Raw genomic sequence first — 44,547 nt, 5'->3', positions numbered from 1 at the left:
TAAACTTAAAATCGCCATCAACATAAATCCGGCGTGTGAAATTCCGGAGAAAGCCAACATACGTTTTACGTTGTCCTGACGCAACGCCATGATATTTCCGATAGTCATTGACAATATTGAAACCACGACAATAACCATTTCAAAAGTTGGCGTTAACGATGAGGTCATGCTGCTTAGTATTTTGTATAAAGTGGCCATGGCTACAACTTTCGCTAACGTACTCATAGTAGCGGTTGTCATGGTTGGAGAACCTTCATAAACATCGGGAGCCCAAAAATGGAAAGGCGCAGCGGCAATTTTGAATAACATACCAACAATCATTAAAGTGATTCCTATTGGGAACCAAATAGGAATTCCGGCACCTGAAGATAAATCTTTGATTTCTACGATGTCAAAATAACCTGTAGCTCCGTAAATCAAACAGATTCCGAATAAAATGATACCGGAAGCAAAGGAACCCATTAAGAAGTATTTCATTCCGGCTTCGTTACTTTTTAAATCTAATCTTCGACTTGCGGCTAACACATATAAAGCGATAGATAATACTTCAATTCCTAAGAAAAACATCGATAAATTTCCAAAAGAAACCATTGCCACTGCTCCGGCCAAAAGGAATACTTTGATGGCAATAAAGTCGGATATCTTGGTTTGATGTTCTTTATAGAAATCCCCACTTAAGGCTACTAAGAATATCGTAAGTACAATAAATAAAGAGGAGAAAGCGTTCGAAAAAGAATCGACAGCAATCATACTCGCATAGTTGGAATCAATGCTTGGGTCAATCGCCCAAAGATTTAAGGATATACCTAAAATGGCAAGTAAACCTATGACAGTAACCGGAACCAGTAGTTTTCTTAAATTGAAGATTTCTGCCAACAGACAAAAAACGCCTAATGATACTATTGTTATTAATACTTGCATTTGATTATTTATTAATTACTTCTAAAATTTCGTTTAAACTCGGCGTTACCAAATCAACAATCGGTTTTGGATACAAGCCGAAGAATAGTAAAAACGCGATGATGGCCACAAAGGTAATTACTTCGTTAGCGGTTACGTCGGCAAATACTTTGGTATTGGTTTCTCCTAACATTACGTCTTGGAACATTTTCAACATATAGTAAGCGCCCAAAATAATAGTTGTTCCACCTAAAACGGCGAACCAAAGATTGACTTGACTCAAACTGTACAATACGGTAAATTCTCCCACGAAGTTGAATGTTCCCGGCAAAGCTACAGAGGCTAAAACCAAAATCATAAACATCGAAGTGAACTTAGGCGTTTGACTTCTGATTCCACCTAAATCGGCTATGGTTCTCGTTTCATATCTTCTGAAGATCACTTCCGCAGCAAAGAACAATCCAACGATAACAAAACCGTGTGCAATCATTTGCGAAACGGCTCCGCTTAATCCGTCAAGGGTTAAAGTATAACAACCGGCAGCGATTAAACCAACGTGTGCTAAGGAAGAATAAGCCAATAATTTCTTTAAATCTTTTTGGCGTAAAGCCACTATCGAACCATAAATTACTCCGGCAATACTCAACCCGATTAAGATTGGCATGTGTGCTTTGGCAGCATTTGGCGCGATAGGCAATTGCCAACGGATAACACTGTACAGTCCCATTTTCAGCATGATACCCGATAAAAGCATGGTTCCAACGGTTGGGGCTTTTTGGTACACTTTTGCTTGCCAAGTGTGGAAAGGAATGATTGGAATTTTGATGGCATAGGCTAAGAAGAACGCGAGGAAAATCCAACCTTCTTCTGTAGCGGTTAAGTCTAATTTGTATAAATCTTCTAAAAGGAAACTTCCGGCTTTTGAATATAAATAAGCGAAAGCGATTAGCATGAACAATGAACCTCCTAAAGTATAGATGAAGAATTTCACCACGGCTTTTTTGCGTTCTTCGGCATCACCGTTACCCCAAATTAAAGCGATAAAATAAATCGGAATCAAAGCCAATTCCCAGAAGATGTAGTATAATAATCCGTCAGCGGCTAAGAAAGTTCCGGTCATTGCGAATGACATGAACAATACTAAAGCGTAGAAGTTTTTAGCGTTGGTAAAACTATTTCCGAATGACGAGAAAATAATCAAAGGCGTTAAAGCAGTCGTCAATAAAACCATCGCCATTGATAAACCGTCGGCTTTGAAGGCTAAGGCTACCTTTGGGTTGGCAATCCAGCTTCCGGTGAAACCGATGTTTGTGCCTTGGTTCAATAAGTTTAACAAATACAATGACAAACCTAAAGCACCTAAACTGAATACCAGCGCGACTTTAGAAGCTAATTTATCTCCTGCGAAAAACGTGGCGATGGCACCAACCAGAAGTAATAATAATAGAGTAGTTACATCCATTGTGTAAAATTATTGAACGGTTTTAGTTGTAATAAATAAATAAGTTATGATGGCGCAAACCCCAATTACAAAGGCAAAAAGGTATAAACCGATGTTTCCGTTGTGTAATTTTTTTCCTTGCGTCCCTAAGCCGTTGGCCAAACTTCCAAAACTGTAAACCACTTTGCCTAAAGCCGGTTCTAAAGTTGTGCGGAAGAAATTTGCCAAACCGTTGATAGGTTTTACGATTAAGAAAGTATAGAATTCGTCTACATAATATTTGTTGTAAATCGTTTTGTTGAAACCAACGATTTCTGAGTCTTGTTTGGGTACAAAGCCGCCTTTAATGTATTTGGCATTCGCCCAAATAATCCCAACGATAGCACCGGCTAAAGCAATTCCCATCAGCATAAATTCTTGTTGGCCTAAATGGTGAGCTTCGTGTTTTGTTGTTAAAATCGGTTCCAAGAAATGGTTCAACCACATACTTCCCGGTAAGTTAATCGCACCACCGATTACGGCTAAAACCGCTAAGATTACCAATGGAATCGTGATTAAACTCGGACTTTCGTGTAAGTGGTGTTTTTGTTCTTCCGTGCCTCTGAATTCTTTGAAGAAGGTCAGGTACATCAATCGGAACATATAGAAAGCGGTCATAATCGAAGCAATCGAAGCGACCACCCATAATACTTTATTGTGTTCAAAAGCTACCATTAAGATTTCGTCTTTTGACCAGAAACCAGCGAACGGGAAAATACCTGCAATGGCTAAGGTTGAAATCATCATCGTCCAGAAAGTGATTGGCATCGCTTTGCGCAAACCACCCATTTTTCTCATGTCTTGTTCGCCGTGTAATCCGTGAATTACTGAACCTGAACCTAAGAACAAACAAGCTTTAAAGAAAGCATGCGTGATTACGTGGAAAACTGCAACCGTGTAAGCTCCTAAACCTAAAGCCAGGAACATTAATCCCAATTGGGAAACGGTTGAGTAAGCCAAAACCTTTTTAATATCGTTTTGTAATAAACCGATTGAGGCAGCTACTAAAGCAGTGGCAGCACCAACAATGGCTATAATATTTTGTACATCCGGTGTTAAGTCGAATAAGAAGTTCATTCGGGTTACCATAAAAATACCGGCAGTTACCATCGTCGCAGCGTGAATTAACGCAGAAACCGGTGTTGGACCAGCCATCGCATCGGGTAACCAAGTGTATAAAGGTAACTGTGCTGATTTACCACAAGCTCCGATGAATAAACATAAAGCGGCTAATCCAAGTAAACCTGTATTAGCAGTTCCAACGGTTAATCCGTTTTGTATTTCGGTATAATCTAAAGTTGAAAAAACACTTCCTATAATAAACATGCCAATCAAGAAACCTAAATCTCCGATTCTGTTCATGATGAATGCTTTTTTAGCCGCATCGTTGTAAGGTTGGTTTTTATACCAGAATCCGATTAACAAATAAGAGCACAATCCAACGCCTTCCCAACCGATGAACATTACTAATAAGTTGCTTCCAACTACCAAGGTTATCATGAAGAACACGAACAAATTCAAATAAGCAAAAAACTTGTGCATATTCTCGTCGTCGTGCATGTAGCTGATAGAGTAGAGGTGAATCAGTGAACCAATTCCGGTTACGAATAACAACCACAATAAAGACAATTGGTCTAATAAAATACCGAAGTCTAATTTGAAATTACTCACTTGAATCCAATCAAATAAAGAAATTTCGAATGGTTTTCCGTTTTGGTTCAATTGGGCAAAAAAGCAGATACTTAATAAGAACGAAACCACTACAGTCAACGTTCCGATAGCACCTGATACATTTCTGCTTACTTTTTTTCCGAAGAAAACATTGAAAAGAAATCCAACAAATGGAGATAAGAGTAATACTAAAGCTAAATTTGTTTCCATCTCAGATTATCCTTTTAAATTCTTTAAATTATCAATATCGATTGAGCCTAAGTTTCTGTATACTGAAACCAATATCGCCAATCCAACCGCGACTTCCGCTGCGGCCACTGCCATCGAGAAAAACACGAATACTTGTCCTTCGGCATCTTGGTGATACGTTGAAAAAGCTACAAACAATAAGTTCACCGCATTCAGCATGATTTCAATCGACATGAAAACGATGATGGCATTTCTGCGGTACAACACTCCGAAAACACCGATACAAAATAATAGTACCGAAAGGAAAATGTAGTTTTCTATCCCTATTTCATTTAAAATATTGTTCATTATTTCTTCTCCGTTTTTTCTTTTTTAGACAATAAAACCACACCAATCATCGCTACCAATAATAAGATAGAAGCGAATTCGAATGGTACCATATATTCGTTCAGTAATATTTTTCCAAGGGTTTTGATTGATTGGAAATCTTCGCCTGTCGTATCATATTCTCCCATAATGGTTTTCGAATTGATGAAAATAGTCACCAAAACAATACTTGTTAGTATAAAAACAACGATAGCGCCAAGTCTGGTAATACGAGGTTTGTGGACTTCATTTTCCTTATTCAAATTCATCAACATGATGGTGAAAAGGAAGAGTACCATAATCGCACCCGAATACACTATAATATGTACAATCGCCAAGAACTGTGCGTTGAAAAGCAAGTAGTGACCGGCAATTGAGAAAAAACACATCACTAAATAAATCGCGCTGTGAATTGGGTTTTTACTGTAAATCGTCAAAAACGCCGTAGCCAATGTGATGGCTGCTAAAAAGTAGAAGGTAATTAATATAGGCGACATTAGTTAGCGTTTTTAAGTTGAGCGTTCTTCATGGCCATTTCCAAAGGCATAACCAATTTATCTTTTCCGAAAATAAAATCTTCACGTTCGTAACTGGCCGGAACCAATTCCTTAGAAAGGGTTAGGTAAATAGCGTCTTTCGGACAAGCTTCTTCACACAAACCGCAGAAAATACAACGCAACATGTTGATTTCATAGATTTCGGCATATTTTTCTTCACGGTACAAATGTTCTTCCCCTTTTTGGCGTTCGGCTGCTTTCATAGTGATGGCTTCTGCCGGACAAGACAAGGCACACAATCCGCAAGCCGTACAGTTTTCACGACCTAATTCATCGCGTTTCAACATGTGTTGGCCACGGTAAACCGGACTAAATTCACGGACTTGTTCAGGATAATGAATGGTTGCTTTTTTTCTGAAAAAGTGTTTGATGGTAATGAGTAAGCCTTTTACAATGGCTACTAAATAAAGTCGCTCCAAGAACGTCATTTCCTTGTTGGAAACCTGTTTCTTTTTGCCTGAAAGCGATATACTTTGAATTGCTGTTGACATAATTTCTTTTTCTTATTTAAAAGCTAAAATGCAAATTCCGGTTATTATAATGTTGACGATTGAAAGCGGAATTAAAATCTTCCAGCCTAAGTTCATCAATTGATCGTATCTGAAACGCGGGATTGTCCAACGCACCCACATATAGAAGAATATGAAGAAGCAAATTTTTACAAATAAAACGCCGATTCCAATAATATTTGCTGTGTTTACGCCAACGTTGTCCACCATCCATTGCATGCCCGGATAATTGTAACCTCCAAAATAAAGGATAGCCAAAATCGCTGATGAAATGAACATATTAGCGTATTCGGCAAACAAATAGAATCCCATTTTCATGGAAGAATATTCGGTGTGGTAACCACCGATCAATTCCGATTCACATTCCGCTAAGTCGAAAGGCGTTCGGTTAGTCTCCGCAAAAGCACAGATTAAGAAGATTAAGAATCCTACCGGTTGGTAAAATACGTTCCAATTCATTCCGGCTTGTTGTACAGAGATTTCTTTTAGGCTCAAGGTTCCGGTCATCATCAATAAAGCGATTACGGATAATCCCATAGCGACTTCATAGGAAACCATTTGCGAAGCGGCACGAACCGCACCCATTAGGGAAAATTTATTGTTAGAAGCCCAACCACCAATCATAATACCGTAAACTCCGATAGAAACAATGGCAAAAACATACAGTAAAGCGTTGTCAATATCCGTCGCTTGAAGCACTACATCTCTTCCGAAAATATGCAATTTGTCACCCCAAGGAATTACGGCACTCGTCATTAACGCTGTGCTCATCGCAATCGCCGGTCCGACAAAGAATAAAAATTTATTTTTAGTATTGGGTTCAAATTCTTCTTTGGCAAATAATTTCATACCATCAGCAAGTGGTTGTAATAATCCACCCCAACCAGCGCGGTTTGGACCCACACGATCTTGAAGAAAAGCAGCTACTTTACGTTCGGCCCAAGTGGAATACATCGCCATAATCATGGTAATGGCAAATACGGTTACGATAACCACACTTTTTTCTATAATAAAGGCACTATCCATTTTGCTTTCCGTTTATTGGGTTACCGTCTATTTTTTCGTTGTAATCAATTTCGGCCATACTGATTTTTTTACGGTCGATATCTCTACCTTGAAGTATGCCTTTTTCGGTGTCGATAACTACTTTGTCTAGTTTTCCGTAATGTTTATTTTGGTTGATTACCGAATCTTTTTCGAATTTTCTTGGTCCTTCGATTACCCAATCTGAAACTTCTTTTTTGTCGAAACGACAAGTGTTACAGATGAATTCTTCTACTTCGTGGTACTCGTCTTTGCGAGCCGTTACTCTTTGGATTTCGTTACCAAACATCCAAACGGTCGTTTTGCCACAACATTTGTCACAATCTCTGTGCGCATTGAAAGGTTTGTTGAACCACACTCTCGATTTGAATCGGAAAGTTTTGTCTGTTAATGCGCCAACCGGACAAACATCAATCATATTTCCGGAGAATTCATTGTCGATAGCTGCTGAAATACAAGTTGAAATTTGCGAATGATCCCCACGGTTTAAAACACCGTGAACTCTTTTGTCGGTTAACTGGTCAGCAACTTCTACGCAACGTTGGCAAACGATGCAACGGTTCATGTGCAATTGAATTTTGTCTCCGATATCTTCCGGTTCGAAAGTTCTTTTCTCTTCAATAAAACGTTGTTGTAATTTTCCGTGTTCGAAGCTTAAGTTTTGCAAATCACATTCTCCAGCTTGGTCACAAACCGGACAATCTAATGGGTGATTGATTAAAAGGAATTCGGTTACGGCTTTACGGGCTTCAAACACTCGGTCTGAACCTTTGCTGGCGACTTCCATTCCGTCCTGACAACCGGTTACGCATGACGCTACCAATTTTGGCATCGGTCTTGGATCGGCTTCGCTACCTTTGGTAACATCCACCAAACAACAACGACATTTTCCGCCGGTTCCTTCTAGTTTCGAATAATAACACATGGCTGGCGGAACAGATTCTCCACCAATCATACGAGCAGCTTGCAGGATCGTTGTTCCCGGTGCTACTTCAATTTCTTGACCGTCTATGGTTACTTTCATTGTATGAAATTCTAGTCTTTATATTTCTTGTTTGGCCACTAAATGCTTAACCTTTTCAAAAGGCTCATTTACAAAGTGATCTCTATTTTTGATTTTTTCAGGGAAACGAATATGGTATTCAAATTCATCTCTAAAATGACGAATCGCCGCAGCAACAGGCCATGAAGCCGCGTCACCTAATGGACAAATCGTATTTCCTTCAATTTTGGATTGGATGCTCCATAACAATTCGATGTCTTCTTCACGTCCTTGTCCGTTTTCGATTCTCCACAATACTTTTTCTAACCAACCGGTTCCTTCACGGCATGGCGTACATTGACCGCAAGATTCGTGGTGGTAAAATCTAGAGAAATTCCATGTATTGCGAACGATACAAGCGCGGTCATCATAAACGATAAATCCGCCTGAACCTAACATGGAACCCGTTGCGAATCCACCATCGGATAAACTTTCGTAAGTCATCAAACGGTCTTCGCCAGCAGCGGTTTTGTAGATTAAATTCGCTGGTAAAATTGGCACCGAACTTCCACCAGGAACCAATGCTTTCAAAGGTCTGTCGGTTTGCATTCCGCCACAATATTCATCTGAATTCATGAATTCGTATACAGAAACACCTAATTCAATTTCGAAAACGCCTTGGTTTTTGATATTTCCGGAAGCCGAAATTAATTTGGTTCCGGTCGAACGACCAATTCCGATTCCGGCATAATCAGCACCGGAATTGTTAACAATCCATGGTACAGCCGCAATCGTTTCTACATTATTTACTACGGTTGGATTTTGCCAGAGTCCTTTCACAGCCGGAAATGGTGGTTTCAATCTAGGATTGCCACGTTTTCCTTCTAAACTCTCGATTAAGGCAGTTTCTTCTCCACAGATGTAAGCTCCACCACCAATTTGGACAAACAATTCCAAATCGTAGCCTGAGCCTAATATGTTTTTGCCTAACCAACCGGCCGCTTTCGCTTCGGCGATGGCTCTTTCTAAAATTTTGTAAACCCACATGTATTCTCCACGGATGTAGATGTAGGATAGGTTGGCACCCAAAGCATAACTCGAGGTAATCATTCCTTCAATCAAAAGATGCGGAATGTATTCCATTAAGTATCGGTCTTTGAAAGTTCCCGGTTCCGACTCATCGGCGTTGCACACTAAATGTCTTGGGTTGCCCGATTTTTTGTCGATAAAACTCCATTTCATTCCGGCCGGGAAACCCGCGCCACCACGACCACGTAATCCTGAAGTTTTTACTTCTTCGACTACTTCATCCGGAGTCATTTTTTTCAGGGCTTTTTCCACCGAAGCATAACCGCCTTCTTTGCGATACACTTCATAGGTTTTGATACCCGGAACGTTGATTTTGTCTAATAATATTTTTCTTCCCATGATATTATTTATCGTGTAAAGTGATTTTTCCGTCTTTGCAATCAGCGATTAGCTGGTCTACTTTTTCTTTGGTCAAATGTTCTTGGTAGAAATCACCCAACTGCATCATTGGTGCATAACCACAAGCGCCTAAACATTCTACGCCTCGTACTTCGAAAAGTCCGTCAGCGGTTGGTTCGCCAATTCCTACGCCCAATTTGGAACAAGTATAATCCATCAAATCTTCTACGCCGTTTTGACAACAGGCAGCAGTTTGACAAAATTCGAACATGTATTTTCCAATGGGTCTTTGGTTGAACATGGTATAAAAAGTCACTACTTCGTATACTTCGATAGGCAATATTTCTAAAATCTCGGCTACTTTGTTTTGCAATTCGATACTCAACCAATTGTCGTGAGCATCCTGAACTTCGTGCAAAACGGGTAATAACGCTGATTTCTTTTTATCGGCAGGATAATGACTGATTAACTCATTGATGCGAGCCATCAACGGTTCAGTAATGTTTATCTCTTGTTTGATATGTGATCTTTCCATAATTCTTAAGCGTCTAATTCGCCGGCAATTACATTTAAACTTGATAAAATAACGATAGCGTCTGACAACATTCCGCCTTTGATCATATCAGTATAAGCTTGGTAATAGATATAACAAGGTCTTCTGAATTTTAAACGGTATGGTGTTCGACTTCCATCGGTAATTAAATAGAATCCTAATTCACCGTTTCCGCCTTCTACAGCGTGATAGATTTCGTCAACCGGCACCGGTACTTCACCCATCACAATTTTAAAGTGATAGATTAAGCTTTCCATGTTGGTGTAAACGTCTTCTTTCGGAGGCAAATAATAATCAGGAACGTCAGCGTGAATTGGTCCTTCCGGTAATTTTGCTAAAGCTTGTTTGATGATGCTTAAACTTTCCCAAACTTCGGCATTACGTACGCAAAAACGGTCATAAGTATCGCCTGATTTTCCAACAGGAATATCGAATTCAAAATCTTCGTATGATGAATATGGAGCGGCTTTACGAACGTCGTAATCGATTCCGGCTGCGCGTAAATTTGGTCCTGTTAATCCGTATTGCATTGCTTTTTCAGCGGTGATCGGACCTACATTAACGGTTCTGTCAATGAAGATTCTGTTTCTTTCAAATAGGTTTTCGAATTCTTTCCAGGCTACTGGAAATTCTTCAAGGAAAGTGTTTAGTTTTTTGAACGCTTCGTCAGACCATTCTCTTTCGAAACCTCCAATTCTTCCCATATTGGTGGTTAAACGAGCGCCGCAAATTTCTTCGTAAATCTCGTATACTTTTTCTCTGAATTGGAATACATAAAGGAATCCGGTATAAGCTCCGGTATCAACCCCCAAAATCGAATTACAAATCAAGTGGTCAGTAATTCTGGCCAACTCCATCACGATAACTCTTAAATATTGCGCACGTTTTGGTACTTCAATATTCAATAATTTCTCTACAGTCATCCACCAAGCCATGTTGTTGATTGGTGATGAACAATAGTTCATACGATCGGTCAAAACATTGATTTGGTAAAACGGACGGTTTTCGGCAATTTTTTCAAATGCTCTGTGGATGTAACCAACAGTTGGCTCAGCATCTAGGATTCTTTCTCCGTCCATCAATAAGATGTTTTGGAAAATTCCGTGAGTGGCCGGGTGTGTTGGTCCCAAGTTTAATATAGAGAGTTCGCTTCCGTCTTCGTTGCGGGTTTTTTCTATAACTTTAGCATATCGATGCTCTGGTGATAATAATAAATCTGACATTTATAATGTTGAATTATTTAATTATTAACTGGTGTTCTTCCGAAGAAACGGTCGTCTTTGTCGGTTCTTCCACTGTCTTCCATCGGGAATTCTTTACGCATTGGATGAGAAACCATTTCATCCATATTCAAAATGCGTTTCAATTGCGGATGTCCTTTAAAATTGATTCCGAAGAAATCCCATGCTTCTCTTTCCATCCAATTGGCGCAAAGAAACAAATCGGTTATCGTATCAACTTCTGCCGGATCGGGCAAATAAGTTTTTACTCTAATTCTAACGTTTTCAATCCAGTTGTGCAATTGGTAAGTTACAGCGAATTGGTGTTCGGCGTCATTATCCGGGAAATGAATTCCGGCTAAATCTGTTAGGAAATGGAAGTTTAAATCTTCTTGTTCTTTCAAAAAGCGAATCACTTCATAAATGGTACTTGGTGTTGCCTCTAGGGTAAAAATATCTCGTTTCATTTCGAAATTGAGCACATTGTTGCCAAAGGCTTGAGATAATTTTTCTTGTATGTGAGCAGTTTCTAAAGCCATATTATAGGTTATAAGAAGCTAATAATTCTTTGTATTCCGGTGAATTTCTTCGGCGAACCGATTCGTTTCTCACCAATTCTTGTAGTTGCATAACGCCATCAACGATTTGTTCCGGTCTTGGAGGACAACCTGGCACATAAACATCAACCGGTATTACTTTGTCGATGCCTTGTAAAACAGAATACGTATCAAATACACCACCTGAAGAAGCACAAGCGCCAACGGCAATTACCCAACGAGGTTCTGACATTTGTTCGTAAACCTGACGTAAAATCGGCGCCATTTTTTTGGAAATCGTTCCCATTACCATTAGCATATCCGCTTGACGAGGAGAGAAACTGACTCTTTCCGAACCAAAACGCGCTAAATCGTAGTGAGAGGCCATCGTTGCCATAAATTCAATGCCGCAACAAGAAGTCGCGAACGGTAATGGCCAAAGTGAATTAGCTCTCGCCAATCCGACAACGTCATTTAATTTGGTAGCGAAGAAACCTTCACCAACTACTCCTTCCGGCGGAGCGACCATATTTGTTTTATTTTCCATTTCAGATATTAGATATTAAATATCAAATATTATTTTTAACAGACATTATTCTAAAGATTCAAACATATCTAAATATTTGAAATCTAAAATTTAATATTAATTATTCCCACTCAAGTGCTTTCTTCTTAATAATGTAGAAGAAACCTACCAATAAAAGTGACATGAAAAGAACCATCTTAATCATTCCTTCCATTCCTAATTCTTGAAAATTAATCGCCCAAGGATAAAGGAAGATTACCTCTACGTCAAAAAGGACGAAAAGAATGGCTACTAAGAAATATTTTACTGAAAAAGGTATTCTGGCGTTTCCGACCGATTCGATACCGCATTCGAAGTTTTTGTCTTTGTTTTTGGAGTGTCTTTTTGGACCTAAAAAGCTAGAGCCAATAATGGTTAAGACCACAAATCCCACCGCTAAACCCGCTTGCATCAGGATTGGTAAATAATCTAATTGATTAGACTGCATAATGCTCAAAATTAGAAGTAAATTAAAATAGCCACAAATATACATCGCAATATTTAATTCGCAAAAATGAAAGGCTAAACGTTTGTTATTTATTTCCCTAAATGCGTTTATTTAAACCGATTATAAATAAGAACGTTAGGGTATAAAAAAACGTCCCGAAATTTTCGGGACGTTGAGTCATTCTAGGTAATCAAAAAATAATATATATTAGTCTTCGATAGCCACTACTTGAGCTGCTACTTTACCTTTTCTACCTTCTTCTTCTTCGTATGATACTTTATCACCTTCAGCTAGACCTTCTGTCCTAACTCCGGTAGCATGTACGAAAATGTCTTTTCCTGTTTCGTCATCAGTAATAAAACCGTAACCTTTTGATTCATTGAAGAATTTAACTTTACCTGTGCGCATTTTGTAATATAAAAATAATTAATAATGCTCAAAGATATACTTATTTGGGACATAGCCAACAAAATTCAAATAAAAAGTGAATTTTTTTCAAAAAATTTCAAATTATAATTGAATGATTTTCAGTGCAATACTGAATGATCCCAAAAAAGTGTACAAAAAAAGCAATCATTTATAAACTTTTAAATAATGGCGCGCTTTGAAAATGCGAATATGATATTTATTGCGGTAAGTCTAATTTTATGTACAATTCTTTTAATTGGGCTTCATCAATTGTTGATGGGGCATCATTCATGACATCGCGACCCGAATTGTTTTTTGGGAATGCAATAAAGTCACGAATGGTTTCTTGTCCCCCGAGTATTGCCACCAATCTGTCTAAACCAAAAGCCAAACCACCATGTGGCGGCGCTCCAAATTGGAATGCATTCATCAAGAATCCGAATTGGTCTTGCGCTTGTTCTGGAGTGAATCCTAACAAACTGAACATTCTGCTTTGTAACTCTTTATCGTGAATTCTGATAGAACCACCACCAATTTCATTTCCGTTCAATACCATATCATAAGCATTGGCGCGTACTTTTCCGGGTTCGGTTTCTATTAATTTCATGTCTTCCGGTTTTGGAGAGGTGAATGGATGGTGCATGGCGTGATAACGACCGCTTTCTTCGTCCCATTCTAATAAAGGAAAATCAACTACCCATAGTGGAGCGAATTCTTCCGGTTTTCTCAAACCTAAACGAGTAGCTACTTCCATACGAAGTGCTGATAATTGGGTTCTGGTTTTATTAGCGTTACCTGATAATATTAAAATCAAGTCGCCAGCTTTTGCATTGGTAGCTTCAGCCCATTTTTTCAAATCTTCTTGGTCGTAGAATTTATCTACCGAAGATTTAAACGTTCCGTCTTCTTCACATTTCACATAAACCATTCCTGAAGCACCAACTTGAGGACGTTTTACCCAGTCAATTAAAGCATCAATTTCTTTACGAGTATAAGAAGCGCAACCAGGCGCAGCAATTCCTACTACCAATTCGGCCGAATTGAATACCGGGAAATCTTTGTGTTGGGCCACGGCGTTTAATTCTCCGAATTTCATTTCGAAACGAATGTCCGGTTTGTCGTTACCATAGGTTTTCATGGCGTAATCGTAGGTGATTCTCGGGAATTCAGCCACGTCTATGCCTTTGATTTCTTTTAGTAAATGACGCGTCAAGCCCTCGAAAACATTTAGAATATCTTCTTGTTCAACAAATGCCATTTCGCAATCAATTTGGGTGAATTCCGGTTGTCTGTCGGCACGCAAATCTTCGTCACGGAAACACTTCACGATTTGGAAATATTTGTCCATACCGCCAACCATCAATAATTGCTTGAAAGTTTGAGGCGATTGTGGTAAGGCGTAAAATTGTCCTTCGTTCATTCTACTTGGAACGACAAAATCTCTTGCGCCTTCAGGCGTAGATTTGATTAAATAAGGTGTTTCCACTTCACAGAAATCCAAATCGGATAAATATTTACGCACTTCCATCGCCACTTTATGACGGAAAAGCAAGGAGTTTTTTACCGGATTTCTACGAATATCTAAATAACGGTATTTCATTCGGATATCTTCGCCACCATCAGTTTCGTCTTCAATAGTGAATGGAGGAACGATAGAAGCATTTAATAAAGTCAGTTCAGTAACCAAAATCTCGATATCACCTGTAGTCATATTCGGGTTTTTGGATTCACGTTCAATTACGGTTCCCTTTACCTGAATTACAAATTCTCTTCCGAGTGATTTGGCTTTTTCAAAAACAGCTTTGTCGGTTCTTTGTTCGTCAAAAATTAACTGCGTAATGCCGTAACGGTCGCGCAAATCAACCCAAATCATAAAACCTTTGTCGCGTGATTTTTGCACCCAACCGGCAAGCGTAACTTCTTTATTAATATGAGTGGCGTTAAGTTCGCCGTTATTATGACTTCTATACATTGGAATAAAATTTTGGGCAAAAGTAAAAAACTTATACCAATTAAATGGCCGAAGTGTTAAATCAAATTTAAGTTAATCTTTAATTTTCGAATTGGGAAAACGATTATATTTGATATCTTAAAATTAAACACACACACACTTATGAAGAAAATAGTTAGCTTTATTTTAACCGTATTGATTTCCTCTTTCAGCATTGCTCAGGAAACTATGACTTTTCAGGCGGAGATTGCCAACAAGAACGGCAATAAACTTTCTATCAATAGCGGTAGAGAAACCATTCAAAAAATCGAGGCAGATGCCAAAGGTAATTTCAAAGCTACTTTTGCTGTCAAAGAAGGATTGTACCAGTTATTTGATGGCGTAGAATATGCCAATTTGTATTTGAAAAACGGTTACGATTTAAAAATGACTATGGATGCCACAAAGTTTGATGAGACTATTGCATTTTCAGGTAAAGGCTCTACAGAGAACAATTTTTTGGCTAATCGTACATTAGAAGAAAGTAAAATTGATTTTCAAGGAATGCTCGAGTTAGATGCTGAAGGTTTCAAGAAAGCATCGGAAGAATTGAAAGCTAAACAAATAGCCAGTTTAGAAGCTTCAAAAATAGATGCTAATTTGTTGGATATGTTGAAGAAAGGAACAGAAGCTAACATTGGGCAACTCCAACAATATTACACCATGTCATTGGCCAAGAAAAAGATGAACAATGTAGCAGCGCCTAATTTTGATTACGAAAATCACAAAGGCGGAAAAACCACTTTGGAAAGTTTGAAAGGCAAATATGTTTACGTTGATTTATGGGCAACTTGGTGTGGACCATGTCGTGCGGAGATTCCTTCGTTAAAGAAAATGGAAGCGGCTTTTCACGGGAAAAACATAGAGTTTGTCAGCGTTTCTGTTGATGCAGAAAAAGACCATGAAAAATGGAAAACCTTTGTAACCGAAAAAGAATTAGGAGGTGTTCAGTTGTATGCCGGCAAAACAGTGCTTTCTGATTTTGTAAAAGCTTTTGAAGTGAATTCGATTCCGAGATTTATATTAATTGACCCAAAAGGTATTGTGGTTGATGCAGATGCTAAAAGACCTTCAGATCCAAGATTACAAGAACAATTGAATAAATTACTGAACTAAACCCAGTAAAATCAATACATAAGCCACCCAATTTGGGTGGTTTTTTTGCTTTAAATACAATCCCAATGTTAAATTTTTATCCAATGTTACCAAATTGTTAAGTAAAAGTTTTTTTATTGTAAAATAATGTATATATTTGTTATGTTATTATGAACCATTAAAACCTACGACTATGAAAAAGATATTCATTTTAGGAGCATTACTTATCTCAGGATTTACATTTGCTCAAACCACTAAGCCGTTTTTAGAGCAAGAAGGAGATTTAGTAAAAGCAACCTATTACTATGAAAATGGTAAAGTGCAACAACAAGGTTATTTCAAAGACGGAAAGATTACCGGACAATGGGTAGCTTTCGATGAAACAGGAAATAAAAAGTCTGTGGGAGAATATTCTAACGGAGAAAAAACCGGAAAATGGTTGTTTTGGAATGACAAATCATTAAGTGAAGTAGATTATTCTAATAGTCGTGTGGCTACAGTTAAAACATGGATGCAACAAGCGATTGTAAATAAATAACAGTCAACAGTTATAAAAAAAAAAGGAACTCAATTTGAGTTCCTTTTTTTATGGATATTATTGTAGTATTAAGCTTCAAGAGCATTTCTTCTTTCTCTTTGATCACTTAACCAGTATTTAGTTCGTTTCACCAAGAAGAACATTACCGGAACCATTACTAAAGTTAAGATAGTAGCGTAAGTCAATCCGAAAATAATTGTCCATGCCAAAGGTGACCAGAAAATTACGTTATCTCCACCCATATATAAGTGTGGATTCAAATCGGTAATCAATCCGAAGAAGTCAAAGTTCAAGCCGATTGCCAAAGGAATTAACCCCAAAATGGCTGTCAACGCGGTTAACAATACCGGACGTAAACGGTTTTTCCCACTTTCAATAATGATTTCTTTAATTTCTATTAGCGATAATTCATCATGACTTTCAACGCCTTTGTCGGCTACTTTTTTGTCTAATAATAGGACAAAGAAGTCCATTAATACAATTCCGTTTTTCACCACAATTCCCGCCAAGGAAATGATTCCCATCATGGTCATTAAGATTACGAAATCCATATTGGCAATAACATAACCATAGAATACACCACTGAAACTCAACAATACGGTGAACAAAATCACTATGGTTTTAGAAACCGAATTAAATTGTAACACAATAATAATTGTAATTCCTGCCATTGCTAAGAATAAGGCATACATCAAGAAACTTTGGTTTTTACCTTGTTCTTCTTGTACTCCGGAGAAGGAATAGGTAATTCCTTTTGGCAATTGATAAGATTTCAATTCGGTACCAATTTGTTTTGTGATTTCGTCACCATTATAACCTGTCAATACATTTGAATAAATGGTCATTATTCGTTTGTAATTTTTACGTTTGATTTGGTTATAGGTATTGGTTTTCTCTGTACTAGAAACAGCCGATATTGGCACTTGCATCATTTGACCATTGGCCTGATTTCTGAAAGTCAACGATTGATTGAAAAGAATATTTTCGTTCTTGCGTTGGTCTTCTTGCATACGAACCACGATATTATAGTCATCATCACCTTCTTTGAAAGTAGATATTTCTTGACCATAAACAGAGCGACGCAAATTGAAACCTAATTGTCCTGTTGAAACACCAAGACTTCCAGCATTAACTCGATCTACTTTTACTTCAAGTTCAGGGCTTTCTTTGTTTACATCCACATTCAATCGTTCAATTCCGGGGATTTTTTTTGTGTTGATAAAGGCAATCATTTTGTCTGCTTCTTTTAGCATTACATCATAATCTGCTCCAACATCGCCGGATAATTGCACGCTAATTGGATAACCTGCCGGCGGACCATTAGCATCTTTTTCAACGGTTACTTTTGCACCGGCAATTCCTTTAACTCTGGCTCTAATTTCATCCAAAACATCTGAAGTATTGACACCTCTTCTGAATTTGAATTCCGAGAAATTTACCGTTACTTTTCCTTTAAAAGGAGTTTCATTGGCAGAACCAGCATCCACATTCGGATTTCCGGCACCAACACCAACTTGAGAAACGATACTTTCAGCTAAATAATTCTCGTTCGTTTTTGGATCGATATATTTTTTCATGATATCAATCACCTGTTTCTCTACGAATAACGTGGCTTTATTGGTTTTTTCAATATCAGTTCCTTGTGGATATTCGATATAAGTAATTACTTGTCTTGGAATATTCTCAGGGAAGAACAGCACTTTTCTTGGGAAAAGTCCTAATAAGAAGATTGATAAAAATAACATCCCAATAATTCCTCCTAATGCAAACCAAGCATTTCTTCCGGTTAAAATTTTAGCCAAAAAGCGTTTGTATTTTTCTTCTAATCTAGGAAAGAAACTGTGTTGGAAATCTTGTGTCCATTGGTACATTTTCCATTTGTATAACCACATTAATCCTAATGATATCAATGCAAAATGACCAATTCCTCTGGCGAATTTCGTGTCATTTACATTTCCGATAATCACAAATAAAATTCCAATAATTCCTAAAATCAAAGTGTATTTTTTGGCTGTTTTATTTGTTACATTTTTATCTTCAATATCCATTGAACCACCAGTCATAGCAGCGTTGACAACCATTGCCACAAATAAAGATGCCGTTAAAGTTACTGATAATGTTATTGGGAAATAAATCATGAATTTACCCATAGTTCCGGGCCAAAGTGCGAAAGGCAAGAAAGCCATCAATGTTGTTGCTGTTGAGGAAATTACCGGCCAAGCAATTTCGCCGATACCAATTTTAGAAGCTTGCACACGTGGCATTCCTTTCTTCATATTGGCAAAAACGTTGTCAACTACCACGATACCGTCGTCAACTAACAATCCTAATCCCATTACCAATCCGAAAAGAACCATAGTATTTAAGGTCAATCCAAAAGCAGCCAAAATGGTAAAGGCAATCATCATTGAAAGTGGTATCGCTGCACCAACAAACAGAGAGTTTCTCAATCCCATGGTAAACATCAGAACAATCATTACCAAAACAATCCCGAAGATGATATGGTTGGATAATTCGTCTACTTGGTGTTCTACACGAGAAGATTGGTCATTGGTCAACTCCACTTTTAAATTTTTCGGCAAATAATTTTCATGTGCCAATTTCAGTTTTTCTTTTATTTGATCAATGGCAGAAATCATGTTTTGACCCGAACGTTTTTTTACATTCAGCATCACGACTTCCTTACCTTTTTCACGAGCATAAGTCGTTTTTTCTTTTTCTTTAAAGGAAACAACAGCAATGTCTTTTAAATAAACCGTTCCACCATTATGTTTAACCACAACATTTTCTAATTCTTTCGGGTCTTTGATTTCCCCTACAATTCGAATGTTGTTTCTTGAACCTTGAGAAATTAAATTTCCCCCAGAAAGCGTCATGTTTTCATACTTAACCGCATTTTGAATGTCATCAAAAGAAACTTGAGCCGCAGTCATTTTGAAGATGTCAACCGCAATTTCTACTTCTTTATCATCCACACCAAGAATGTCTACTTTCTTAACTTCCGGAATTTCTTCAATATCATCTTGCAATTTTTTACCATAATCTTTCAACTGTTGAGTGGTATAATTTCCTTTCAAGTTGATATTTAAAATTGGCACTTCTTCCGAGATGTTTAGTTCAAAAACACTTGGTTCAACTTTACTTCCGTTATCCAAATTTGGCCAATCGGTATCCGCTTTTACGATATCGACTTTGTCTTTGATTTTGGTTTTAGCTTCTTCAATCCCTACTTTGTCCGAAAACTCGGCGATAATCATTCCGTAATCTTGGAAAGAACTAGCGGTTACTTTCTCAACACCACTGATGTTTTTGATTTCTTTTTCGAGAGGTTTGATAATTAATTTCTCAACATCTTCCGCTGAATTTCCCGGGAAAACAGATGAGATATATACTTTATTTTCAATGATTTCCGGGAAATCTTCGCGTGGCATCGTTACATAGGCAATTAAACCGGTAACAACCACAAGCAAGGTGAAAATATAAACCGTTACGCGGTTGTCAATTGCCCAACTTGATATACTGAATTCTTTATTTTGATGACTCATGTAATATTAGATTTAGATTTTAGATATTAAATTTTGGATATTTGATATCTAGTATTTGATATTAGAAATTTAATTTCATTCCGTCTGAAATGTTGTTTACGCCTTCCGTTACAATGATATCTTCAGAGGATAATCCGCTCAATATTTCAGTTACATTATCAGATGATTTTCCAACAGTTACAATTACTTTTTTAGCCGTTCCGGTTTTGCCGTTACTTCCGGTTACTGTGAAAATAAATTTGTTGCCTTCTCCGTCTTCTTGTACTACATTGGTTGGTACTACAACCGCTTTTTTATTGGTATAATCAATGATTTTTAGCTTGGCTACTTGATTTGGGCGTAATAAATTATCCGGATTTGGAAGTCCAACTTCAATACCAAAACTTCTGTTGTTTGGATTGATGAAATTCCCAACTTGGCGAACTTTCCCTTTGTAAGTTTTGTTCAAAGAAGACAAGAAAACATCAACTTGATCACCCACTTTTAGTTTTCCAATATAGGTTTCAGGAACTGTTGTGGAAACATACATATTGCTTAGGTTTACAATTCGCATCAAACCTTGTGGACTTGGTGCTACTACTTCTCCTTTTTCTACAAAAACTTCGTCGATAGTTCCGGTGAATGGAGCGCGGATAACTGTTTTAGCCAATTGTGCTTTGATTTGTGCTACACTTTTTTGAGCCGAAATCATTTGCGTTTGTGCTTGTAAGTACTGAATCTCCGAACCGATTTTTTTGTCCCAAAGATTTTTTTGTCTTTCAAAAGTAGTTTTGGCCAAATTGTATTGGTTTTCGGCACTGGCCAATTGTTGGCTCATTCCGCCATCATCAACGCGACCTAAGATTTGTCCTTTAGATACTTTTTGTCCGGCTTTAACAGTTAAAGAGGTTAAAGTCCCGCTGAATTCCGGTTGTACCAATATGTTTTCTTTGGTATCAACACTTCCTTGAATGTCAAGATAATGATTGAAAATAGTGTCTTTTACCGTCATTACCGAAACCAAAGCTTCTTCTTTTTTCACATCTAAGGTGGCTAAAGCTTCTTCGATTTTAGTAATTTCTCCTTGCAATGCCGCTTTCTTTTCCTGCAATGCTTTTACATTTTTGGTTTCAATCATTTTATCGATTGACTGAGCGTTTTCTTTGTTCCCACAGGCAGCGATTACAACGGCTAAAAGGGAAAGTATAATTGTCTTCTTCATGGTGTATAGATTAGTTTTTGTTGATAATTTTTTCAAGAGTTGCTTTTTTATTGATGATGTTTACCATCGATTGTAGGTAGTTTTGTTGTGCAGTATACAATTGTCTTTGTGCTTCACTGAAGTCAAAACTGGAAGACAAGCCTTCGGTAAATTTGATTTGTTGCTTTCTTTCGATGCGTTCGGCCAAATTCAAATTGCTTTTAGAAGTAGCATATTCTTCAATGCTAAATTCGTAGTCGCTTTTGGCTCTTTCGTATTCTAATTTTAATTGTTGTTCTGTTTGAGTCAGTTGGGTTTTGGCTTGTTCTAAAGCAATTTTGGCTTGTTGTGTTTTAGCACTTCTTCCGAAACTGCTGAAGATTGGCACATTTAAACTCACACCCAAATTGGAGAAGTTGTTCCATTTTTGGTCACTGCCGGTAAAATTAAACTCATTGGCAAATGAATTGTAACCAAAATTTACAGCTGCAGCCAAGGTTGGCAAACCTTTGCTTCTTTGCAATTTTAATTCTAAAGATCTTTGCTCTTGGAAATTGGTTGCCATTTGATAATTGATGTTGTTCGTTACAGCAAATTCCCCTTTACTAAAAGCCAAATCTAAATTGGAAGTCGAAAGATTATCCAATTTGTCGGTTAGTTGTAAGTCGGTATCAATGTCTATTCCTAACGTTAGTTTTAACATTTTATACGCAACGTCCTGCAGTCTTTTGGTGTTGTTTAAGTTACTGTTGATAGACGCCAAAGTAATCTGAAGTTGCTCTACATTTTCTTCTTCAATTAAACCGTTTTTATAAGTTTCTTCAGTATCGGTAAGGGTTTTTGATAATGTAGCCTTATTTTTTTCAAGAATAGCAACGCTTTCTTCGGCCAGTAACACATTACCATAAGCATTGATTACCATTTCACGGATTTCGGTGTTGTTTTTTTGCTTAGCATTTTCATAGTATTTCAAATACGTTTTTGAGGCTTGAAGCGCTACTATGTATGAACCGTCAAAAATCAATTGACTTAAGGTTGCTGCAGCATTCATGCTGTGTTTGGTTCCAAAAGCAAAGGTCAATACATCTGTCGGATTTCCGCCAAATGGACCACCGCCTGCAGCACCTTGTTGGGTCAATTCAAAATTATTGACATAATTCACGCCGGCGTTAATTTGTGGTAAACCTGCAGCTGTTGTTTCCCATTTTTTCTGCTTGGCAACGTCAATATCTCTGTTGGCATTGATGGCTGAATAATTGTTTTGTAAAGCATGGTCAATCGCTTGTTGCAGACTGAAAGAATAGCTTTGCTTTTGGTCTTGTGCTTGTAATGCGCTCACAAACAAGAGCAGTGTTATTATTAATTTGTTTTTCATAGATTGATGATTATATATTTAATTTTAAGTGTTTTTCAAGTTCTGTAATTCCTTCGGCTGTTGCAATGGCTCTGGTGTGGTATTCAAGTGCTTTGGCTTCGAGTTCGTAGGCGTCTTTTTCCAACATGGTGTTTTCGTTAATGGAAAAAATGAGGGTGTAGTAAAATTTTACGGCTGCTTCAATATCGGTTTCCTTTCGGTATAAGCCTTCTGCAATTCCTTTTTCGATGTTTTGACGAAACATGTGGCTACAATCTTCAATTTCGTTGGCCATCATTTTTTCGTAAATTTCAGGATAATGCTTTTTGAGTTGATAGGCCGGAGATTGATCAAAGGATTGAAACATTTGCTTAAACATTTCTCTCATTTGGAAATTTTCAGCGATGGCATTGTGATTTTGAGCCATAACTTCATCCATCATAGTATGAATTTTTTGATGAACTACTTCCGTACCTTCTTCTATTAGCTTTTCTTTATTGCTGAAATATTTATAAATCGTTTTTTTTGAAATACACATTTCACACGCAATATCATCCATCGTAACGCTCTTGAAACCCAGTTTCAAAAACATGTCTGTTGCTTTTTTGATGATTTTATCTTTCATTTCTGTTAAAATTTCTGGGGCAAAAGTAAGATGGAAACTTTAAACACTAAAATAGTTTCCATAGTATTAACGTAAATTTAACATTGGAGAAAAAAGCACCTTTTTGTAAAGCGGTGAGAATAACCTAAATTAGCCGAAAATATTTTTCATGCGCGCCATTTCAGAATACCAAGACATCATAGTTGCCCATTTTAATACCTTGACTCTCGAAAAAGAGCCCAATAATTTATACGAACCGATTCGATATATACTGTCGTTGGGTGGCAAAAGATTGCGTCCGATATTGACTTTAATGGCCGCCGAAGTTTTTGATGCCGATTGCCAAAAAGCCATACAAGCCGCAACTGCAGTGGAAGTTTTTCATAATTTTTCGTTGATTCACGATGACATTATGGATGATGCGCCGTTGCGAAGAGGAAATGAAACCGTACATGAAAAATGGAATCTCAACACAGGAATACTATCCGGCGATGCGATGTTGATTTTGGCGTACCAATTTTTTGAAACGTATGAACCGAATGTCTTTAGAGATTTGGCCAAATTATTCAGCAAAACGGCTTTGGAAGTTTGTGAAGGCCAACAGTATGATGTCGATTTTGAAACCCGTGATGATGTTACGATTCCGGAATATTTGAAAATGATTGAATACAAAACCGCTGTTTTGGTTGGAGCCGCCATGAAAATGGGCGCCATTGTAGCCGAAACTTCAACTGAAAACGCCAATGCGATATACGATTTCGGATTGAATTTAGGGATTGCGTTTCAGTTGCAAGACGATTATTTAGACGCTTTCGGTAATCCGGAAACCTTTGGGAAGCAAGTTGGTGGCGATATTATTGAGAATAAAAAAACCTATTTATACCTAAAAGCTTTAGAATATTCAAAAGCGGAAGAGAAAGAGCAATTGCTGCATTTATTTTCCATTCAACCAAGCGACAATACCGATAAAATCAATTCGGTGAAACAAATTTTCAACCAAACCGGTGCGAGTGATGCCACACAAAGTGCCATTCAAGACTATACTTTTAAAGCCTTTGAAACTTTGGAAAAAATGAATATCAGCGAGGATAAAAAAGTAGTTTTGAGAGCTTTCGGAGATAAATTGATGAGTAGAAACGTGTAAAAAAAGTGTTCAGTAATCAGTTTCTAGTGTTCAGTTTGAAATCTGCCATGAGAAATCATTAATCTTAAATCTGAAATCAATTTGTTTGTAGCGCCTATATCAACCGACCAATTACTTTCGGAAGCCGAGAAAGAAAACTTGTACTCAAAACTTATTGAGCAACTTAACAAGGATTTCAACTTTGCCAACGAGCCGATTGATTTTCCGCAAAGCACTTCGCCTTACGAATTGAAAGTACAAATCCACGAAAAAATCTATCGCTTAATTCAATACAAATACGCCGAATTACTCAATCTGCTATACATCATAGACGTGCCCGAAGAAAACATCAAACAATTGGATGGTAGCGACACGGTTGAACTGTCCGAACAAATCGCCTTTTTGGTTTTGAAAAGAGAATGGATGAAAGTTTGGTTTAGAAATAAATACTAAATCTTCCCAAAAAACAAGTTTAAAATCCCGCTGATAATCCCGCTGCCCAAATCGGAAACCCCATTCGGATTGAAAGAATCTATTTTTGTTCCGTCAAAATTATAAATCGGAAACGACTTGGTATTGCTCAAATAATATTGGTTACTAACATTGACATAATGGTCATTCATTTGCGTCATCGGATTGTAAACAGTCAACAAATACTTATCGGTATAATTTTTTTTATCCGAAAGAGTCAAGTTAAAAGAAATATCTTTTAGGCTAAAAGTGGGTTTATTCGAAGAAAATTGGCCGTTGGTTTTACCCAATACAAATGAGACAGGATTCTGTGAAAATCCAATAAAGCTCAAAAGCAAAAACAATAAACAAAATAGCTTTTTCATATCTTAAAAATAAACTCTTACAAATGGCATAAACGCATCGCCATACAAATCTTTGTCTTTGTCAAAAAGCAAATTGAATCGCGCACCAATCGTTACATTATCGGCACGATAACCACCACCAACATATAAACCGGTATTCCAAAAACTTCTTTTTACATTATCATACAAATCGTCATAAGTGGTGTTGACATGCACTTCTTCCAATTCTAACGACAACTGAATTTCCTCAATCGGGTTGTATAAACCAACCAAACTTCCCCCAATCACATTGGAAGAATAGAAATTCTTTTGCTTCAAACGACTGTATTGCAATCCGGTACCCAAAGCAAAGTGCTCATTAAAATTATAGATGGCACTCGGCGCAATGGTAATATCGGTAAAATCATTGCCTATGGCTACACCCAATCCGCCACCAAATTGTACATGATCCCAAAAGCTTTCCTTTTCTGCTTTGGTTTGGGTTTGCTCTTGTGAAAAACCGGTAAATGGAAAGATTAAAAACAGTATTAATAAGGCCGACTTAGCTAATGTTTTGAAAGTATTCTTTTTCATAGAAATGTATATAGTTAATTAGCGTTATAAATGTACTAAAAACATTGAAAGATTATTACAAATGTCATACTTTTGCAACTGATTTTCTAATATAAAGATTATTTACTGATAAAATCATGGATAGGTTTTCCTTTTTAAACGCAGCACACACCGAATTTTTTGCCGACACCTACGAACAATACCTTCAAAATCCAGATAGCGTAGAGCCAAGTTGGAGAGCCTTTTTTCAGGGTTTCGACTTTGGAATGGCGACTTACAATGAAGAGAATGCCGTGACGGAATTGGCCAATTATGCTGCTAATGTTCCACAAAACGGACAGGTTTCGGACAAATTACAAAAAGAGTTCAATGTGTTGAAATTGATTGACGGTTACAGAACCCGAGGTCATTTATTTACCCAAACCAATCCGGTTCGTGACAGAAGAGTTTACGAGCCGAATTTAGATTTGCAAAACTTCGGTTTGTCTACGGCTGATTTAGAGACGGTTTTTGATGCGGCCAAAATTTTAGGAAAACAGCCTTCCACTTTAAACCAAATTCTGGCTCATTTGAAAAGCATGTATTGCCAACACATCGGTATTGAATACATGCACATGGAAAATCCAATTTATGTGAATTGGGTGCAGGAAAGACTTAATAAAAATGACAACCAGCCAAGCTTTGACGCGGAACAAAAGAAACACATTTTAGGTAAACTAAACGAAGCCGTTTCTTTCGAAAATTTTTTGCATACTAAATATGTTGGCCAAAAACGTTTCTCACTTGAAGGTGGCGAAAGCGTTATTCCGGCTTTAGATGCCTTGATTGAAACAGCTGCTGAAAAAGGCGTAGAACATTTCGTAATGGGAATGGCGCACAGAGGAAGATTGAATACGTTAGCCAATATTTTTGGCAAAGCCACACAGGATATTTTCTCCGAATTTGACGGAAAAGATTACGATAAAGAATATTTTGATGGTGATGTTAAGTATCACTTAGGATTAACCTCAGAAAGAAAAACCCAATCGGGTAAAAAAATCAATATCAATTTGGCCCCAAATCCATCTCACTTGGAAACTGTTGGTGCCGTGATTGAAGGCATTACCCGTGCCAAACAAGACAAATATTTCCCGGAAGATTTCTCCAAAGTATTACCCATTGCCGTTCACGGTGATGCGGCTGTGGCCGGACAAGGAATCGTTTACGAAATCGTGCAAATGGCGCAATTAGACGGTTACAAAACCGGTGGAACGATTCATATTGTAATCAATAACCAAGTTGGTTTTACGACCAATTATTTAGATGCACGTTCGTCAACGTATTGTACCGATGTGGCCAAAGTGACTTTGTCGCCAATTCTACACGTGAATTCAGACGATGCGGAAGCAGTAGTTCACGCTATGTTATTTGCCTTGGATTTCAGAATGGCATTCGGAAGAGATGTTTTCATCGATTTATTGGGTTATAGAAAATACGGGCACAACGAAGGCGATGAACCTCGTTTCACCCAACCACTTTTATACAAATTGATTGCGCGTCACAAAAACCCTAGAGATATTTATGCTGAGCAATTAATCACAGCCGGAATTGTAGACGTAGCTTACATCACCAAAATAGAAAACGATTACAAAGCCAAGTTAGATGAAAATCTACAAGCTTCCCGCAAAAAAGATTTGACGATTATCAAACCATTTTTACAAGATGCCTGGGAAGGTTTTGTCCAAGTTTCGGATGACGAAATGTTGAAAAAAGTAGATACGACTTTCGATAAAAAGAAATTAGACGGCATCTTAGAAACCATTTCAACTTTACCTACCGACAAAAAATTCATCAGCAAGATTTCCAAAATTGTTACCGATAGAAAAACGATGTACAATAATGACGTTATCGATTGGGGAACAGCGGAAACGTTAGCTTACGGTTCATTATTGACCGAAGGTTACGACGTTCGTATCTCAGGTCAAGACGTTGAAAGAGGAACTTTTTCGCACCGTCATGCAGTAGTAAAAGTAGAAGACAGCGAAGAAGAAGTAGTGCTTTTGAATACTTTAAAAGACCAAAAAGGGAAGTTCAATGTATTCAATTCCTTCCTTTCAGAATATGGCGTTTTAGGGTTTGATTACGGTTACGCCTTAGCCAATCCAAACGCGTTAACGATTTGGGAAGCACAATTCGGAGATTTCTCCAATGGTGCCCAAATCATGATTGACCAATACATTTCGTGTGGTGAAGACAAATGGAACAACCAAAACGGAATCGTATTGTTGTTGCCTCACGGTTACGAAGGACAAGGAGCAGAGCACTCTTCGGCGCGTATGGAGCGTTACTTACAGTTGTGTGCGAAACACAATATGTACGTAGCGGATTGTACTACGCCTGCGAATTTCTTCCACTTGTTGCGTCGCCAAATGAAAACTAAATTCCGCAAACCGTTGGTGGTATTCTCGCCAAAAAGTTTGTTGCGTCACCCATTGTGCGTTTCCACTCGTGAAGACTTGTACAAAGGCAGTTTCCAAGAGGTGATTGACGACACCATCGACAAGAAAAAAGTAAAAACCGTGGTTTTCTGTACCGGAAAATTCTATTATGATATTTTAGCCGAAAGAGAAAGTTTAGGCAGAAATGACGTAGCTTTGGTACGCATCGAGCAGTTGTTCCCGTTACCGGTTGAACAATTGAAAGCTGTGATTGCCAATTATCCGAATGCCGACGATTTTGTTTGGGCACAGGAAGAACCGAAAAACATGGGCGCTTACAGTTATATGCTAATGAATTTCGACTTGGTGCCATGGCGATTGGCTTCGTTAAAAGCTTATGCCGCTCCGGCTGCAGGAAGTCATACGCGTGACAGAAGAAGACATGCTGATGCCATTAGAATGGTATTCGACAAGAATTTATTCAGATAATTATTTGGAGTTTAATCCCGCTGCAACCTGCCTGCTGGCAGGCAGGTCGGGGCTAAAAAAAGATAAACAAGAACAACACTATAAAATTACAAACATGATTTTAGAAATGAAAGTGCCTTCACCGGGCGAATCGATAAAAGAAGTAGAAATTGCTACATGGTTAGTAAAAGACGGCGATTATGTAGAAAAAGACCAAGCCATTGCTGAGGTTGATTCTGATAAAGCAACGTTAGAGTTACCGGCAGAAGCCAGCGGAATTATCACGCTAAAAGCAGAAGAAGGTGACGCAGTAGCCGTAGGCGCTGTAGTTTGTTTAATCGATACTGATGCGGCAAAACCAAGTGGTTCAGCTTCGGCAGTAGAAGTTAAAGCAGAAGCACCAAAAGCAGAAGAGAAAAAAGTAGAAGCTCCAAAAGCAGCTCCAGTGGCAGCAACTTATGCGGCTCAAACACCATCTCCGGCAGCGAAGAAAATATTAGATGAAAAAAGCATCCAACCTTCTGACATTGTTGGAACAGGAAAAGACGGCAGAATCACTAAAGATGATGCTTTAAATGCTGTGCCTTCAATGGGAACACCAACGGGTGGAACCCGTGGTTCAGAAAGAACAAAATTATCCATGTTGCGTCGTAAAGTAGCGGAAAGATTAGTTTCTGCGAAAAACGAAACCGCGATGTTGACTACCTTCAACGAAGTAGACATGACCAATATCTATGCGTTGCGTGAACAATACAAAGAGGAATTCAAAGCCAAACACGGTTTAGGATTAGGCTTTATGTCTTTCTTTACTAAAGCCGTAACGCGAGCTTTACAATTATACCCGGATGTTAACTCCATGATTGACGGACAAGAGAAAATTTCTTATGATTTCTGCGACATTTCAGTAGCGGTTTCTGGACCAAAAGGTTTGATGGTACCGGTAATGAGAAATGCTGAAACTTTGTCTTTCAGAGGCGTTGAAGCGGAAATCAAAAGATTAGCGATTCGCGCACGTGACGGACAAATCACGGTTGACGAAATGACCGGAGGAACATTCACTATTTCAAATGGTGGTGTTTTCGGAAGTATGTTGAGTACGCCAATTATCAATCCGCCACAATCTGGAATCTTAGGAATGCACAATGTAGTGGAAAGAGCCATTGTAAGAAACGGTCAAATCGTTATCGCTCCGGTAATGTTTGTAGCCTTGTCTTATGACCACAGAATCATCGATGGTCGTGAGTCGGTTGGATTCTTAGTAGCGGTAAAAGAAGCTTTAGAAAATCCGGTGGAAATTTTGATGAATAACAACCCTAAGAAAGCTTTAGAGCTTTAGGGTTTCTACCTGCCTCGGATGAGGCGCCTATATATTAAATCCCGTTTGTTATTCAAGCGGGATTTTTCGTTTATTTGCATACTGCGTGAGTGATTGGAGCGAGTACCGCGTACTGCGGAAAGCACGGCCCAAAGGGACACGCCCAAAAAATAAGCTATGAAGAAAAACCAAAAAGAAGCGGCGATAGGATTTATTTTTATCACGATGCTGATTGATATCACGGGTTGGGGCATTATCATTCCGGTAATCCCTAAATTAATTTCCGAACTCATTCAAGCCGATATCAGTGAAGCGGCAAAATATGGCGGATGGCTGACTTTTGCTTACGCGATAACGCAGTTTGTTTGTGCGCCTTTGATTGGGAATCTGAGTGATAAATTTGGCCGAAGACCGATTATTTTAATTTCGCTTTTTGCCTTTTCCTTAGACTATTTGTTGTTGGCTTTTGCCCCAACGATTGTATGGCTTTTCATAGGAAGAATTATCGCAGGTTTAACTGGCGCGAGTATTACCACAGCTTCGGCATATATTGCTGATGTCAGTACGCCTGAAAATAGAGCCAAGAATTTCGGCATGATAGGTGCTGCTTTTGGATTAGGCTTTATCATTGGTCCGGTGATTGGTGGATTGTTAGGGCAATTTGGTTCGAGAGTACCATTTTATGCGGCTGCTGCTTTGTGCATGCTGAACTTTTTATACGGTTATTTTATTTTACCCGAATCGTTATCCAAAAAGAACCGTCGCGAATTTGAATGGAAGCGTGCCAATCCCATAAATGCCTTACTAAACCTAAAAAAATATCCTTCTATAATCGGACTGGTTATTGCGATTTTCCTTTTGTATGTTGGTTCCCATGCGGTGCACAGCAACTGGAGTTTCTTTACGATGTACCGTTTCAATTGGGATGAAAAAATGGTAGGTATTTCCCTTGGCGCAGTCGGATTGTTGGTTGGAATTGTTCAAGGCGGATTAATTCGATGGACGAGTCCAAGATTAGGAAACACCAAAAGTATTTACCTCGGATTGTCTTTGTATACAGTCGGTATGCTATTATTTGCTTTCGCCACTGAGAGTTGGATGATGTTTGCCTTTTTGGTTCCGTATTGTCTCGGTGGAATTGCCGGACCGGCATTGCAATCTGAAGTTTCGGGAAAAGTTCCGGCTAACGAACAAGGAGAAATTCAGGGAACATTGGCGAGTTTGATGAGTGCCTCCGCTATTATTGGTCCGCCGATGATGACCAATACGTTTTACTTTTTTACCCATGACGAAGCGCCGTTTCAATTGCCAGGAGCGCCATTTATTTTAGGTAGTTTCCTAATGCTGATAAGTACCTTGATTGCTTATTATTCTTTGCATAAAAACAAAAAATCCCAAACACCGTAATAGGTCTTTGGGATTTTATTTTTGGAAATTAAAAAATTTATTCTTTAATAATTTTTATTGTTTTTTCTTGACCTGCACTGATCGCTTTAACAAAGTAAAGGCCTTGGGTCAACTCTGATAAATTGATTTCAGTTTGGATATCGTTCACTTTAACCGATTTCACTTTTTGTCCTAAAACTGAATAGATTTCAATTTTGTTTATGATTGACTCACTTGAAATGGTCAAATTGTTTTTTACCGGATTAGGGTAATACTCAAAGTCCATCGCTGTAAAATCAGGATTGCTCAACTGTAAGACAAACTCGGTAGTCCAAGTGTTGGTAACAATTGCCGGATTGAAATCGAAATAAATATTGGCGGTATTTGGTATTATGTCGCCAATAGCATAACCCGGTTTTGGCTTGACTTGGAACACGATATAACCATGACCAATCACTGAATTCCCGGGAATAGACGGTTCTAAATTAACGCCATCAAAACGCCAAGTCAAATTGCTTCCCACTCGGTCTAACACATAAGGATGACTGGCGGTAACCATTCGAACAGTAGTTTCATCAAGGTCGGCATCTAAAACATCGTTGACTCTGATGTTAATTGCTTCAGCTGTTCCTGTGTTTTCAAATCGAATGGTGTAGGTCAGATAATCATTGGCACTGAAAGTGGAATGTTGTATCTGTGGGCCATGACTTTCGGCCTTATCATTCGGGTCATAAGAACCTACTATAGTTTGTGTTAAACTGCTGCTGTTATTATTGACATTAATATCATTGGAAGGAATAGAAATGGAAGCAGTATTGGTAACCAAATCACCCAGATTAACCGTTGGGATAGTTGGCACTAGCATGTTAACTATCATTGTTCGTGATTCTCCAGGTAATAAATTGGTGAAATTGTATGTAAATCCATTAGCTGTTGGGGTTGAGCCTGACGGTGCAACAGAAAGAATACTCACGTTACTGGCTTTAGTAAAAGTAACTGTTCCGCTTGCAATGGTTTGATTGCCGTAGTTGAAATAAGTGATGTAATTTTCATAAGTGAATCCCGGTCTTGGTGGAATCCAACCGTAAACGTTTATACCCAAATCGCTGTAAGGAATTTGAGTTACGGCAAAATTATAAGTCACTATTCCCGAACCGTTAGCCACAGTTACATTAGAATAAGAAGCGGGAGCTACCGAATATTGTAAAGTGTAAGCCGGAGAAATGGTATAACCAAAATCATAACTGTTGGTCGGATTGGTTTCATATAAATAATGTATGCCGTTGGAGGAAATAATATTGTGAACAGTACCATTATCATTCAATTGGTATTGGAAAGAACCATAAAGAAAATTAGGTTCTCCGTTCTCCTGAGTACCATTGCCATTGTAATCTATGAAGGCGTTCAATTGGATACCATTTGCGATGTTTAAGTTTTGGGTATCCGTAGTGGTTACACTAATCGGATTTCCGGATAGCGTTCCGTTGGTTTGAACAGCAACGACTACCGAACCATTATTGATGTCTTCTTGGGTAATGACATGAACTCCGGTATAAGTAGTATTGTTATTCGCACTCGGATTCAGAAGCGGAATCGGCGGACCGCCATTAATATTGACTTCTGTACTGGAAACAGAAATATTAGAGACAGCCGTACTGCCGATATTGGTAATTGAATAAGTATAATTGACGACATCGCCAACATTAGTAATGCCATCGGCGTTAAAATCCTGATAAGTGCTGTTAATAGTGGTCAATAGGGAATTAACTACTGTGATGATTGCAAAAGTACTAACACAATTATTTGGGCCACTGCCGATACAATAGTAATAGTCTATATAGTAATCCCCAGGTGGCGGATTACTAATCACTAAAATATTGGCAGTAGCGGGATCAATGGAAAAATAAGTAGATGCCGTAGAAGATATTTGTTGAATATTTACATCACTAATACTAATTGGAATGCCCCCTAAAGTATCGTTAGACAATACATTTTCTAAAACAATTTGAGGCGTTGATAAACCGGTTGAAATTGTAACAACGTCACCGTTGACAACAATCGGCACTGGATTTACTGTCACATATGCAAAGGCAGCATCGCAGTTTCCCGGATTGCTAATTTGACAAATATTATAGTAGATTTCATAATTACCCGCAGGCGCTCCTGGGTTAACTACAACAGAACCATTGGGTTGTAATGAAATTTGTGCTGACGATGAAATTTGTGTTAAAGTCACTTCTGACAACGTAACCGGAATTCCGTTTAAAGTATCATTTCCCAACACATTTTGTATGGCAATTTGTACTGTGTTAGAATTGGTTACGGTTCCGGCATCATTATTAGCCACAATTTGACCATAGGAAGTTTGACTAAAAAACAATCCGAAGATAAAAAGCAGCAGTAAGTAAGTGTATTTTTTCTCCATGAGTAAAAGTTTAAGTATCAAATGTATGGAATTTAATTGTAGGAAATGTTAAATCTGAAATATCTTATTTCAAATACAAACAATGATTGTAGTAATCAATAATCGCTTTGCCTTCCAACAAAACATCAGCACCAATTATCCCATCAACCGGTTTGGCTTTGTATTGCGTTAAGGCTTCATTTACATGGCTCATGTCGAAAATAATTAAATGGAGTTCTTCCGTTTTCCAGCGACCAATTTTTAAAGCATTGTTCTTGGCAATCTTGGTCATCATCCCGGTTCCGCCGGCACCTGAAGCTTTGGTTTTTGATTTTCCGGCTTTAAGGTTGAATTTTTCAATACTCTCAAAACCAACACAACTGTTAGAAGCGCCGGTATCTAAAATAAAATTCCCAGAAACCCCATTAATAGTAGCTTTAATCAGCAAATGCTGGGTTTTAGAAACTTTGAAATTGATTTTCTTGTACTTTTCTTTTCTCAGTACTTCCTGCAGGTTTTTCATAGTGTTGTATTGATTCTCAAATGTAATCTAAAATCCATTATCCTAAAAAATTATCCATAAACTTAGTACCTTAGCGCCTCAGAACCTTAGTGCCTTAAAACCCAATGATTTTAACCGATACGCATACGCATCTTTATTCCGAAGAATTTCAAAACGACCGAACTTCCATGATTCTGCGGGCCATCGATGCCGGTGTTTCCCGTTTTTTTGTGCCGTCCATTGATTCGACTTACACCCAAAAAATGTACGATTTGGAAACCCAATTTCCCGACAACATTTTTTTAATGATGGGCTTGCATCCGTGTTATGTTAAGCCGGAAACGTATCAGCAAGAATTAGCGCATGTGGAAACTGAGCTGGCCAAAAGAAAGTTTTACACCGTAGGCGAAATCGGAATCGATTTGTATTGGGACAAAACCACTTTGGGAATCCAACAGGAAGCGTTTCAACGCCAAATCCAATTGGCTAAAAAATATAAATTAGCCATAAACATTCACTGTCGCGATGCTTTTGATGAAGTTTTCGAAGTCTTGGACGGTGAAAAGGCAAGCGATTTATTCGGTATTTTTCATTGTTTTACAGGTGATTTGGGTCAAGCCCAAAGAGCCATCGGCTTGAACATGAAACTCGGAATTGGTGGAGTTGCGACATTTAAAAACGGAAAAATTGACCAATTCTTAAACGATATCGATTTACAACATATTGTCTTGGAAACCGATTCGCCTTATTTGGCTCCGGTGCCATTTCGAGGCAAGCGAAACGAAAGCAGTTATACTAAATTGGTCGCCGAAAAATTAGCCCAGATTTACCAACTTCCCATAGAGGAAATCGCCCGAATTACGACAGAAAATTCAAAAGCCATTTTTGGGATTTAACGAAGAAATCGTCATAAATTAACTTTTTTTTTGTTCTTTTGTTCCTCAAAATTGAAAGATTCAATGCAGAAATTCGATTCTATTCGTCCGTATTATGATGCCGAGGTAAATGAAGCCATTCATACTGCAGTCAATCATCCGATGATGAAAGCGTTAATGGGTTTCACATTTCCGGAGGTGGACGAAGAAGTTTGGAAAAGCCAACTTCTAAAAACGCACTCCATCCGTGACTTCCAGTGTAATTTTATTTATCAAGCTGTACAAAAAGTACTTAAAAAAAGCTCAGAGGGTTTAACCACTTCAGGTTTTGAAAAATTACAACCCAATACATCGTATCTTTTTATTTCCAATCACAGAGATATTATCTTGGATACGTCTTTGTTGAATGTTGCTTTGTTCGATCACGGATTAGTGATGACCGCTTCAGCCATTGGAGATAATTTGGTACAAAAATCATTTTTGAAAACCTTGTCAAAACTGAACAGAAACTTTTTAGTTCAACGGGGTTTGTCACCCAGAGAATTGCTCGAAAGTTCCAAATTGATGTCGGAATACATCGGTCAGTTATTGCTACGCGAAAATCGTTCAGTATGGATTGCGCAACGCGAAGGAAGAACCAAAGACGGAAATGACGCCACGCATTCAGGAGTATTAAAAATGCTCGGAATGGGTTCGGATGAAAAAAGTTTGATGGACTATTTTAAAAAATTAAAAATCGTTCCGGTTTCTATTTCATATGAATACGATCCGACTGATGCGCTGAAAATGCCACAGTTAATCGCGGAAGCCAAAAACGAAATTTACATCAAAGAAAAAAACGAAGATTTTGTGACGTTATTAAGTGGAATCATTGGCCAAAAGAAACGCATTCATATTCATATTGGCGATATTTTAGACAAAGAATTGGATGCAATCGCTACAGAATTCGACAATAATAACAAACAAATTCAAGCTTTGGCACAAGCCATAGACGATTCTATTTTGCAGAGTTATATGTTGTGGCCAACCAATTATATCGCTTATGATTTGTTGCACAAAACAGAGAAATACACAGCTTTTTACACTGAAAACGAAAAGTCACTTTTTGAAAGAAGATTGGAGATGAAAATTGATGAAAACAATCCGCAAATGTTGGAAAGTTTCTTGGCGATGTATGCCAATCCTGTAGTCAATAAATCCAAATATCATAATGCAATCTAAACCTAATATATTGCTGATTTATACCGGTGGTACTATCGGAATGATGAAAGATTTTGAAACCGGCGCGTTGAAAGCTTTCAACTTTAAAAAGTTGTTGCAAAAAATTCCCGAAATCAAACAATTGGATTGTAATATCGAAACCATTTCTTTTGAAAAACCCATAGATTCTTCAAATATGAATCGCGAAAAATGGGTAACTATTGCCAAAATCATTGAAGACGGTTACCAAAATTTTGATGGTTTTGTGGTACTTCATGGTTCAGATACAATGTCGTATTCGGCTTCAGCCTTGAGTTTTATGCTCGAGAATCTGAACAAACCTGTCGTGTTTACCGGTTCTCAATTGCCTATCGGAGATTTAAGAACCGATGCCAAAGAGAATTTAATTACGGCTATTCAAATAGCTTCTTTGCAACAAAAAGGAAAGCCGGTAATTCAAGAAGTGTGTTTGTATTTTGAATACAAATTATACCGTGGCAACCGAACGACGAAAATCAATGCCGAACATTTTAATGCGTTTACTTCGCCCAATTATCCACCATTGGCAGAATCAGGCGTGCATTTGACGATTAATACGAATACGGTGCTCAAAAAGCAATCGACTAAGAAATTAGTGGTCCACAAAGAACTCAATAATGACGTCGTGATTGTAAAAATGTTTCCGGGAATAAATGAATCTGTTTTAACAGCTATTGTTTCTATTCCCAACTTAAAAGGGATCATTTTGGAAACGTACGGTTCCGGAAATGCGCCAACCGAAGATTGGTTTATCCAGATTTTAAAGAAAGCCATTAAAAGTGGTTTACATGTAGTCAATGTGACACAATGTTCAGGCGGAAGTGTAAATATGGGTCAATATGAAACCAGCACACAACTCAAGAAAATAGGGGTAATTTCCGGTAAAGACATCACTACAGAAGCTGCAATAACCAAATTAATGTACTTACTTGGGCAAAATGTAGCACCAACGGTTTTCAAAACTATTTTTGAGACTTCTTTGCGTGGCGAAATGCAATAACAAATTGCCAAACTAACTTTTTTTACTGAAAAAATTTGTTGTTCTTTGCAACTCCAAAAAGAGAGGTGTCCGAGTGGTTGAAGGAGCAAGCCTGGAAAGTTTGTATGTGGGTAACTGCATCGTGGGTTCGAATCCCATCCTCTCTGCGATAAAACCGAAGCTATGCTTCGGTTTTCTTTTATATGAAAAAAATGGAAAGTTCACTTTCTAATTTTTTTCATATAAAAGAAAACAGCCTTTGCAATAGCAATCACTGCATTTAATCCCTTTTGTTTTTTCAGCCTAAATGATGTACTTTCGCTTACAGAATAAATCAATTATGCGCATCAAACTCCTCATTTCGGTTTTTTTTATAACGCTGGGCAGTTTTGCTCAAGATGTTGACAAAGATTTTGATGCTCCAGATTCACTCTATCGAGAAGATCAATTTTATCTAAATATTACTTACAACACATTACAAAAACGTCCGGAAGGCTTGAAACAAAATAAGCTTTCTCCGGGTTTGGCTCTTGGTTTTTTGCGCGATATGCCTTTGAATAAAAAGCGAACGGTTTCTTTGGCGGCCGGATTAGGGTATTCTTTAGCCATTTACAACCAAAACATGGGCATTATCGATGTTGGAAATGTAACCACTTACAGCATTTTAGATCCCGATAATATTACTTTTTCCAAAAACAAATTATCCCTGCATTATGTTGATGTGCCTATCGAATTCAGATGGCGAAATTCAACGCCGGAGAGTCATAAGTTTTGGAGAGTTCATATGGGCTTAAAACTGAGTTATCTTTTTTATGACCAATATAAATTAGAATCTTCCCAAGGAAATGTCGGGCAAACTAATTTAGCCGATTTAAACGATTTACATTACGGAGTTTACCTAACCACAGGATGGAATACTTGGAATTTATATGCTTATTTTGGTTTAAATCCTTTGTTTAAATCTTCTGCCAAAATAGACGGGCAATCTATAGACATGAATACGGCCAATTTTGGTATTATGTTTTACATTTTATAGCCAAACATAAAGCAAACCTATTTGAGGCAGTAAACCGCACAAAAAGCCAATTAACAATTCTTTGTTAGAATGGGCTTTCATAACCAATCTTGAAGAAGCTACCAATCCGTTGAGAATCACAAAAAGTGCCATTAGGTTGATTGTATTGATTTCGTTTTTTAGACTCAAGCCAAAGATAAAAACAGTCAAAGCACTAATGCCAATCATATGAATGCTGGCTTTTATTTTGGCATACAACAATAAAAAAGCAAAAATAGCACTCATTATGCCTCCCAAAAAGAAAAAATACAAAGCCGGAAACCGATCAATGGTTATACTTTTTTGAATCAATATGGAAAGCAAAGCAATGTGCAGTATCAAAGGGATTTTGCGGTGAGAAATATCTGAGAGCATGATGCTGTCTATCTTTCCAAAGGTTCTAAGTAAGTAGAAGAAAGCAATCGGCAGCAAAAAAGTAATGATGATAATTTGTAAAAACAAGATTAAATATTGCGCCAGAGTAAAGTAATGTCCTTCCAATAATACATAAAAAACGGTTCCCAATAACGGAACGAAAATAGGATGGAAGGCATACGAAAAAAAGGGAAGAAATTTTTTCAAAGTGATTTGGTTTTAAATCTTCTTCCTCATTCTAGCCACTGGAATATCAAGTAATTCTCTGTATTTAGCAATTGTTCTTCGCGCAATCGGATAGCCTTTTTCTTTTAGAATATCGGCCAATTGATCATCCGGAAGCGGTTTTGATTTGTCTTCTTCTTCGATAACAGTTTTCAATATTTTTTTGATTTCCAGTGTTGAAACATCTTCACCTTGGTCATTTTTCATCGCTTCCGAGAAGAATTCTTTGATAAGTTTTGTGCCGTAAGGCGTATCGACATATTTACTGTTCGCCACACGAGAAACCGTAGAAATATCCAAACCAACCATATCGGCGATGTCTTTTAGAATCATCGGCTTTAACTTGGTTTCTTCGCCGTCTAAGAAGAATTCTTGTTGGAAATGCATAATCGCATTCATCGTCACAAAAAGCGTTTCTTGGCGTTGTCGAATCGCATCAATAAACCATTTCGCAGAATCCAATTTCTGCTTGATAAATTGCACGGCATCTTTCTGTGAATGCGATTTGTCACGCGAGTCTTTATACGTTTGCAACATTTCCTGATAATCCTTTGAAACGTGTAGCGTTGGAGCATTTCTGCCGTTTAAAGTCAGTTCCAATTCGCCGTCTACAATTCTGATGGCAAAATCTGGAACGATTTGTTCTACTACACGACTGCTACTATCAAAAGAACCGCCCGGTTTTGGGTTCAGTTTTTCGATTTCCTCAATGGCTTTTTTCAAGCGTTCTTGGGTAATCTCGTATTTTTGAAGTAACTTTTCGTAGTGTTTTTTGGTAAACGCATCAAATTGGTTTTCAAGGATGTCAATCGCCAATTCTACATATTCCGCAGGTGTTTTGTGTTTTAATTGCAACAATAAACATTCCTGCAAGTCACGTGCTCCAACACCTGAAGGTTCTAATTCGTGGATGATTTGCAATATTTTTTCAACGACTTTCTCATCGGTATAAATCCCTTGGGTAAATGCCATGTCGTCAACCATATCCGGAATACTTCTGCGCAAATAACCGTCGTCATCGATACTTCCAACCAAGAACTCGGCAATTTCACGTTGCTCATCCGACAAGATAAAAGTATTCAACTGATTGATTAAATCTTGGTGAAAACTTACCGGTGCTGCAAAAGGCATTTCGCGGTCATCGTCATCATCACTATAATTATTAGATTGTAATTTATACTCAGGCGTTTCGTCGTCGCTTAGATATTCATCGATGTTGATTTCAGTATCGATGTTCTCACTGCCTTCATAATCATCGTAATCATCTTCATTGTTGTCAAACTCATCCTTCTCATACAATTCCTCCTCATCTTTACCACTTTCCAAAGCAGGATTTTCCACCATTTCCTCTTTCAGCCTTTGTTCAAAAGCCTGCGTAGGCAATTGAATTAACTTCATCAGCTGGATTTGCTGCGGAGATAATTTTTGAGAGAGTTTTAGATTTAGAAATTGTTTTAACATTTTTTATAGTTGCTGAGTGACTGAGCCGCTGAGTGACTTAGTTTCCTCTTGATTATAGATTAAAATTCATCAACATATATTTTTAAACTTAGTGACTCAGTAACTTAGTTACTTAGGCACTCAGATTAAAATTCTGCATTCTGCGGCGTTCTCGGAAACGGAATTACGTCGCGAATATTAGTCATTCCCGTTACGAAAAGCACCAATCTTTCAAAGCCTAATCCGAATCCTGAATGGACAGCCGAACCGAATCTACGGGTATCCAAGTACCACCACAATTCTTCTTCATCGATACCAATCGCTTTCATTTTTTCGACCAAAACATCGTAACGCTCTTCTCTTTGTGAACCACCAACGATTTCACCTATTCCCGGGAATAAGATATCCATCGCGCGAACGGTTTCTTTGCCCGGTTCTGTATTGTCATTCAAACGCATGTAAAACGCTTTAATTTTCGCCGGATAGTCGAATAATATTACCGGACATTTAAAGTGTTTTTCTACTAAGAAACGCTCGTGCTCACTTTGTAAATCTGCACCCCATTCTTCGATTAGGTATTGGAATTTCTTCTTTTTATTTGGAGTAGAATCTCTTAAAATATCAATCGCTTCGGTGTAAGATACGCGTTTAAAGTCATTGTTCAACACAAAGTTCAATTTCTCTAACAAAGCCATTTCGCTTCTTTCTGCTTGTGGTTTTTGTTTTTCTTCGTCTAACAATCTTCCTTCTAAGAATTTCAAATCATCGGCACATTTATCAACCGTATATTTAATCACATACTTGATAAAATCTTCCGCCAAATCCATGTTGTCGGTCAAGTCATTGAACGCTACTTCAGGCTCAATCATCCAAAATTCCGCTAAGTGACGAGAAGTATTTGAATTCTCGGCACGAAACGTTGGTCCGAAAGTATAAATCTGACCCAAAGCCATCGCGAAAGTTTCGCCTTCCAATTGTCCGGAAACCGTTAGGTTGGTATGTTTTCCGAAGAAATCTTTTTTGTAATCGATGTTGCCTTCTTCGTTTTTAGGCAAATTGTCTAAAGGCAAGGATGTCACTTGGAACATTTCGCCTGCGCCTTCAGCATCGGCACCCGTAATCACCGGCGTATTGACATAGAAAAATCCTTTTTCCTGAAAATAGGAATGCACTGCAAAGGACAATACCGAACGCACACGCATAATCGCTCCGAACGCATTGGTTCTGACTCTCAAATGGGCATTTTCTCTAAGGAATTCCAAAGAGTGTTTCTTAGGTTGCATCGGGAATTTCTCCGCGTCGCAATCACCTAAGATTTCTAATTGGGAAACCTGAATTTCATATTTCTGTCCGGCGCCTTGGCTTTCAACTAATTTTCCGGTCAAAGCTACAGCCGTTCCGGTGTTGATTCTTTTCAAAGTTTCTTCCGGTGTGTTTTCAAAATCGACTACACACTGCAAGTTATGAATAGTTGAACCATCGTTCAACGCGATAAATTGATTGTTTCTAAAAGTTCTTACCCAACCTTTTACGGTTACTTCATAATTCGATTGCTCGCTGCCTAGTAAGTCTTTAACTTTTGAATGTTTCATTTAAATATCAGATATTAAATTGTAAATATTTAGATTGTCTATAATCTAAACGCAAATATAAATTATTTATTGTTTTTTTCTAACTCATCAATCTCTTCGTCGGTATGTTCCAAGATATCGATGGTTGGTTCGGGTAATTCTTGTTGGTTGGCCAATGTTTTGTTCAACGTCAATACTAATGATGGTAACAAAACCAAATTCGACAACATGCCGAAGAACAAGGTCAAAGCCACCAAACCTCCAAGCGCTATTGTTCCGCCAAAGCTCGATAACATAAACACCGAGAATCCGAAGAACAAAATGATCGAAGTATAAAACATACTCGTTCCGGCATCATCAAAAGTAGCATAAACCGATTTCTTGATTTTCCAATCGTTTCGCGATAATTCCAATCGGTATTGGGCTAAGAAACGCAAAGTGTCATCAACCGACATTCCGAAAGCGATTCCGAATACCAATAAAGTCGATGGTTTTAACGGAATGCCTAAAAAGCCCATCAATCCTGCGGTCATTAACAAAGGCAATAAATTCGGAATAATCGAAACCAACACCATTTTAAACGAACGGAACATAATCGCAACCAATCCGCCGGTTAGGAAGAAGGCAAACAATAGCGAAGAAAGCAAGTTGTCCAATAAATATTTGGTTCCTTTTTGAAATACCGAGGGCTTTCCGGTGATGATGACTTCATATCGTTCCGATGGAAAAAGTTTATCTACTTTATTGCGAATGTGCGCTTCAATAGCTTCCATTCTTTCGCCGTTTTCATCTTTGATAAAAGTGGTCATTCTCGCCACACTTCCATCCGAAGAGATGTAACTTTTCAGCTGATTGTCTTTAGAATTTTTCAGCGAATTTTTGATATACGGCAATAAAAACATTTCCTCATTAGGCGAAGGCAAAGTGTAAAAATCAGGATTGCCGTTATAGTAGGCTTGGTTAAAACTTTTGGCAATATTGACTATCGATAACGGTTTAGAAAGTTCGGGAATATCAGTAATCGTTTGTTCCAAATCTTCCATTCTTCTCAAATTGGTGAGTTTCATGGCGCCGTTTTTCTTTTTGGTATCAATCATGATTTCCAAAGGCATCACACCGTCAAATTCTTTTTCGAAGAAACGAATGTCTTCATAAAAAGCAGTGTTTTTTGGCATGTCTTCAATGATACTACCAGAAACTTTTATTTTTCCGATGCCCACAATACCAAAAACCAACAAACAAATCGCCGTGATATAAACACCAATACGATTGTATTTTACCGTGTTTACAATCCATTTCAAAAATTTTGTCAGTGATTCTCGTTCCAAATGCCCCAGGTGTCTCGGAATTGGCGATGGAATGTAACTGAAGAATATCGGAATCAATAATAAACTCAAAGTGTAAATCGCCAAAATATTGATAGTGGTTACTACACCAAACTCTCTCAACAACACATTATTCGTAGCAATAAACGTAGCAAAACCAACTGCTGTCGTGATATTGGTCATCAAAGTCGCCGTTCCGGTTTTGGTAATTACGCGTTGTAAAGCTTTGGCTTTGTTCGAATGTTTATGGTATTCTTGATGGTATTTATTGATAAAGAAAATGCAATTCGGGATTCCGATTACGATGACTAAGGTTGGAACCAATGCCGTCAAAACGGTGATTTCATAACCCAAAGCGCCCATGATTCCGAATGACCACATTACGCCTATAATCACTACGATTAACGAAATTAAAGTCGCGCGGAACGATCGGAAAAAATAGAAGAAAATGAGTGAAGTAATCAATAAAGCGGCACCAATAAACAAACCAATTTCGTCAATAATAGTCTTTGCATTCAGCGTTCGGATATAAGGCATGCCCGAAGTGTGTAAATCTAAATTCGTCGCCTTTTTAAATTTGTCAATCGCCGGAATCAAGTCGTTTAAAACGTAATCTTTTCGGGCTTTTGTGTTGACAATTTTTTTGTCTAAATAGATTGCCGAACGAATCGCCCCGGTTTTTTTGTTGAATAGTAATCCTTCGTAGAAAGGCAATTTGGTGAATAATTCGGTTTGAATTTGCTTCAGGTATTGCTCGTCCTGAACTTTACTTTTATCCACCAAAGGTTTCAATTCGAAAGTTTCTAAGGAATCATTTTTCGTCAGTTTTTGCAAATTGTCTACCGAAACCACTAAAGTAACTTCTTTATGCGATTTGATTTCGGTCATCAGTTCGCTCCAAGCTTGGTAAACTTTTGGGGTAAATAATTTTTTGTCTTTGGTAGCAATGACAATCAGGTTGCCTTCTTCGCCAAAGTGATTTAGGAATTTATTGTAGTCAACGTTTACTTTGTCATCGGCCGGAATTAAGTTGGCTTCCGTTTGGGTAAATCGGATATTTTTCCACTGAAAAGCTAACAGTATTGTAATTAAGATGATGCAGCCCAAAATAACAATTCTGCTTCTCAAAATAATTCGGGCGATTAATTCCCAAAAACCAATACCTAACAACTTTTTCATAAAACCTAAAATGGGTTGCAAAGGTAATCAAAACCTTAAAATTTTCAGGTTGATTTGGGCAAAGTTTTCTTTAATTTAACAGTGATTTGCGAATGAAATTTAAATAATTGTTATTAGCTGAAAAAAATCAAAAAAAATAGG

General features: G+C 37.9%; 39 protein-coding genes and 1 tRNA gene. 12 read left to right on the top strand and 28 right to left on the bottom strand.

The annotated features are described in order from the left end of the window. From ACK4HO_RS09910 to aspS, 16 genes are all read right to left on the bottom strand, one after another. Positions 1-921: NADH-quinone oxidoreductase subunit N (locus ACK4HO_RS09910; protein ID WP_409665372.1), on the bottom strand; the 921-nt coding region annotated here is incomplete at its 3' end. 4 nt (positions 922-925) lie between these two features. Beyond that, positions 926-2,362: a NuoM family protein gene (locus tag ACK4HO_RS09905; RefSeq protein ID WP_409665369.1), complete on the bottom strand. Its 1,437-nt coding sequence runs from the start codon at positions 2,360-2,362 to the stop codon at positions 926-928. 9 nt (positions 2,363-2,371) lie between these two features. Beyond that, positions 2,372-4,261 (bottom strand): NADH-quinone oxidoreductase subunit L, encoded by a 1,890-nt coding sequence (nuoL, locus tag ACK4HO_RS09900; protein ID WP_409665367.1) that lies wholly within the window; start codon positions 4,259-4,261, stop codon positions 2,372-2,374. A gap of 6 nt (positions 4,262-4,267) precedes the next feature. After that, complete coding sequence (nuoK, locus tag ACK4HO_RS09895) at positions 4,268-4,588, bottom strand: NADH-quinone oxidoreductase subunit NuoK (protein WP_187659370.1); 321 nt, start codon at positions 4,586-4,588, stop codon at positions 4,268-4,270. Continuing rightward, entirely contained in the window at positions 4,588-5,103 is a 516-nt protein-coding gene (locus tag ACK4HO_RS09890; RefSeq protein WP_409665363.1) for an NADH-quinone oxidoreductase subunit J, read from the bottom strand. The genes nuoK and ACK4HO_RS09890 overlap by 1 nt, the downstream gene beginning before the upstream one ends. Beyond that, a complete protein-coding gene (locus ACK4HO_RS09885; RefSeq protein WP_409665360.1) occupies positions 5,103-5,654 on the bottom strand; it encodes a NuoI/complex I 23 kDa subunit family protein in 552 nt (183 codons plus the stop codon). Before ACK4HO_RS09885 ends, ACK4HO_RS09890 begins: the two co-directional genes overlap by 1 nt. Before the next feature lie 12 nt (positions 5,655-5,666). Next, positions 5,667-6,698, bottom strand: a complete 1,032-nt coding sequence (nuoH, locus tag ACK4HO_RS09880) for an NADH-quinone oxidoreductase subunit NuoH (RefSeq protein WP_409665357.1) — start codon at positions 6,696-6,698, stop codon at positions 5,667-5,669. Beyond that, positions 6,691-7,740: a 2Fe-2S iron-sulfur cluster-binding protein gene (locus ACK4HO_RS09875; RefSeq protein ID WP_409665354.1), complete on the bottom strand. Its 1,050-nt coding sequence runs from the start codon at positions 7,738-7,740 to the stop codon at positions 6,691-6,693. The genes nuoH and ACK4HO_RS09875 overlap by 8 nt, the downstream gene beginning before the upstream one ends. Before the next feature lie 18 nt (positions 7,741-7,758). After that, the gene (gene nuoF, locus ACK4HO_RS09870) at positions 7,759-9,126 is read right to left on the bottom strand and encodes an NADH-quinone oxidoreductase subunit NuoF (protein ID WP_409665352.1); all 1,368 of its coding nucleotides are present in this window, start codon (positions 9,124-9,126) and stop codon (positions 7,759-7,761) included. A 4-nt stretch (positions 9,127-9,130) separates the two neighbouring features. Then, a complete protein-coding gene (locus ACK4HO_RS09865) occupies positions 9,131-9,661 on the bottom strand; it encodes a complex I 24 kDa subunit family protein (RefSeq protein ID WP_176306923.1) in 531 nt (176 codons plus the stop codon). A 5-nt stretch (positions 9,662-9,666) separates the two neighbouring features. Next, positions 9,667-10,902, bottom strand: coding sequence for an NADH dehydrogenase (quinone) subunit D (gene nuoD / locus ACK4HO_RS09860; protein ID WP_409665347.1), 1,236 nt, complete (start codon positions 10,900-10,902; stop codon positions 9,667-9,669). 17 nt (positions 10,903-10,919) lie between these two features. Then, positions 10,920-11,438, bottom strand: coding sequence for an NADH-quinone oxidoreductase subunit C (locus tag ACK4HO_RS09855; RefSeq protein WP_409665344.1), 519 nt, complete (start codon positions 11,436-11,438; stop codon positions 10,920-10,922). A 1-nt stretch (position 11,439) separates the two neighbouring features. Further along, the gene (locus tag ACK4HO_RS09850) at positions 11,440-11,982 is read right to left on the bottom strand and encodes an NADH-quinone oxidoreductase subunit B (protein ID WP_409665341.1); all 543 of its coding nucleotides are present in this window, start codon (positions 11,980-11,982) and stop codon (positions 11,440-11,442) included. 100 nt (positions 11,983-12,082) lie between these two features. Then, positions 12,083-12,448 carry an NADH-quinone oxidoreductase subunit A gene (locus ACK4HO_RS09845; RefSeq protein WP_409665339.1) on the bottom strand — a complete coding sequence of 122 codons (366 nt, stop codon included), beginning with the start codon at positions 12,446-12,448 and terminating at the stop codon, positions 12,083-12,085. 207 nt (positions 12,449-12,655) lie between these two features. Next, the gene (locus ACK4HO_RS09840; RefSeq protein WP_121312451.1) at positions 12,656-12,856 is read right to left on the bottom strand and encodes a cold-shock protein; all 201 of its coding nucleotides are present in this window, start codon (positions 12,854-12,856) and stop codon (positions 12,656-12,658) included. Between the two features lie 217 nt (positions 12,857-13,073). Then, complete coding sequence (aspS, locus tag ACK4HO_RS09835; RefSeq protein ID WP_409665335.1) at positions 13,074-14,828, bottom strand: aspartate--tRNA ligase; 1,755 nt, start codon at positions 14,826-14,828, stop codon at positions 13,074-13,076. A 141-nt stretch (positions 14,829-14,969) separates the two neighbouring features. Here aspS and ACK4HO_RS09830 point away from each other — a divergent pair, with 141 nt between their 5' ends. Beyond that, on the top strand, positions 14,970-15,962 hold the full coding sequence (locus ACK4HO_RS09830; RefSeq protein WP_409665333.1) for a TlpA family protein disulfide reductase: 993 nt from the start codon (positions 14,970-14,972) through the stop codon (positions 15,960-15,962). 172 nt (positions 15,963-16,134) lie between these two features. Beyond that, complete coding sequence (locus tag ACK4HO_RS09825; RefSeq protein ID WP_409665330.1) at positions 16,135-16,479, top strand: toxin-antitoxin system YwqK family antitoxin; 345 nt, start codon at positions 16,135-16,137, stop codon at positions 16,477-16,479. A 68-nt stretch (positions 16,480-16,547) separates the two neighbouring features. Here ACK4HO_RS09825 and ACK4HO_RS09820 read toward each other — a convergent pair whose 3' ends face one another. From ACK4HO_RS09820 to ACK4HO_RS09805, 4 genes are all read right to left on the bottom strand, one after another. Continuing rightward, positions 16,548-20,024: an efflux RND transporter permease subunit gene (locus ACK4HO_RS09820; RefSeq protein WP_409665327.1), complete on the bottom strand. Its 3,477-nt coding sequence runs from the start codon at positions 20,022-20,024 to the stop codon at positions 16,548-16,550. Between the two features lie 61 nt (positions 20,025-20,085). Beyond that, on the bottom strand, positions 20,086-21,225 hold the full coding sequence (locus ACK4HO_RS09815; protein ID WP_409665324.1) for an efflux RND transporter periplasmic adaptor subunit: 1,140 nt from the start codon (positions 21,223-21,225) through the stop codon (positions 20,086-20,088). Positions 21,226-21,235: 10 nt separating this feature from the next. After that, positions 21,236-22,579, bottom strand: coding sequence for a TolC family protein (locus ACK4HO_RS09810; RefSeq protein ID WP_409665321.1), 1,344 nt, complete (start codon positions 22,577-22,579; stop codon positions 21,236-21,238). A 10-nt stretch (positions 22,580-22,589) separates the two neighbouring features. Beyond that, complete coding sequence (locus ACK4HO_RS09805) at positions 22,590-23,183, bottom strand: TetR/AcrR family transcriptional regulator (protein ID WP_409665319.1); 594 nt, start codon at positions 23,181-23,183, stop codon at positions 22,590-22,592. A 148-nt stretch (positions 23,184-23,331) separates the two neighbouring features. On the opposite strand from ACK4HO_RS09805, the gene ACK4HO_RS09800 reads away from it, so the two are divergent. Together ACK4HO_RS09800 and ACK4HO_RS09795 are read left to right on the top strand one after the other, a co-directional pair. After that, the gene (locus ACK4HO_RS09800; RefSeq protein WP_409665316.1) at positions 23,332-24,306 is read left to right on the top strand and encodes a polyprenyl synthetase family protein; all 975 of its coding nucleotides are present in this window, start codon (positions 23,332-23,334) and stop codon (positions 24,304-24,306) included. An 81-nt stretch (positions 24,307-24,387) separates the two neighbouring features. Then, positions 24,388-24,738 carry a hypothetical protein gene (locus ACK4HO_RS09795; RefSeq protein WP_409665313.1) on the top strand — a complete coding sequence of 117 codons (351 nt, stop codon included), beginning with the start codon at positions 24,388-24,390 and terminating at the stop codon, positions 24,736-24,738. Here the strand turns inward: ACK4HO_RS09795 and ACK4HO_RS09790 are convergent. Beyond that, positions 24,735-25,121 (bottom strand): hypothetical protein, encoded by a 387-nt coding sequence (locus tag ACK4HO_RS09790; protein WP_409665311.1) that lies wholly within the window; start codon positions 25,119-25,121, stop codon positions 24,735-24,737. The genes ACK4HO_RS09795 and ACK4HO_RS09790 overlap by 4 nt on opposite strands. A 3-nt stretch (positions 25,122-25,124) precedes the next feature. Then, complete coding sequence (locus tag ACK4HO_RS09785; RefSeq protein ID WP_409665309.1) at positions 25,125-25,673, bottom strand: hypothetical protein; 549 nt, start codon at positions 25,671-25,673, stop codon at positions 25,125-25,127. 116 nt (positions 25,674-25,789) lie between these two features. Here ACK4HO_RS09785 and ACK4HO_RS09780 point away from each other — a divergent pair, with 116 nt between their 5' ends. The 3 genes from ACK4HO_RS09780 (at position 25,790) to ACK4HO_RS09770 (ending at position 31,259) form a co-directional block, all read left to right on the top strand. After that, entirely contained in the window at positions 25,790-28,558 is a 2,769-nt protein-coding gene (locus ACK4HO_RS09780; RefSeq protein WP_409665307.1) for a 2-oxoglutarate dehydrogenase E1 component, read from the top strand. Between the two features lie 94 nt (positions 28,559-28,652). Then, the gene (odhB, locus tag ACK4HO_RS09775; RefSeq protein ID WP_409665375.1) at positions 28,653-29,873 is read left to right on the top strand and encodes a 2-oxoglutarate dehydrogenase complex dihydrolipoyllysine-residue succinyltransferase; all 1,221 of its coding nucleotides are present in this window, start codon (positions 28,653-28,655) and stop codon (positions 29,871-29,873) included. A 156-nt stretch (positions 29,874-30,029) separates the two neighbouring features. Further along, the gene (locus ACK4HO_RS09770) at positions 30,030-31,259 is read left to right on the top strand and encodes a TCR/Tet family MFS transporter (RefSeq protein WP_409665305.1); all 1,230 of its coding nucleotides are present in this window, start codon (positions 30,030-30,032) and stop codon (positions 31,257-31,259) included. A gap of 37 nt (positions 31,260-31,296) precedes the next feature. On the opposite strand, the gene ACK4HO_RS09765 is transcribed toward ACK4HO_RS09770, so the two are convergent. Together ACK4HO_RS09765 and ACK4HO_RS09760 are read right to left on the bottom strand one after the other, a co-directional pair. After that, complete coding sequence (locus ACK4HO_RS09765; protein ID WP_409665303.1) at positions 31,297-33,663, bottom strand: T9SS type A sorting domain-containing protein; 2,367 nt, start codon at positions 33,661-33,663, stop codon at positions 31,297-31,299. Between the two features lie 64 nt (positions 33,664-33,727). Beyond that, complete coding sequence (locus tag ACK4HO_RS09760; protein WP_409665301.1) at positions 33,728-34,165, bottom strand: retropepsin-like aspartic protease; 438 nt, start codon at positions 34,163-34,165, stop codon at positions 33,728-33,730. 104 nt (positions 34,166-34,269) lie between these two features. Here ACK4HO_RS09760 and ACK4HO_RS09755 point away from each other — a divergent pair, with 104 nt between their 5' ends. The 5 genes from ACK4HO_RS09755 to ACK4HO_RS09735 all read left to right on the top strand — a co-directional run bounded on the left by ACK4HO_RS09755 (position 34,270) and on the right by ACK4HO_RS09735 (position 38,273). Then, positions 34,270-35,040, top strand: coding sequence for a TatD family hydrolase (locus ACK4HO_RS09755; RefSeq protein ID WP_409665299.1), 771 nt, complete (start codon positions 34,270-34,272; stop codon positions 35,038-35,040). Between the two features lie 63 nt (positions 35,041-35,103). Beyond that, on the top strand, positions 35,104-36,240 hold the full coding sequence (locus ACK4HO_RS09750) for a 1-acyl-sn-glycerol-3-phosphate acyltransferase (protein WP_409665296.1): 1,137 nt from the start codon (positions 35,104-35,106) through the stop codon (positions 36,238-36,240). Next, on the top strand, positions 36,230-37,258 hold the full coding sequence (locus tag ACK4HO_RS09745; protein ID WP_409665294.1) for an asparaginase: 1,029 nt from the start codon (positions 36,230-36,232) through the stop codon (positions 37,256-37,258). Before ACK4HO_RS09750 ends, ACK4HO_RS09745 begins: the two co-directional genes overlap by 11 nt. Before the next feature lie 59 nt (positions 37,259-37,317). After that, positions 37,318-37,404 (top strand) — tRNA-Ser (locus ACK4HO_RS09740). A 173-nt stretch (positions 37,405-37,577) separates the two neighbouring features. Further along, on the top strand, positions 37,578-38,273 hold the full coding sequence (locus ACK4HO_RS09735) for a porin family protein (RefSeq protein WP_409665292.1): 696 nt from the start codon (positions 37,578-37,580) through the stop codon (positions 38,271-38,273). On the opposite strand, the gene ACK4HO_RS09730 is transcribed toward ACK4HO_RS09735, so the two are convergent. From ACK4HO_RS09730 to ACK4HO_RS09715, 4 genes are all read right to left on the bottom strand, one after another. Beyond that, complete coding sequence (locus ACK4HO_RS09730) at positions 38,268-38,873, bottom strand: hypothetical protein (protein WP_409665290.1); 606 nt, start codon at positions 38,871-38,873, stop codon at positions 38,268-38,270. The genes ACK4HO_RS09735 and ACK4HO_RS09730 overlap by 6 nt on opposite strands. 12 nt (positions 38,874-38,885) lie before the next feature. Next, a complete protein-coding gene (gene rpoN / locus ACK4HO_RS09725) occupies positions 38,886-40,352 on the bottom strand; it encodes an RNA polymerase factor sigma-54 (protein ID WP_409665288.1) in 1,467 nt (488 codons plus the stop codon). Positions 40,353-40,477: 125 nt separating this feature from the next. After that, positions 40,478-41,923 carry an asparagine--tRNA ligase gene (gene asnS, locus ACK4HO_RS09720; RefSeq protein ID WP_409665286.1) on the bottom strand — a complete coding sequence of 482 codons (1,446 nt, stop codon included), beginning with the start codon at positions 41,921-41,923 and terminating at the stop codon, positions 40,478-40,480. A gap of 62 nt (positions 41,924-41,985) precedes the next feature. Continuing rightward, on the bottom strand, positions 41,986-44,406 hold the full coding sequence (locus ACK4HO_RS09715; RefSeq protein ID WP_409665285.1) for an efflux RND transporter permease subunit: 2,421 nt from the start codon (positions 44,404-44,406) through the stop codon (positions 41,986-41,988). Positions 44,407-44,547: the final 141 nt, after the last annotated feature.

The organism is Flavobacterium sp., assembly GCF_046296355.1.
GTDB lineage: Bacteria > Bacteroidota > Bacteroidia > Flavobacteriales > Flavobacteriaceae > Flavobacterium.
This window is presented reverse-complemented; position numbering and strand designations above follow the sequence as displayed.

Excerpts from the sequence above, each read along its gene's own strand:
- ACK4HO_RS09905 (WP_409665369.1), bottom strand. The coding sequence starts at position 2,362 with ATGGATGTAACTACTCTATTATTATTACTTCTGGTTGGTGCCATCGCC.
- nuoL (WP_409665367.1), bottom strand. The coding sequence starts at position 4,261 with ATGGAAACAAATTTAGCTTTAGTATTACTCTTATCTCCATTTGTTGGA.
- nuoK (WP_187659370.1), bottom strand. The coding sequence starts at position 4,588 with ATGAACAATATTTTAAATGAAATAGGGATAGAAAACTACATTTTCCTT.
- ACK4HO_RS09890 (WP_409665363.1), bottom strand. The coding sequence starts at position 5,103 with ATGTCGCCTATATTAATTACCTTCTACTTTTTAGCAGCCATCACATTG.
- ACK4HO_RS09885 (WP_409665360.1), bottom strand. The coding sequence starts at position 5,654 with ATGTCAACAGCAATTCAAAGTATATCGCTTTCAGGCAAAAAGAAACAG.
- nuoH (WP_409665357.1), bottom strand. The coding sequence starts at position 6,698 with ATGGATAGTGCCTTTATTATAGAAAAAAGTGTGGTTATCGTAACCGTA.
- ACK4HO_RS09875 (WP_409665354.1), bottom strand. The coding sequence starts at position 7,740 with ATGAAAGTAACCATAGACGGTCAAGAAATTGAAGTAGCACCGGGAACA.
- nuoF (WP_409665352.1), bottom strand. The coding sequence starts at position 9,126 with ATGGGAAGAAAAATATTATTAGACAAAATCAACGTTCCGGGTATCAAA.
- ACK4HO_RS09865 (WP_176306923.1), bottom strand. The coding sequence starts at position 9,661 with ATGGAAAGATCACATATCAAACAAGAGATAAACATTACTGAACCGTTG.
- nuoD (WP_409665347.1), bottom strand. The coding sequence starts at position 10,902 with ATGTCAGATTTATTATTATCACCAGAGCATCGATATGCTAAAGTTATA.
- ACK4HO_RS09855 (WP_409665344.1), bottom strand. The coding sequence starts at position 11,438 with ATGGCTTTAGAAACTGCTCACATACAAGAAAAATTATCTCAAGCCTTT.
- ACK4HO_RS09850 (WP_409665341.1), bottom strand. The coding sequence starts at position 11,982 with ATGGAAAATAAAACAAATATGGTCGCTCCGCCGGAAGGAGTAGTTGGT.
- ACK4HO_RS09845 (WP_409665339.1), bottom strand. The coding sequence starts at position 12,448 with ATGCAGTCTAATCAATTAGATTATTTACCAATCCTGATGCAAGCGGGT.
- ACK4HO_RS09840 (WP_121312451.1), bottom strand. The coding sequence starts at position 12,856 with ATGCGCACAGGTAAAGTTAAATTCTTCAATGAATCAAAAGGTTACGGT.
- aspS (WP_409665335.1), bottom strand. The coding sequence starts at position 14,828 with ATGTATAGAAGTCATAATAACGGCGAACTTAACGCCACTCATATTAAT.
- ACK4HO_RS09830 (WP_409665333.1), top strand. The coding sequence starts at position 14,970 with ATGAAGAAAATAGTTAGCTTTATTTTAACCGTATTGATTTCCTCTTTC.
- ACK4HO_RS09825 (WP_409665330.1), top strand. The coding sequence starts at position 16,135 with ATGAAAAAGATATTCATTTTAGGAGCATTACTTATCTCAGGATTTACA.
- ACK4HO_RS09820 (WP_409665327.1), bottom strand. The coding sequence starts at position 20,024 with ATGAGTCATCAAAATAAAGAATTCAGTATATCAAGTTGGGCAATTGAC.
- ACK4HO_RS09815 (WP_409665324.1), bottom strand. The coding sequence starts at position 21,225 with ATGAAGAAGACAATTATACTTTCCCTTTTAGCCGTTGTAATCGCTGCC.
- ACK4HO_RS09810 (WP_409665321.1), bottom strand. The coding sequence starts at position 22,579 with ATGAAAAACAAATTAATAATAACACTGCTCTTGTTTGTGAGCGCATTA.
- ACK4HO_RS09805 (WP_409665319.1), bottom strand. The coding sequence starts at position 23,183 with ATGAAAGATAAAATCATCAAAAAAGCAACAGACATGTTTTTGAAACTG.
- ACK4HO_RS09800 (WP_409665316.1), top strand. The coding sequence starts at position 23,332 with ATGCGCGCCATTTCAGAATACCAAGACATCATAGTTGCCCATTTTAAT.
- ACK4HO_RS09790 (WP_409665311.1), bottom strand. The coding sequence starts at position 25,121 with ATGAAAAAGCTATTTTGTTTATTGTTTTTGCTTTTGAGCTTTATTGGA.
- ACK4HO_RS09785 (WP_409665309.1), bottom strand. The coding sequence starts at position 25,673 with ATGAAAAAGAATACTTTCAAAACATTAGCTAAGTCGGCCTTATTAATA.
- ACK4HO_RS09780 (WP_409665307.1), top strand. The coding sequence starts at position 25,790 with ATGGATAGGTTTTCCTTTTTAAACGCAGCACACACCGAATTTTTTGCC.
- odhB (WP_409665375.1), top strand. The coding sequence starts at position 28,653 with ATGATTTTAGAAATGAAAGTGCCTTCACCGGGCGAATCGATAAAAGAA.
- ACK4HO_RS09770 (WP_409665305.1), top strand. The coding sequence starts at position 30,030 with ATGAAGAAAAACCAAAAAGAAGCGGCGATAGGATTTATTTTTATCACG.
- ACK4HO_RS09765 (WP_409665303.1), bottom strand. The coding sequence starts at position 33,663 with ATGGAGAAAAAATACACTTACTTACTGCTGCTTTTTATCTTCGGATTG.
- ACK4HO_RS09760 (WP_409665301.1), bottom strand. The coding sequence starts at position 34,165 with ATGAAAAACCTGCAGGAAGTACTGAGAAAAGAAAAGTACAAGAAAATC.
- ACK4HO_RS09755 (WP_409665299.1), top strand. The coding sequence starts at position 34,270 with ATGATTTTAACCGATACGCATACGCATCTTTATTCCGAAGAATTTCAA.
- ACK4HO_RS09750 (WP_409665296.1), top strand. The coding sequence starts at position 35,104 with ATGCAGAAATTCGATTCTATTCGTCCGTATTATGATGCCGAGGTAAAT.
- ACK4HO_RS09745 (WP_409665294.1), top strand. The coding sequence starts at position 36,230 with ATGCAATCTAAACCTAATATATTGCTGATTTATACCGGTGGTACTATC.
- ACK4HO_RS09735 (WP_409665292.1), top strand. The coding sequence starts at position 37,578 with ATGCGCATCAAACTCCTCATTTCGGTTTTTTTTATAACGCTGGGCAGT.
- rpoN (WP_409665288.1), bottom strand. The coding sequence starts at position 40,352 with ATGTTAAAACAATTTCTAAATCTAAAACTCTCTCAAAAATTATCTCCG.
- asnS (WP_409665286.1), bottom strand. The coding sequence starts at position 41,923 with ATGAAACATTCAAAAGTTAAAGACTTACTAGGCAGCGAGCAATCGAAT.
- ACK4HO_RS09715 (WP_409665285.1), bottom strand. The coding sequence starts at position 44,406 with ATGAAAAAGTTGTTAGGTATTGGTTTTTGGGAATTAATCGCCCGAATT.